This window comes from Halomonas sp. DP5Y7-2, assembly GCF_019802025.1.
Taxonomy (GTDB): Bacteria; Pseudomonadota; Gammaproteobacteria; order Pseudomonadales; family Halomonadaceae; genus Halomonas; species Halomonas litopenaei_A.
Genome location: NZ_JAHVHY010000010.1, coordinates 57672 through 115342, shown reverse-complemented (window position 1 = coordinate 115342; position 57671 = coordinate 57672). Strand labels below are relative to the sequence as shown.

46 protein-coding genes (2 of these 46 cut by a window edge) are annotated in these 57671 nt (G+C 61.9%); 25 read left to right on the top strand and 21 right to left on the bottom strand.

Annotation, left to right across the window (positions count from 1 at the left end):
* A protein-coding gene (locus KUW18_RS18460) for a DNA translocase FtsK (protein WP_261396792.1) crosses the window boundary here: on the bottom strand, positions 1 to 1684 show its beginning. The gene continues 2042 nt to the left of window position 1, outside the view; only the first 1684 of its 3726 coding nucleotides appear in the window; its start codon is at positions 1682 to 1684; the stop codon falls past the left edge of the window.
* A 139-nt stretch (positions 1685 to 1823) separates the two neighbouring features.
* Here KUW18_RS18460 and aat point away from each other — a divergent pair, with 139 nt between their 5' ends.
* The 3 genes from aat (at position 1824) to infA (ending at position 3995) form a co-directional block, all read left to right on the top strand.
* Positions 1824 to 2549 (top strand): leucyl/phenylalanyl-tRNA--protein transferase, encoded by a 726-nt coding sequence (aat, locus tag KUW18_RS18455; RefSeq protein ID WP_222239297.1) that lies wholly within the window; start codon positions 1824 to 1826, stop codon positions 2547 to 2549.
* Positions 2550 to 2756: 207 nt separating this feature from the next.
* Entirely contained in the window at positions 2757 to 3503 is a 747-nt protein-coding gene (locus tag KUW18_RS18450; RefSeq protein ID WP_206944362.1) for an arginyltransferase, read from the top strand.
* A gap of 273 nt (positions 3504 to 3776) precedes the next feature.
* Positions 3777 to 3995 (top strand): translation initiation factor IF-1, encoded by a 219-nt coding sequence (gene infA, locus KUW18_RS18445; protein WP_013332816.1) that lies wholly within the window; start codon positions 3777 to 3779, stop codon positions 3993 to 3995.
* Between the two features lie 414 nt (positions 3996 to 4409).
* Here infA and clpA read toward each other — a convergent pair whose 3' ends face one another.
* From clpA to icd, 3 genes are all read right to left on the bottom strand, one after another.
* A complete protein-coding gene (clpA, locus tag KUW18_RS18440; RefSeq protein WP_222239296.1) occupies positions 4410 to 6686 on the bottom strand; it encodes an ATP-dependent Clp protease ATP-binding subunit ClpA in 2277 nt (758 codons plus the stop codon).
* Between the two features lie 180 nt (positions 6687 to 6866).
* A complete protein-coding gene (gene clpS, locus KUW18_RS18435; protein WP_206944514.1) occupies positions 6867 to 7214 on the bottom strand; it encodes an ATP-dependent Clp protease adapter ClpS in 348 nt (115 codons plus the stop codon).
* Between the two features lie 251 nt (positions 7215 to 7465).
* Positions 7466 to 8722: an NADP-dependent isocitrate dehydrogenase gene (icd, locus tag KUW18_RS18430; RefSeq protein WP_206944366.1), complete on the bottom strand. Its 1257-nt coding sequence runs from the start codon at positions 8720 to 8722 to the stop codon at positions 7466 to 7468.
* A 144-nt stretch (positions 8723 to 8866) separates the two neighbouring features.
* On the opposite strand from icd, the gene KUW18_RS18425 reads away from it, so the two are divergent.
* The 9 genes from KUW18_RS18425 (at position 8867) to KUW18_RS18385 (ending at position 17882) form a co-directional block, all read left to right on the top strand.
* The gene (locus KUW18_RS18425) at positions 8867 to 9454 is read left to right on the top strand and encodes a pseudouridine synthase (RefSeq protein ID WP_222164231.1); all 588 of its coding nucleotides are present in this window, start codon (positions 8867 to 8869) and stop codon (positions 9452 to 9454) included.
* On the top strand, positions 9451 to 9900 hold the full coding sequence (locus KUW18_RS18420) for an NUDIX domain-containing protein (RefSeq protein ID WP_206944515.1): 450 nt from the start codon (positions 9451 to 9453) through the stop codon (positions 9898 to 9900). Before KUW18_RS18425 ends, KUW18_RS18420 begins: the two co-directional genes overlap by 4 nt.
* Positions 9901 to 9966: 66 nt before the next feature.
* Entirely contained in the window at positions 9967 to 11079 is a 1113-nt protein-coding gene (mnmA, locus tag KUW18_RS18415; protein WP_206944370.1) for a tRNA 2-thiouridine(34) synthase MnmA, read from the top strand.
* Positions 11076 to 11714 carry a high frequency lysogenization protein HflD gene (gene hflD / locus KUW18_RS18410; RefSeq protein ID WP_206944372.1) on the top strand — a complete coding sequence of 213 codons (639 nt, stop codon included), beginning with the start codon at positions 11076 to 11078 and terminating at the stop codon, positions 11712 to 11714. Before mnmA ends, hflD begins: the two co-directional genes overlap by 4 nt.
* A 50-nt stretch (positions 11715 to 11764) precedes the next feature.
* Positions 11765 to 13138 (top strand): adenylosuccinate lyase, encoded by a 1374-nt coding sequence (gene purB, locus KUW18_RS18405; protein ID WP_222164233.1) that lies wholly within the window; start codon positions 11765 to 11767, stop codon positions 13136 to 13138.
* A gap of 174 nt (positions 13139 to 13312) precedes the next feature.
* Complete coding sequence (locus tag KUW18_RS18400) at positions 13313 to 14512, top strand: cupin domain-containing protein (protein ID WP_222562070.1); 1200 nt, start codon at positions 13313 to 13315, stop codon at positions 14510 to 14512.
* Complete coding sequence (locus KUW18_RS18395) at positions 14505 to 14933, top strand: GNAT family N-acetyltransferase (protein WP_206944377.1); 429 nt, start codon at positions 14505 to 14507, stop codon at positions 14931 to 14933. Before KUW18_RS18400 ends, KUW18_RS18395 begins: the two co-directional genes overlap by 8 nt.
* Before the next feature lie 436 nt (positions 14934 to 15369).
* Positions 15370 to 16965 (top strand): isocitrate lyase, encoded by a 1596-nt coding sequence (locus tag KUW18_RS18390; RefSeq protein WP_222562069.1) that lies wholly within the window; start codon positions 15370 to 15372, stop codon positions 16963 to 16965.
* Between the two features lie 446 nt (positions 16966 to 17411).
* Positions 17412 to 17882, top strand: a complete 471-nt coding sequence (locus KUW18_RS18385) for a glycine zipper 2TM domain-containing protein (protein WP_222164235.1) — start codon at positions 17412 to 17414, stop codon at positions 17880 to 17882.
* 164 nt (positions 17883 to 18046) lie between these two features.
* On the opposite strand, the gene KUW18_RS18380 is transcribed toward KUW18_RS18385, so the two are convergent.
* Positions 18047 to 18322 (bottom strand): hypothetical protein, encoded by a 276-nt coding sequence (locus KUW18_RS18380; RefSeq protein ID WP_222562068.1) that lies wholly within the window; start codon positions 18320 to 18322, stop codon positions 18047 to 18049.
* A gap of 217 nt (positions 18323 to 18539) precedes the next feature.
* Here KUW18_RS18380 and KUW18_RS18375 point away from each other — a divergent pair, with 217 nt between their 5' ends.
* Complete coding sequence (locus KUW18_RS18375; protein WP_045992921.1) at positions 18540 to 19022, top strand: peptidylprolyl isomerase; 483 nt, start codon at positions 18540 to 18542, stop codon at positions 19020 to 19022.
* Positions 19023 to 19387: 365 nt separating this feature from the next.
* On the opposite strand, the gene KUW18_RS18370 is transcribed toward KUW18_RS18375, so the two are convergent.
* Together KUW18_RS18370 and KUW18_RS18365 are read right to left on the bottom strand one after the other, a co-directional pair.
* Positions 19388 to 20026, bottom strand: coding sequence for a CDP-alcohol phosphatidyltransferase family protein (locus tag KUW18_RS18370; RefSeq protein WP_222562067.1), 639 nt, complete (start codon positions 20024 to 20026; stop codon positions 19388 to 19390).
* A 93-nt stretch (positions 20027 to 20119) separates the two neighbouring features.
* Entirely contained in the window at positions 20120 to 22363 is a 2244-nt protein-coding gene (locus KUW18_RS18365; RefSeq protein WP_222562066.1) for an FAD-dependent oxidoreductase, read from the bottom strand.
* A gap of 284 nt (positions 22364 to 22647) precedes the next feature.
* On the opposite strand from KUW18_RS18365, the gene msrA reads away from it, so the two are divergent.
* Positions 22648 to 23289, top strand: coding sequence for a peptide-methionine (S)-S-oxide reductase MsrA (gene msrA / locus KUW18_RS18360; protein ID WP_222164238.1), 642 nt, complete (start codon positions 22648 to 22650; stop codon positions 23287 to 23289).
* A gap of 156 nt (positions 23290 to 23445) precedes the next feature.
* On the opposite strand, the gene KUW18_RS18355 is transcribed toward msrA, so the two are convergent.
* On the bottom strand, positions 23446 to 24666 hold the full coding sequence (locus KUW18_RS18355; protein WP_222562065.1) for an MFS transporter: 1221 nt from the start codon (positions 24664 to 24666) through the stop codon (positions 23446 to 23448).
* A gap of 87 nt (positions 24667 to 24753) precedes the next feature.
* Here KUW18_RS18355 and KUW18_RS18350 point away from each other — a divergent pair, with 87 nt between their 5' ends.
* Complete coding sequence (locus tag KUW18_RS18350; protein WP_222164240.1) at positions 24754 to 25641, top strand: LysR family transcriptional regulator; 888 nt, start codon at positions 24754 to 24756, stop codon at positions 25639 to 25641.
* A 151-nt stretch (positions 25642 to 25792) separates the two neighbouring features.
* Here KUW18_RS18350 and KUW18_RS18345 read toward each other — a convergent pair whose 3' ends face one another.
* The gene (locus KUW18_RS18345) at positions 25793 to 26269 is read right to left on the bottom strand and encodes a C40 family peptidase (RefSeq protein ID WP_308126695.1); all 477 of its coding nucleotides are present in this window, start codon (positions 26267 to 26269) and stop codon (positions 25793 to 25795) included.
* A gap of 385 nt (positions 26270 to 26654) precedes the next feature.
* Positions 26655 to 29111 (bottom strand): DUF1266 domain-containing protein, encoded by a 2457-nt coding sequence (locus tag KUW18_RS18340; RefSeq protein ID WP_222164241.1) that lies wholly within the window; start codon positions 29109 to 29111, stop codon positions 26655 to 26657.
* Positions 29112 to 29480: 369 nt separating this feature from the next.
* Between KUW18_RS18340 and KUW18_RS18335 the strand changes: the two genes are divergently transcribed.
* From KUW18_RS18335 to KUW18_RS18325, 3 genes are all read left to right on the top strand, one after another.
* The gene (locus KUW18_RS18335; protein ID WP_206944390.1) at positions 29481 to 30920 is read left to right on the top strand and encodes an NAD-dependent succinate-semialdehyde dehydrogenase; all 1440 of its coding nucleotides are present in this window, start codon (positions 29481 to 29483) and stop codon (positions 30918 to 30920) included.
* 167 nt (positions 30921 to 31087) lie between these two features.
* Entirely contained in the window at positions 31088 to 32380 is a 1293-nt protein-coding gene (locus tag KUW18_RS18330; RefSeq protein WP_206944392.1) for an aspartate aminotransferase family protein, read from the top strand.
* A 181-nt stretch (positions 32381 to 32561) separates the two neighbouring features.
* Complete coding sequence (locus KUW18_RS18325; protein WP_222562064.1) at positions 32562 to 33980, top strand: amidase; 1419 nt, start codon at positions 32562 to 32564, stop codon at positions 33978 to 33980.
* Between the two features lie 1299 nt (positions 33981 to 35279).
* Here KUW18_RS18325 and KUW18_RS18320 read toward each other — a convergent pair.
* Entirely contained in the window at positions 35280 to 35519 is a 240-nt protein-coding gene (locus KUW18_RS18320) for a GlsB/YeaQ/YmgE family stress response membrane protein (RefSeq protein ID WP_206944395.1), read from the bottom strand.
* 371 nt (positions 35520 to 35890) lie between these two features.
* A complete protein-coding gene (locus KUW18_RS18315; RefSeq protein WP_222562063.1) occupies positions 35891 to 36445 on the bottom strand; it encodes a DUF924 family protein in 555 nt (184 codons plus the stop codon).
* A 161-nt stretch (positions 36446 to 36606) separates the two neighbouring features.
* Between KUW18_RS18315 and KUW18_RS18310 the strand changes: the two genes are divergently transcribed.
* From KUW18_RS18310 to KUW18_RS18285, 6 genes are all read left to right on the top strand, one after another.
* Entirely contained in the window at positions 36607 to 36828 is a 222-nt protein-coding gene (locus KUW18_RS18310; protein ID WP_206944397.1) for a hypothetical protein, read from the top strand.
* Positions 36829 to 37187: 359 nt separating this feature from the next.
* Positions 37188 to 38783 carry a solute:sodium symporter family transporter gene (locus KUW18_RS18305; protein WP_222562062.1) on the top strand — a complete coding sequence of 532 codons (1596 nt, stop codon included), beginning with the start codon at positions 37188 to 37190 and terminating at the stop codon, positions 38781 to 38783.
* Between the two features lie 167 nt (positions 38784 to 38950).
* Positions 38951 to 39943 carry a GlxA family transcriptional regulator gene (locus tag KUW18_RS18300; protein ID WP_261396790.1) on the top strand — a complete coding sequence of 331 codons (993 nt, stop codon included), beginning with the start codon at positions 38951 to 38953 and terminating at the stop codon, positions 39941 to 39943.
* 97 nt (positions 39944 to 40040) lie between these two features.
* Positions 40041 to 41219: an MFS transporter gene (locus KUW18_RS18295; protein ID WP_222562095.1), complete on the top strand. Its 1179-nt coding sequence runs from the start codon at positions 40041 to 40043 to the stop codon at positions 41217 to 41219.
* Between the two features lie 20 nt (positions 41220 to 41239).
* Positions 41240 to 42643 carry a YcjX family protein gene (locus KUW18_RS18290; protein ID WP_222562061.1) on the top strand — a complete coding sequence of 468 codons (1404 nt, stop codon included), beginning with the start codon at positions 41240 to 41242 and terminating at the stop codon, positions 42641 to 42643.
* Positions 42640 to 43695 carry a YcjF family protein gene (locus KUW18_RS18285; protein ID WP_222562060.1) on the top strand — a complete coding sequence of 352 codons (1056 nt, stop codon included), beginning with the start codon at positions 42640 to 42642 and terminating at the stop codon, positions 43693 to 43695. The genes KUW18_RS18290 and KUW18_RS18285 overlap by 4 nt, the downstream gene beginning before the upstream one ends.
* A gap of 68 nt (positions 43696 to 43763) precedes the next feature.
* Here KUW18_RS18285 and KUW18_RS18280 read toward each other — a convergent pair whose 3' ends face one another.
* The 7 genes from KUW18_RS18280 to KUW18_RS18250 all read right to left on the bottom strand — a co-directional run bounded on the left by KUW18_RS18280 (position 43764) and on the right by KUW18_RS18250 (position 53291).
* Complete coding sequence (locus tag KUW18_RS18280) at positions 43764 to 44948, bottom strand: AGE family epimerase/isomerase (RefSeq protein WP_222562059.1); 1185 nt, start codon at positions 44946 to 44948, stop codon at positions 43764 to 43766.
* A 127-nt stretch (positions 44949 to 45075) separates the two neighbouring features.
* Positions 45076 to 45891, bottom strand: coding sequence for a Cof-type HAD-IIB family hydrolase (locus KUW18_RS18275; RefSeq protein WP_222562058.1), 816 nt, complete (start codon positions 45889 to 45891; stop codon positions 45076 to 45078).
* A gap of 186 nt (positions 45892 to 46077) precedes the next feature.
* Positions 46078 to 47787: an N-acetylglucosamine-specific PTS transporter subunit IIBC gene (gene nagE / locus KUW18_RS18270; protein WP_222562057.1), complete on the bottom strand. Its 1710-nt coding sequence runs from the start codon at positions 47785 to 47787 to the stop codon at positions 46078 to 46080.
* Positions 47784 to 50351, bottom strand: a complete 2568-nt coding sequence (gene ptsP / locus KUW18_RS18265; protein ID WP_222562056.1) for a phosphoenolpyruvate--protein phosphotransferase — start codon at positions 50349 to 50351, stop codon at positions 47784 to 47786. The genes nagE and ptsP overlap by 4 nt, the downstream gene beginning before the upstream one ends.
* Before the next feature lie 56 nt (positions 50352 to 50407).
* Entirely contained in the window at positions 50408 to 51427 is a 1020-nt protein-coding gene (locus tag KUW18_RS18260; RefSeq protein WP_206944409.1) for an SIS domain-containing protein, read from the bottom strand.
* Positions 51411 to 52547, bottom strand: a complete 1137-nt coding sequence (gene nagA / locus KUW18_RS18255) for an N-acetylglucosamine-6-phosphate deacetylase (RefSeq protein WP_222239276.1) — start codon at positions 52545 to 52547, stop codon at positions 51411 to 51413. The genes KUW18_RS18260 and nagA overlap by 17 nt, the downstream gene beginning before the upstream one ends.
* Before the next feature lie 9 nt (positions 52548 to 52556).
* The gene (locus KUW18_RS18250; RefSeq protein WP_206944413.1) at positions 52557 to 53291 is read right to left on the bottom strand and encodes a GntR family transcriptional regulator; all 735 of its coding nucleotides are present in this window, start codon (positions 53289 to 53291) and stop codon (positions 52557 to 52559) included.
* 307 nt (positions 53292 to 53598) lie between these two features.
* Here KUW18_RS18250 and KUW18_RS18245 point away from each other — a divergent pair, with 307 nt between their 5' ends.
* On the top strand, positions 53599 to 55539 hold the full coding sequence (locus KUW18_RS18245; RefSeq protein ID WP_222562055.1) for an exoribonuclease II: 1941 nt from the start codon (positions 53599 to 53601) through the stop codon (positions 55537 to 55539).
* A 217-nt stretch (positions 55540 to 55756) separates the two neighbouring features.
* On the opposite strand, the gene KUW18_RS18240 is transcribed toward KUW18_RS18245, so the two are convergent.
* Together KUW18_RS18240 and KUW18_RS18235 are read right to left on the bottom strand one after the other, a co-directional pair.
* Positions 55757 to 56695, bottom strand: coding sequence for a DUF6708 domain-containing protein (locus KUW18_RS18240; protein ID WP_222562054.1), 939 nt, complete (start codon positions 56693 to 56695; stop codon positions 55757 to 55759).
* A gap of 23 nt (positions 56696 to 56718) precedes the next feature.
* Positions 56719 to 57671, bottom strand: the 3' end of a protein-coding gene (locus KUW18_RS18235) for a T6SS effector BTH_I2691 family protein (RefSeq protein WP_222562053.1). Its footprint extends 1723 nt past the window's final position; 953 of the gene's 2676 nt are visible here — the last part of the coding sequence; its start codon lies off the right edge, out of view; its stop codon occupies positions 56719 to 56721.

Sequence of the window (57671 nt, the reverse complement as noted above, 5' to 3'; positions counted from 1 at the left end):
GGGCGTTCGTCCTGTGCTGTCCCTGATTCGTACTGTGCTGTCCCTGAATAGCAGCGCCCCGAATAGCAGAGCCCTGAGGTGGCGCTTCGTCCTCGGCGTGAGCCGGCGACGGAGGCTGCGATGTCGTCGCACCGGCGTCAGCGGCATCTTCGGCTGCACGCTGGCCCGCGTGATCTTGAGGCGCCGGAGAGGCTGATACGCCGCTCTGCGCGGTGTCAGCGTCAAGCCTGCGCTCCTGGGCCTCGGCACTGGTGCTTTCTGGGGCCACGCTGCGCGTCTCATGGGGCATCGAGGCCGCCGGCTCAGGGGCAGCAGCCCCGGCGGCGGGCTCATCGCGCTCAGCGCGCAGGGCAAACGTTGGCTCCGCGGGCTGGCGGGTGTCACGCCTGACGTCAGCGGAGTGTCGTGTTGGCGAGCCCGCAACCGTATCGTCACTCGGGCCTGTCCCGAGACTCGCGCCCAGGGTGGGCTCCCGGCGCTCGCGGGCTGAGGTTGGTGCACTGCCAAAAGACGGCTCACGGCGAGCGGCTGTCCCAGCCTCCCTTTCGTGTTCCCGAGAGGGGCTGACAGAATCTCTAGCAGCGGGGGCACGCCCATGACGCTCATCAGCATCCAGGGCAGGCGATGGCTCCTCCCTGCTTGCCCTCAGCCCAATGGAGGGCTCAGTGGCCGCGCGGCTATGGCCGGCTGTCGCCAGTCGTTCGGTATAGGCAGCCCCCGGCTGTTTGGCTGACGGCGTGGATTCCGCCACCTCCCATGGAATATCGGTGCCGTCCTCGGTGTCCCACTGGGGGCGCTCGGAGGCGACATCGCGACGACGGCCCAGCAAGCGCTGCCACCAGGCAGGCTTGGTTGCGGCGCCGTCTTGCTCGGCTTCGTCCTGAATGTCGCGCTGGGTGTGGTCCTCGACCGATGACTCCACACGATCCGCCTCAGCATCCGAAAGAGCCGGATCCTGGGCCTGCTTGCGCGCGGAGACAGCCTCGTCGGAGGCATCCTTGCCGCCCGCGAAACGCGCCTTGATCCAACGCCCCAACAGCAGGCAACGATGACCGGCCTCGTCCATCACGTTCAGCCAGGATAAGCCGGTGAACAGTGGCATCCCGCCCAGAATCCCGACGACCGCCAGCAGCCCTGTGCCGCCATACCCGACTAGCGGGCGCAGCGCACCGACCAGCCCCACGCCAAGTATGCCGCCAGTGGAATACGGCAACACACTTTCCGGGTGGTTGAAATACAGCGCGCCGAGAGTCGTCGATCCCAGCAGCAGCAGCACCAGGCCGCCACAGCGAACGGCTAGCGCAGTGGCATCCCACTCAAACTCGACCCGCCGGGAGCGAATCAGATACCACGCCGCGAACGCCAGCATTCCCGGCCACCACAGGGCACTGACCCCAAACAGCGAGTACAGCACGTCGGCTAGCCAGGCGCCGATCGGCCCCATCCAGTTGGCGACGTCGGTTTCAGGACCGCTGCTCGACCAGCCAGGATCTGCAGGTTCAAAGCTGAACAGTGCCAGCAACAGGAACACACAGGCGGCCAGCAGCACGATGATGACACCTTCCCTGGCAGAGCCGTGCAGACGCAGGCCAACTTTCTTGGCGGTCTCCTTGGCAGCTGCCGCCGTCGCTCGAGACGACACAGACTTCTTGTTGGCACTCAAATGGCCTTCCCCTTGCGCCATGGCGGCGTCTTCCATCCTACTGACTGGCCCTCATGATACCGAGCCAGCCGGTGAGCGAATAGGCCCCAGACGGCTTGAGCGTGCCGCCATCTGGGGGCACACTCGCCTGTTGATCAAAAACCCTGTTGAAGGGAGCCCCATGCTACCCTGGCTATCCCCCTACCCGGTCGCCTTTCCCAGCGTCGAGACGGCCCTTGACGACCCAGACGGCTTGTTGGCTGCAGGGGGCGACCTGACCCCCGAATGGTTGATTGCCGCCTATCGTCGCGGCATCTTTCCTTGGTACAGCGATGACCAGCCCATCCTGTGGTGGAGTCCGAATCCTCGCATGGTACTGCGTCCCGACGAACTGCGCGTGCGTCGGAGTCTGGCCAAACGCGTCCGCAATGCAGGTTTTACGGTCACCGCCAATCGCGCCTTCACGTCGGTGGTTGCCGCCTGCGCTGCTCCCCGAGGTGGCGACCAGGATGGCACCTGGATCATCGACGAGATGCGCAGCGCCTATGACCAACTCCACCGCATGGGTGTGGCTCATTCGGTAGAAGTATGGCGTGACACCACTCTGGTAGGCGGGCTGTATGGTGTAGCACTTGGTCCTGTGTTCTTTGGCGAATCCATGTTCAGTCGCGAGGCTGACGCGTCCAAGATCGCCCTGGTCCACCTGGCACATGCGATGCAGCGGGGAGCCGGCAAGCTTATCGACTGCCAGATGCAGACCCCGCATCTGGCCAGCCTGGGCGCTAGAGGTATCGCCCGATCCGAGTTCATCGGCTATCTTGAGAAGTGGCTGGATGGCCTGGACACAGACGCTCTGGTCACGCCTGCGTGGTCTTTTGCTGACGTGGCTTGCGTCGACAACGTCTGACTCGGCGCTTGCCATCGCAGTGGGTGCATCGCCACGCCCCCTGCTGTGGGAATCATTGAGTTGAGATGATTGAGTTGAGGTCATTGCAGCTCAGACCACGGCAGTTCAGACCACAGCAGTTGAGACCATGGCAGTTGAGACCATTGCAGCGGGTCATGCCTTTGCCTGACGACCGACGAGACGCCATCCGACAGGGAGACGGCCGCCTTGAGCAGCAACACACCGCGGCAACCGGTCCGCGACCTGAGGTTTTTCCTCACGGTGCCACACGCTTGCAGCTACCTGCCAGAAAAAGAGGCGACCACGCTGTTCCTTGATCCCAAGGAATCGCCGGGGCCGAGTGTGTATGATGCGCTGACGCTGCTCGGCTTTCGGCGCAGCGGGCTTCACCTGTACCGCCCCCACTGCGAAGGCTGCCATGCCTGTGTCTCGGTGCGAATTCCTGTAGCGGAATTTCGCCCAAACAGGAGCCAGAAACGCTTGATGCGGCGCAATGCCGATCTGACCGTCGATGTGGTACCTGCCCGCTTCGACTCTTCCCACTATGATCTCTATGCGCGCTATATCTGCACTCGCCACCACGATGGCGACATGTTCCCCCCAAGCCATGAACAGTACCGCACCTTTCTGAGTCTCGACCAGCCTTATGCCCGACTGCTGGAGATGCGACTCGACGACAGGCTGGTGGCGGTCTCCGCCTTCGATGAACTCGGCCACGGCCTGTCAGCCATCTACACCTTCTTCGACCCCGAGCAGAGCCTCGAGAGGCGATCCCTTGGCACCCAGGCGGTGCTCACCCTGATCCAGATGGCGTCGGCGAAAGGGCTTGACCACGTATACCTGGGTTACTGGATCGAGGCGTGTCGCAAGATGAGCTACAAGAGCAACTTCACTCCCCTCGAAAGGCTGGACGGACGCCTGTGGCGCCGGCTGGTACCTACCGAACACGGCTGAACGCCTGGCGCTGTACCGCCCTGAGTCGCGTCAGGATCGCCACTGCTTACTCGATCCAGACAGCCTATGCTGCCAGCAACGATGGCATGCCAGAGACAGGGTAAACGCCAAAGGCGTCAGACCTCAGCCTAGACATCTGCCGTTTTTTCAGGCAACTCACTTTGCCATCTGCCCCAGCATCCGGCAGAATATCGCGCTATCCTGACCAGAGTAACGGCAGTCGCGCCGCGCGGTCGGGCATCACTCTGTCTACACATGCGAGGATTCGCCTATATGGCACGCGAAGACCATATTGAAATGGAAGGCGTGGTCGTCGACACGCTTCCCAACACCATGTTCCGGGTCGAGCTGGAAAACGGCCACGTGGTCACCGCCCACATCTCGGGCAAGATGCGCAAGAACTACATCCGCATCCTGACCGGGGACAAGGTCAAGGTCGAGTTGACTCCCTATGACCTGTCCAAGGGTCGCATCGTATACCGTTCTCGTTGAGATCGGCCGGCGTCAGCGCTTTGCGTAGACGCCACTTGCCGGTATCGCGCCCGTCGGGCGTGCCCGCCTCGCCGGCAAGCGCAGCTCCCTGATATTCGGGTCAATGCCCATCGGCATTCGGCCCCTATCGCCCAGTGCTGGAGCACACCTGACACTGGTGCTGGATAACTCCGGAGCCTGGCGCAAACGCCGCCTGCTGCGCAGCCCACCCCTGCCACGATTTACGCAGCAGGGTGGCGCTTGGCGTCCGGAACTCGCCTGCGTTTTTCACACCCTGCCGCCTTGCTGCCCTGTCCCGTGGGCAAGCGAGCCAGCAGGCGATACCTACAAGAACGCCCTGTCATAAGACAGGGCGTCATCTCTTGCGTCAGCGGTGTCCTCAAGACTCGCTGCGGCCTAAACCAGAGAGCTCAGTCAGGGCGCATCGGCCAGCTCCACATCGGTGGAGAGATGCAACTCGCCACTTTCGAGGCTGACATGGACAACACCCCCGTGCTCAGCCAGATCTCCAAACAAGATCATCTCGGCCAAGGGCTTCTTCAGCTTCTCCTGAATCAACCTTGCCATCGGGCGAGCTCCCATGTCCGGGTCATAGCCCATGGTCGCAAGCCAATCTCTCGCCTCATCATCGACTTCCAGCTGAACACGCTTCTCGTCTAGCTGCGCCTGCAGTTCCACCAGGAACTTGTCGACCACGTTGCGCACCACCGGCTTGGGCAACGCCGAGAACTGGATAATGCCGTCCAGGCGATTGCGGAATTCCGGTGTAAAGGTCTTGCGAATCGCCTCCATGGCATCGGTGGAGTGATCCTGGGTCTGGAAGCCGATGGAGCGGCGCGTCGCGATTTCTACACCCGCGTTGGATGTCATGATCAGGATGACGTGACGGAAGTCCGCCTCGCGACCATTGTTGTCGGTAAGACGCCCGTGATCCATCACCTGCAGCAGCAGATTGAACACTTCCGGGTGTGCCTTCTCGATTTCGTCCAGCAGCAGCACACAATGGGGCTGTTTGGTCACTGCTTCTGTCAGCAGGCCGCCCTGGTCATACCCTACATAGCCAGGAGGTGCGCCGATAAGACGTGAAACGGTGTGCCGCTCCATGTACTCCGACATGTCGAAGCGCAGCAGCTCGACGCCCATGATGTGCGCCAGCTGGCGAGCCACCTCGGTCTTGCCCACTCCCGTCGGGCCAGCAAACAGGAAGCTGCCCACAGGCTTGTCAGGAGACTTGAGCCCAGCGCGAGAGAGCTTGATCGCCGCCGCCAGGCTATCGATGGCCTCATCCTGGCCGAACACCAGCATCTTGAGATCCCGATCCAGATTCTCCAGCAGCTTGCGATCGGAGCTGGACACGCTCTTCGGCGGAATTCTAGCAATCGATGCGACTACCGCCTCGACCTGATCCACATCGATGGTATCGACACGCATCTCGGGGGGCAGCAAGCGCTGGTGAGCGCCCGCTTCGTCAATGACATCGATGGCCTTATCCGGCAGGAAGCGGTCGTTGATGTAACGATCGGCCAAGCGGGCCGCGCTGTCGAGCGCAGCGTCGGTGTACTTGAGCTGGTGATGCTCCTCGAAGCGCGAGCGCAAGCCCTTGAGGATCTTGATGGAGTCTTCCACCGAGGGAGCCAGGACGTCGACTTTCTGGAAACGACGCGCCAGCGCCCGGTCCTTCTCGAAGATCCCGCGGAACTCCTGGAAGGTGGTCGAACCGATGCAGCGCAACTCGCCGGAAGACAGCAGAGGCTTGAGCAGGTTCGAGGCATCCATCACCCCGCCAGAGGCCGCCCCCGCGCCGATCACGGTATGAATCTCGTCGATGAACAGAATCGCGTTGGGCAACTTGCGCAATTCGGCCAGCAGGCTCTTCAGGCGCTTCTCGAAGTCACCGCGATACTTGGTACCCGCCAACAGGGCGCCCATATCGAGGGAGTACACGACGGCATCCCCGATCACGTCGGGAACGTCCTCCTCGACGATGCGCTTGGCCAGGCCCTCGGCGATGGCTGTCTTGCCCACCCCGGCCTCGCCCACCAGCAGCGGATTGTTCTTGCGACGGCGTGCCAGAATCTGCACCACACGCTCAAGCTCGTGGTCACGGCCGATCAGCGGATCGATCTTGCCCATACGCGCCTGTTCGTTGAGGTTGGTAGCAAACCCGGTCAACGGGTTGCCGCCGGCCTCGGTGCTGCCATCTTCAGCATCTTCTGCCTCCGGCGACGATGCCGCCGGGCTTTGACCGTGACCGGTCACCTTCGAAATACCGTGAGCGATATAGTTGACGGCGTCGACACGGGCCACGTTCTGCTGCTTCAGGAAGTAGACCGCCTGGCTCTCCTGCTCGGAGAAGATGGCCACCAGCACGTTGGCGCCCGTCACTTCGCTCTTGCCTGAAGACTGCACGTGGAAGACCGCACGCTGCAGGACACGCTGGAACCCGAGAGTGGGCTGCGTCTCGCGCTCGGTCTGGTCTTCCGGAATCAGCGGCGTCGTGGAATTGATAAAGTCCTGCAGGTCAGACCGCAGCTTGTCGAGGTTGGCCCCGCAGGCACGCAGCACGTCTGATGCTGACGCATTATCCAGAAGTGCCAGCAGCAGGTGCTCCACGGTCATGAACTCGTGGCGCTTGGAGCGCGCCACGGTGAAGGCCGTGTTCAGGGTCAGTTCAAGTTCTTTGCTCAGCATGGCAGTCCCCTTCTCGCCGCCTAGGGCTTGCGTCGGATCTTTTATGGTCCGGCACCATCAACATCGGGTACAAATGGCGCCGTTGCAAGTTCTTCGTCAACGAAGGACGCGTCTCCGTTAACGCATGTGCCGCCTCATGCGCCCACATCACAGGCAGATCAGCGATTCTCAGGATTCCACCTAGTCCGCCGCTTCTATATCGCTCAGCAGAGGATGCTGACACTCCCTGGCATACTCGTTGACCTGGTGACTCTTGGTCTCGGCAATGTCGTGGGTAAAGACGCCACAGGTGGCTTTGCCATGGCTGTGCACTGTCAGCATGATCTGCACGGCCGTCTCGCTATCCAGGTGAAAGAACGTCCTGAGAACCTCCACCACAAACTCCATGGGGGTGAAGTCGTCATTATGCAAGACAACCTTATACATGGGTGGCTTGGCTAACTCAGGATCGGCTTCCTGAGTGGCCAGGTCACCGTCGTCCTGTTCGTCGGGCTCTCCCGGCGGACGCGTCATTCCTGCCACCGGCATCTGGATCCAGAGCGGATCCTCGTCTCTTGCGTTGAACATAGGCCTCACACTGTCAATCGGGTGCCCGCGCTCACCCGCGTCGAGCATTGGACGTCTGGGGCGCGGTAGGGTTCCCTCTCATTATCGGGAATCCCGACGCGGCTTTCACCCTCTACGCGGACAAAATGCAAAAGGCCCTCGCCGGCGAGGGCGAGGGCCTTGTCTGTCAGCACTGGCAACGAGCAGGACGGCTCGTCGCTCGGTGCAGTCGCTTACATGTTGTCAGCGACAGCCTGACCGAACTCAGAGCACTTGAACAGCGTGGCATTTTCCATCAGGCGGTGGAAGTCATAGGTGACTTCGCCCTTGCTGATGGCTTTCTCCATGCCTTTCAGTACCAGATCAGCAGCCTCGACCCAGCCCATGTGACGCAGCATCATCTCGGCAGACAGGATCAGCGAGCCCGGGTTGACCTTGTCCTGGCCAGCGTACTTCGGCGCAGTACCGTGAGTCGCTTCGAACATGGCAGTGGTGTCGGAGATGTTGGCGCCCGGAGCAATACCGATGCCGCCGACTTCAGCCGCCAGAGCGTCGGACAGGTAGTCACCGTTCAGGTTCAGAGTCGCGATGACGTCATATTCGGCCGGACGCAGCAGGATCTGCTGCAGCATCGCGTCAGCGATCACGTCCTTGACCACGATGTCCTTGCCGGTCTTCGGGTTCTTGAAGGTCATCCAGGGGCCGCCATCGAGGAGCTCAGCGCCAAACTCTTCCTTGGCCAGCTCATAGCCCCAATCCTTGAAGGCGCCTTCGGTGAACTTCATGATGTTGCCCTTGTGCACCAGGGTCAGCGACTCGCGGTCGTTGTCGATGGTGTACTGCAGGGCCTGGCGCACGAGACGCTTGGTGCCTTCCTCGGACACCGGCTTGACGCCAATGCCGCAACCCTCGGGGAAGCGGATGTTGGTCACGCCCATTTCTTCGCGCAGGAACTTGATGACCTTGTCGGCCTCAGCGGTACCCGCCTTCCACTCGATACCGGCATAGATATCTTCAGAGTTCTCGCGGAAGATAACCATGTCGACGTCAGCGGGCTTCTTGACCGGGCTAGGCACGCCTTCGAACCAGCGCACCGGACGCTGGCAGACATACAGGTCCAGCTTCTGGCGCAGTGCGACGTTCAAGGAGCGGATACCACCGCCCACCGGCGTGGTCAGCGGGCCCTTGATGGAAACGATGTATTCCTTGACCGCTTCCAGGGTTTCTTCCGGCAGCCAGGTGTCCGCGTCATAGACGTGGGTGGCCTTCTCGCCGGCGTAGACTTCCATCCAGTGGATCTTGCGCTCGCCGTTGTAGGCCTTCTGCACAGCGGCGTCGATGGCGATCTTCATCGCCGGGGTGACGTCGACACCGATACCATCACCCTCGATGAACGGGATGATCGGGTTGTTCGGCACATTCAGGCTGTTGTCGGCGTTAGCGGTGATCTTTTCGCCGCCCTCAGGGACGACAATTTTCTGGAAACCCATTGAGAACTCCCCTGTCAGGTCTATTCAGTGGAGCGCGGAGTATAGCATTACCCCCAGCGCCCGGAGTAGGCTTTGTCGACAATCTTTGCAAATGACCGCACGAGCCCCGTCAGACGGGCCTCGTCAGGACTACCGAGCCAGCCCATGAGTCAACTCTACCTGCTGCACAAGCCCTACCGCGTGCTGTCCCAGTTCACCGATGAGCAGGGACGCGATACGCTGGCGTCGCTCATCGATGTACCCGACATCTACCCTGCCGGACGTCTCGACTACGACTCGGAGGGGCTTTTGTTGCTCAGCGACGACGGTGAGTTGATTCATCGTATCAGCCACCCCCGCCACAAGCAGCCCAAGACGTACCGTGTGCTGGTTGAAGGACAGCCGGATCAGCGCGCTCTGGACGCCCTTGCAAAAGGCGTCACGCTCAAGGACGGACCGACCCGACCTGCCAAGGTACGACGCCTTGTCCACAGCGGCCTGCCGGAGCGTGAACCACCTCTCGACCCGAAACGCCATCCCGATACCTGCTGGCTGGAGCTGACCATCAGCGAAGGGCGAAACCGCCAGGTGCGCAGAATGACAGCACACGTCGGGTACCCCACACTTAGACTTGTACGGGTGGCCATTGGCCCATGGAACCTGGACGGGCTGGCGCCGGGGCAATGGCAGCGTCAGACGCTGCATGCACCCAAGCGCCCGAGAACCGCATCCCCAGCGAGGAGACGCCGATAATGCGATGGACCCCTTATGTGACCGTGGCCACCGTGGTCGAACGCGCCGGGCGCTTCTTGATGGTGGAAGAGGACCATGGCGGCCCTCATACCCTGTTCAATCAGCCCGCAGGCCATCTGGAACCCGGTGAGCGCATTCGCGATGGCGCACTGCGTGAAGTCGCCGAGGAGACCGCCTGGCGGGTGGGTATCACCGACTATCTGGGCATGTACGTGTATCAGACCAAGGACGGCAAGGCGTTTCACAGCCACGCGTTCCTGGGCATGGCGCTGGCCCACCTGGGTACCGAGCTTGACCGCGATATCCACGCCATCCACTGGCTGACCCTGGAAGAAATCGAAGCACTGGATCGGGACGGACGTCTACGCAGCCCTCTGGTGCTTAAACGTATCCGCGATGCCCTGGCTGGCAAGACCTTTCCCATGGACGTGCTCCACGAGCGGTGAGGCTTCGGTTGAGCGCCGCATTTCGTGTATAATCTCCGCCCCTGCACCACCACCCCGAGAGTTGTTATGTCAGCGTCCAACGGCAAAGTCATCGTCGGCATGTCCGGCGGAGTCGATTCCTCCGTTTCCGCACTGCGCCTGATCGAACAGGGATATCAGGTAGAAGGTCTGTTCATGAAGAACTGGGACGAGGACGACGGCACCGAATACTGCACCGCCATGGAGGATCTGGCGGACGCCCAGGCCGTGTGCGAAAAACTCGACATCCCCCTGCATACCGCCAATTTTGCCGCTGAATACTGGGACAATGTGTTCGAGCACTTCCTGGCAGAGTACAAGGCTGGCCGCACGCCGAATCCGGATATCCTGTGCAACCGCGAGATCAAGTTCAAGGTGTTCCTTGATTACGCAGAGATGCTGGGAGCCGAGATGATCGCCACCGGCCACTATGTCCGCCGCGGTGAGCGCGATGGCCGTCCTCGCCTGCTGAAGGGCCTGGATGGCAACAAGGACCAGAGCTATTTTCTGCACGCGGTGCCGGAAGCGGCCATCGCCCGCACGCTGTTCCCTGTGGGCGAGATCGAAAAGCCGGAAGTTCGTGCCATTGCCGAGCGCCACGGTCTGGTCACCGCCAGGAAGAAGGACTCCACGGGCATCTGCTTCATCGGCGAACGACGCTTCAGCGATTTCCTCAAGCAGTATCTTCCGGCTCAGCCCGGCCGCATCGAGACACCTGATGGTGACGACATCGGCGAACATATGGGACTGATGTACTACACCCTGGGACAGCGTCAGGGGCTCGGTATCGGCGGCCTCGCCAACTACTCCGAGGACCCCTGGTACGTGGCTGGCAAGGATCTGGAGCGTAATGTCCTGGTGGCCGTGCAAGGCAAGCATCACTCTCTGCTCTACACCGACAGCCTGGCCACTGAAGCCATGGACTGGGTAGCCGGTCACGCTCCCTGCCAGCAGGGTCGCTTCACTGCCAAGACGCGCTACCGTCAGGAGGACGTGCCCTGCACGCTGACCAGCATGGCAGACGGCGGTGTCGAGGTGTACTTCGATGAGCCTCAACGCGCCGTGACACCCGGCCAGTCACTGGTCATCTACGACGGAGATGTCTGCCTCGGTGGCGGCGTCATCCGACACACCTGGAACGCCAAGGAGCGCGCGGCATGACCGATTCGGTACCTATTCACCGCGCGCCGGAATCCCCGGCTGCCCGCCAGGCCATTGCCATGGCGGGCGTGTTCCAGGCGGCTCATCTGGTGGATGACCTTGCCCGCACCGGCCAAGTGGACAGTCGCGCCTGGGACACTCAGATCAACGCCACCCTGGTGACCAACCCTCCCACCTTCGAATCGATCTACGGTGGACACCCGAACAACCTGCGGCTGGGCCTGGAGACGCTGGACGGCGTCCTGGGTCGCCGGCAGGCCAATCCGGTGGTGATGCGCTACGGCTTCAGCCTGATGCTGCTGATGAACAAGCTGCGCAACCAGCCCGCCATGATGGATGAGCTCGGCGCTCACCTGACCCGCATTCAGGGCCAGGCCGAACACTTCGGCCCCACCCACGAAAACGTGGTGGCTAGCCTCGGCGAGGCCTACCAGCAGACCCTGTCGACCTTCAAGAACCGCATCGTGGTCCAGGGCGACCCCTCCCTGCTGCAGAGCCGAATGATGCCCGAGCGAGTGCGGGCGTGCCTGCTGTCCGGCATCCGCTTCGGCCTGCTGTGGCACCAGCAGGGCGGGCGACGCTGGAAGCTGGTCTTCCAGCGAGGCAGCCTCAAGCGTGCCCTGGACTCGCTATAACGATATCGCTTCGACACTCTACCCTGTACCTACCCCACCGGAACCACACCATGCAACTCTCCGCACTGACCGCCCTCTCCCCCGTCGACGGCCGCTACGGCAGCAAGGCCGAATCCCTACGCGAGCATTTCAGCGAATTTGGCCTGATTCGTGCCCGCGTCACCGTCGAGATCCGTTGGCTCGAGCGCCTCGCCGCTCACCCCCAGATCACCGAGGTGCCGGAATTGTCGGCCGCAGCCACCGCCTTCCTGGACGGCCTGGTAAAGAACTTCAGCGAAGCAGACGCTTCACGCATCAAGGACATCGAACGCACCACCAACCACGATGTGAAAGCGGTGGAGTACTGGATCAAGGAAGCGATCGCCGACAACGCAGAGCTGCATGCCGTCACCGAGTTCGTGCACTTCGCCTGTACCAGCGAGGACATCAACAACCTGTCCTACGGGGTAATGCTGCGCGATGGCCTGGACAGCCTGCTGCCCACCATGCGCCAGGTGGCCGACGAGGTTGCACGACTGGCAGCCGAGCACGCTGAAGTGCCGATGCTCTCGCGCACCCACGGCCAGACCGCCAGCCCCACGACGCTGGGCAAGGAAATGGCCAACGTGGCCTACCGTCTGCGTCGCCAGCTCAAGCAGATCGAAAGCGCCGAGGTGCTGGGCAAGATCAACGGTGCGGTCGGCAACTACAACGCTCACCTGGCGACCTACCCGGACATCGACTGGGAGGCCAATGCTCGCACCTTTGTCGAAGGCCTGGGTCTGACCTTCAACCCGTACACCACCCAGATCGAGCCTCACGACTATATCGCCGAGCTGTTCGATGCGGTCTGCCGATTCAACACCATCCTGATCGACTTCGACCGTGATGTCTGGGGCTACATCTCGCTGGGCTACTTCAAGCAGCGCACCGTGGCCGGCGAGATTGGCTCCTCGACCATGCCCCACAAGGTCAACCCGATCGACTTCGAGAATTCCGAAGGCAACCTGGGCCTGGCCAATGCCATTCTTGCTCACCTGGCCCAGAAACTGCCGATCTCCCGCTGGCAGCGGGACCTGACGGACTCCACCGTGCTGAGAAACCTCGGCGTCGGTCTGGCCTATGGCCTGATTGCCTACCAGGCGTCGCTCAAGGGCATCAGCAAGCTGGAAGCCAACCCCCAGCGCCTGGCAGAAGATCTCGACGCCAGCTGGGAAGTGCTGGCGGAGCCGATTCAGACCGTCATGCGTCGTTACGGCATTGAAAAGCCCTACGAAAAGCTCAAGGAACTGACCCGCGGCAAGCGCATCGATCAGGCCGGTTTCGCCGCCTTCATCGACGGCCTCGAGCTACCGGAAGCCGTCAAGGCAGAGCTCAAGCAACTGACCCCAGGCAGCTACATCGGCAATGCCGTGGCACAGGCCCAGGCGCTGCCTCGCCACTGACCCGGCTGCGGCCTCACGCAGCGTCTGTTCGCGACGTTGCTGTGCTCGCGGCAGCTGTCAGACCCGTTCTCACCCCACCCTATGGTGGGGTGAGGCGTATTCAGTCCTTGCCCTTGCACTCATCACATGCTCGACTGCCCAGCGAGCCGCTTCTCACCATCATCAGGAATCATCATGTCAGCCGATACCCCTCTTACCCTGCTCGGCGGCCTGTCAGCCGCCGATTTTCTCCGGGACTACTGGCAGAAGGCGCCACTGCTGATTCGTGGCGCCTTCCCTGACTTCGACAACCCCCTGTCTCCCGATGAGTTGGCAGGACTAGCCTGTGAAGACAATGTCGAGGCGCGTCTGGTAGAAGAACAGGGCCCCGAGGGTGCCTGGCAGGTCAGCCACGGCCCCTTCGATGACAGTACCTTCGCACGCTTGCCGGAACAGGATTGGACCCTGCTGGTGCAGGCGGTCGACCACTATGTGCCGGACGTCGCGGCGTTGCTGGAAGAGTTTTCTTTCCTGCCACGCTGGAGACTGGACGACATCATGGTCAGCTATGCCCCTCCCGGCGGGAGCGTGGGGCCCCACGTCGACCAGTACGACGTGTTTCTTGTCCAGGGCAGTGGTCAACGGCATTGGCAGCTGGGTGGCAAGGTGGCGGACGATGCACCGATCATCAAGGGCATCGATCTACGCATCCTCGAGACATTCGACATCGACCCCGACCACGATTGGGTACTGGAACCCGGTGATATGCTCTACCTGCCCCCGGGCTGGGCGCATCATGGGGTCAGCCAGTCGGATGACTGCATGACCTATTCCGTCGGCTTTCGAGCCCCGTCTGCCGATGAAGCGATCACCTCCTTTGCCGACTACCTGGGTGAGCAGCAGCCAGCGTCCAAGCGCTACAGCGATGCCGGCATGCCACCGTCCACGGATCCTGGAGAGCTCGACAGCGCCGCGCTGGAGCGCATGCGAGCGCTGATTCTCGACACCATTGACGACCCCGCTCAGCTGGCACAATGGTTTGGCCGGGTGATGACCCAGCCCAAGTATGTCGACCAGCTCGCCCCCAGCGACACGCCCACCCCTGAGGATGAGCTTGTCACTGCACTACAGGAAGGCGACATCCTGGTCACCGCGCCTGGCTCGCGCTTTGCCTGGCATGCCATCAGCGCCGACCGAGCAACCTTGTTCGCCGACGGCGACGGTATCGAATGCGATCTGGCGTTGGCGCAAGACATCGCAGGCCGTAACGAGTTCGATGCCAGCCTGCTGGATCATTCCGATGCCCCGCGGGTACTGGTCAAGCTGGTGGACGCCGGTAGCCTGGGCTGGCCTGTCACAGACGACGAATGGGACGAGGAGGAGGACCATGACTGAGGTCACCATACAGCACGGAGGCTGGGAGCAGCTTGGCGAGGCTGCCAGCGAGATTCGCCACCGCGTATTCGTTATCGAGCAGAACGTTCCCCTGGAGGAGGAATGGGACGGTCGAGACCCACAATGCCTGCATTTTCTGGCCATCCGCGGTGAGCAGGCGCTGGGGACTGCCCGGTTGCTGCCGGACGGCCACATCGGTCGCGTTGCCGTCCTGGCCGAAGCCCGCGGACTTGGCGTTGGCGTTGCCCTGATGCGAGCAGCCATTGATGCCGCACGCGAACAACGCTTCAGCCAGGTCGAGCTCGCCGCCCAGACACAGGCGCTTGGCTTCTATGAAGCCCTTGGCTTTGTCGCGGAAGGCGAGGTCTTCCTCGATGCCGGAATACCGCATCGCAACATGACATTAACGCTTGCCACCTGATCCCTTCCCCACCCTGACACCTCAGGAAATTCGACTACAGGAATAACTCGCAATGACGCATTCCTGTAGTCGGACTACAACGTTGTATTACCCCAAGTACCAATAGCAAACCCTCATGCTGCTGGGCCATAGTCTGTTCCATGGCGCGGACGAAGGGCCGCTACAGGAAGGTAACTCGCCTACTTTGTAGTCATCCTGATCCGCCGCGCCGAAACGGGACCACGGCTGCAGTATCGTTCACTGGCTGGGTCGAAAAATACGACTACACTTCGCAGATGCAGCATAAGGCGGACAGCACTTCTGCTGCATGGCACTGAATCAGCACGACACCGATGCCAGCACTGGGCAACGACAGGACTGGCAGAGAGAACAGAGGCAGTGTGCTGCATGTGGCACCGCGATAGTCGCTTCATCACAACATCAGGACGGCCAGACCATGACCTTTCGTGAAGAACTGAAGACACTGACCCAGCTTCGTGAAGCCCAACGCGGCAAGTGGGACAACATCGACCCGCATAGCGCTGCCCGCATGCGCGTACAGAATCGCTTTCGCACCGGCCTCGATATCGCTCGCTACACCGCCGCCATCATGCGTGAAGACATGGCCGCCTATGATGCCGACAGCGCCAACTACACCCAGTCCCTGGGCTGCTGGCATGGCTTCATCGGCCAGCAGAAGCTGATCTCCATCAAGAAGCACTTCGGCACGACCAATCGTCGTTACCTTTACCTGTCCGGCTGGATGGTCGCCGCCCTGCGCAGCGAATTCGGACCTCTGCCCGACCAGTCCATGCACGAAAAGACCAGCGTCGCCGCCCTCATCGAGGAGCTCTACACCTTCCTGCGTCAAGCGGACACCTGGGAGCTCAACCACCTCTTCCGCGCCCTGGATGACGCCCAACAGGCCGGCGACGACGCCAAGGTCGAGGAGTTGACCCAGCAGATCGACAGCCACCAGACCCACGTGGTGCCGATCATCGCCGATATCGACGCCGGTTTCGGTAACGCCGAAGCGACCTACCTGCTGGCCAAGAAGATGATTGAAGCAGGCGCCTGCTGCATTCAGCTCGAGAACCAGGTGTCTGACGAGAAGCAGTGCGGACATCAGGACGGCAAGGTCACGGTGCCCCACGAGGACTTCATCGCCAAGATCAACGCCGTGCGCTACGCCTTCCTCGAACTGGGCGTCGATGATGGTGTCATCGTGGCCCGAACCGACTCTCTCGGTGCCGGTCTGACCCAGAAGATCGCAGTCACTCAGGAGCCTGGCGATCTTGGGGATCAGTACAACAGCTTCCTGGATGGCGATGAGATTGCCTCTGCCAGTGATATCGACAACGGCGACGTGGTCATCAAGCAGAACGGCAAACTGGTCAAGGTCAAGCGACTGGCGTCCGGCTTGTATCAGTTCAAGCCCGGCACCGGTGAAGACCGGGTCGTGCTGGACTGTATCACCAGCCTGCAAAACGGAGCCGACCTGCTGTGGATCGAGACCGAGAAACCCCACGTCGGGCAGATCGCCAGCATGGTCAACCGCATTCGCGAAGCGGTGCCCAATGCCAAGCTGGTCTACAACAATTCACCGTCCTTCAACTGGACGCTGAACTTCCGCCAGCAGGTCTTCGACACCTGGGAGAGCGAAGGCAAGGATGTGTCTGCCTACGATCGCGCCGACCTGATGAATGCGCGCTACGACGAAACGGAGCTGGGTCAGCTGGCTGACGAGTGGACACGCAACTTCCAGCGTGATGCCTCCCGGGAAGCCGGTATCTTCCACCATCTCATCACGCTGCCGACGTACCACACAGCCGCGCTGTCCACCGACACGCTGGCCAAGGGCTACTTCGGTGACGAGGGGATGCTGGCCTACGTTGCCGGGGTGCAGCGTCGCGAAATTCGCGAGGGGATTGCCACCGTCAAGCATCAGGACATGGCCGGCTCCAACATTGGCGATGACCACAAGGAGTTCTTCCACGGTGATGCCGCACTCAAGGCTGGCGGCAAGGACAACACCATGAACCAGTTCGGCTAAAAAGCGGTAGATTGGGCTGCGGCGCCCCGGACTGCCAAGTGGCGGTTCGGGGCGCACTCGTCTGGGCGGACACACCGGCGGACGTGTCACCGGCGAACATTTTCAGTGCCCTTTCGTCTCCCTGCTGCTTGAGATGCGCTGCACAGAGCTCCTTGCATCAACATCTCCTTGCATCAACGCTAGCCAAGGACAGGCGCGCCAGCACACTCTTGTTGTCAGGAAAGCGCCAGCACTGCGACATTACCTTACCGACGGCGAGTCACCGCTGGGGCGCTGTCGGCCCAACAAGCGTCGGGAGTGGCCCGGGAAGCGGGAACCAAAACCCTGTGATAGCTTCTAATGAGGCACTAGACTATTATCGAACAGCGTTTCGCAAGCCAAGGGCTACGCCACCATCCCGGGCAGGACGCCCTGCTGAGACGCAACTGCATTCAAGGAGAACACCCATGAAGATTACACTGCTGCCCGTCCTCGCCATCAGCGCTCTGACGCTGGCAGGCTGTACTGCCACCAACCAATACTCCGGCAACGTTTACTCAGGCAATCAGGCGCAGACAGCCCAGAATGTTCAGGTCGGCACCATCACCGCCCTGCGCCGCGTGCAGATTCAAGGCGACAGCGCTGCCAGTGGCATTCTCGGCACCGGCGGGGGTGCCATCATCGGTGGTCTTCTCGGCAACCAGGTCGGCGGAGGCTCCGGACGCACCATCGCCACTGCCGCGGGCGCCATCGGCGGTGCAGTCGCAGGTAACCAAATCGAAAAAGGCGTCAACCGCACCGATGCCTGGGAGATGGAGATTCGCAAGGACACTGGCCAGACCGTCGTCATCGTGCAGAAAGCAGATCAGGCCTTCCAGGTCGGTCAGCGCGTCCGCTTGATTGGCAGTGGTTCACGCCAGAGCGTTGCTCCTTACTGAGCCGACATGCTTGAGATGGCCTCCTCCCGCCATTAGACCAAGCCAACATGCAAACACCCCATAGCGTCGCTATGGGGTGTTTGTGTATCTCGCGTGCGCTTGGCAGGCACTTCACCATCGACAGCCTAACGCCCCTTCCGCCGTCAGGGCGTCACAGAACTGGGTCAGTGCACCTTGCCCATGACCCAGCAGCCCAGCTTGCAGGCCACCAGAGCAATGACGCCAATCACCAGCAGGGTCATCAGCATATCGACGGGGAAGACGATAAAGGTAGCGCCCAGAACCGCCAGGGCCGGGCACCAGATCCAGCGATCGTCGTCGCTGCGCAGTACCGACGGCAACAGCCCGTCGAGCACGCACCCAAGCCCTTTCTCCCAGGACTTGATCATAACCGCCAGCAATACCGCAAAGGCCAGCACCCAGATAAGTAGCGATGTCATATCGTAGCTCCGCAAAAACAGCGTGGAAGGCAGGATGAAAAATCTCCCCTGAGGGTATCCCCACCATCGGCACTGCGCAACAGCACCATGGGTGGGCACCCGCGTGAATCCTGCTCAGGATATGACCACGTAAGGTGAAAAATGTCCCATTCCCCTGACAGCCCCCGCACCGTCGCGTTACCATGCGTCCTCACACGCACTCACCAAAGGTTCATCAATGCAAATTGCGCAGAATTCCGTTGTCGCGTTCCACTACACCCTGACCAATGACGCAGGTGAAGTGCTGGACAGCTCGGAAGGCCGCGAGCCGCTGACCTACCTCCACGGCGCCGGCAACATTATTCCGGGTCTGGAAAAGGAACTCGAAGGCAAGGCCGCAGGCGACAAGGTCAACGCTAAGGTCGCTCCCGCCGAAGGTTACGGTGAGGTCCAGGAGCAACTGGTCCAGGAAGTGCCGCGCGATGCCTTCCAGGGCGTCGAGAGCATCGAGCCGGGCATGCAGTTCCAAGCCCAGACCCAGGGCGGTCCGCTGATGGTCACCGTGACCCAGGTGGAAGGCGATACGGTTACCGTTGACGGCAACCATCCGCTGGCAGGCCAAAACCTGAACTTCGACGTGGAAATCGCCGAAGTTCGTGAGGCTAGCCAGGAAGAAATCGAGCACGGCCACGTGCACGGTGAAGGCGGCCACGAGCACTAAGGCTCGCCACGACCACCGCGCTGCTGCGCTTTACCCGCAGCGACATCGCGGCATGTTGAGCCAGCGCTAGATCCCAGGATCAGCGAATCGGCTTAGCCCTGACAGGGCAGCAAAGGACAGCTGAGGCTGTCCTTTTGCATGTCTGGGCACTGCTCAGCAGAAGGCCCGTGCTGGCGTCTTCTCCCTGCTGGCGCTCAATGCCTGTTAGCGCTGCCCTGTTGTTAGCCTGTTGTTAGCCTTTCGCTACCCTTTCGCTACCCAGTCGTTACCCTGTTGCCACCCTATGGTGACGATAGGGTTGCCCCTTAGGTCGCCTCCCCTTCCTGTCGCTGCCCTGCCTTTACGGGAATAGTGGCGACGCGCGATCAGGGATTGGGCGATGACGGGGAAGAGATCGCCTTCAGGGTGTGATAACCGCCCCAGAGTCGCGTGGCCGTCGTCAGCAGACACGCCCCTGCAAAGACGACCGCCAACGTCGGGAAGTGACCGGGCCACAGACAAAAGGCGATCAACGCCAGCACGGTTTCGGTACCCTCGGTCAATCCGTGGAGGTAATAGAAGGCTTTGCGCTGAAAGCGTGGACGCTCCAGATCATGTCGGGCCGCCATGATGGCGAAGGCCAGAAATGATGTCCCCGTGCCGATGAAAGCGAACAGCAACAAGGCCGCCGGCAGCGCATTCTGCTCGCTATCGGCCAGAGCAAACCCCAGCACGACGCTCGCGTAGAAAACGAAGTCGAGGCCGATATCAAGAAAACCTCCCGCATCGGACGCAATGTCCAAGCGGCGCGCCAGAGCTCCATCGAGACCGTCTGCCACACGATTCAAGACAATTGCCAGCAGCGCCCAACCGTAGGCCTGAATCGCCAGCAACGGCAGCGCCAGCATGCCGATGGCGAAGCCTGCCAAGGTCACGTGATCTGGGCGTACCTGGGCACGCTGAAGCAGTGTGACCAGAGGCTTCAGGGGCCCTTGGGTTTTCGGCATGGTCCAGCGATCTAGCATTATCAGTCTCGGTAAGAGGAAGGGTATCAAGGGTGAAAAGGCGCACGGCGGAAACCTCCGCCGTGCACTCTTGAGTGACTCGCTCGTCAGGGACTAGGCCGCGGTATCGTTGGCAGCTCGCGTCGCGCCGTCCGACTTGGTCACCGCGTCGGCCTCCCCGGATGACGCGGCCTGATCCGCCTCGGCGCCACCTCTACGCCAGCGGAAGTAACGCTCAAGGTAGCCAAGCACACGTTCGGGCTTGTGGGCATTCTTCCAGACACCAGCGGCCGCCTTGACCGCTTCGGAGTGGGTCGGATAAGGGTGAATGGTCCCCAGCAGCTTGTTGAGCCCGATGCCACGCGTCATCGCTAGAGTGAATTCCGCCAGCATCTCTCCTGCTCCGGCACCCACTATGGTTGCCCCAAGGATGCGGTCCTTGCCAGGTACGGTCAGCACCTTGACGAAGCCAGTCGTATCACCTTCAGCGATGGCCCTGTCCAGTTCTGACAGCTCATAGCGCGTCACCTCGAAGGCAACGCCCTGTTCCTCGGCCTCACGCTCGTTGAGACCGACCCTGGCCACTTCAGGGTCACAGAAGGTCACGGCGGGCAGTGCCTTGTAGCTCACCGTGAATCGCTTGAATTCACCGAACAGCGCGTTGACGGTGGCATGCCACGCCTGGTGGGCGCTGGCATGGGTCAACTGGAAAGGCCCGACCACATCACCACACGCCCAGACATTCGGCAGAATGGACTGCAGACCACCGTCCACATCCAGGGTGCCATCATCGCGAGTGCCTACGCCTAGCGCCTCGAGGCCCAGCCCCTCTACGTTCGCCTGGCGCCCCACCGCCACCAGCAGCTGGTCAAAGGCCAAGTGCTCAATACGGGTCTCTCCACCGTCGTTGATCTCTACCTCAAGACGGTGCTCGCCGTTATCGCCTGCCAGCACCTTGAGCGCTCGGGTCGACAGATACAGGTGCACACCGCTGGCTTCAAGCCCGGCTGCCGCTTCACGCGCCACATCCAAATCCTCACGGGGCAGCAGCTGAGGCCCCATTTCGACCAGTGAGACCTGACTGCCCAGCCGAGCGAAACTCTGCCCCAGCTCGCTGCCGATCGGGCCTCCCCCCAGCACAACCAGTCGCTTGGGCAGCGAGGTCAACTGCCACAGGTTATCCGACGTCAACACCTCAATGTCGTCGATTCCCGGAAGTGGCGGAACCCTGGGCCGCGCGCCGCTGGCAATAATGACATGCCGCGTGGTCAGCACCTGCTCCCCCACCTGCACGCGCCAGGGGTCAAGAAGCCGTGCCTCCCCCTCGACCACATCCACGCCAAGCCCCCGATAACGCTCAGGGCTGTCATGGGGCTCCACCTCAGCGATGGCACCGTGTACATGCCCCATCACCGCGGCGAAATCTACCTGGGGCTCGCCAGCGCTTACGCCATAGGCAGGCGCCCGACGGATGTCCTCCGCCGCCCGGGCGGCGCGGATCAGTGCCTTGGACGGAACGCAGCCCGTATTGAGACAGTCGCCACCCATGCGATGGCGTTCGACCAGTGTCACCTTGGCCTTCACCGCCGCCGCGATATAGCTCGCTACCAGGCCAGCAGACCCCGCCCCGATGACCACGATGTCGCGATCGAAGCGAGCTGGACGCTGATAAGCTGACGCCAGGCGACGACGCTTGAGCACGCCCACCAGCGCCTTGGCAAGCCAAGGGAACAGGCCAATCAGCACGAACGACAACACCAGACCCGGCGACAGAATCCCCGACAACGAATCCAGATCCCCGAGCTCCCGCCCGGCGTTCACGAACACGGCGGTTCCCGGCAACATGCCAAGCTGGCTGACCCAGTAGAAGGTCGGCAGACGCATCCGGGTCAGCCCCACCACCAGGTTGATCACAAAGAAAGGAAAGATGGGGATAAGACGCAGGGTGAAGAGATAAAAAGGCCCCTCTCGATCAATGCCGGCATTGATCCGCGAGAGCTGCCGGGAAAAGCGCGCTTCCAGACTCTGGCGCAGCAACGTCCGGGCAATCAGTGCCGCCAACGTTGCGCCCAGAGAACTGGCAAACGACACCAGCAACAGCCCAGCCCAGAAGCCAAACAGTGCACCGGCCAGCAGTGTCAGCAACCCCGCCCCTGGCAGCGACAGGGCAGCCATCAGTACGTAGATCGCGAAAAAGCCTCCCGCCACGGTCCATGGGTCGTCATGGAACCACTGCTGAAACTGCGCTTGCTGCGACTTGATGGCCTCCAGAGTAAAGGCATCGTTGGCGCCGGTGGCGAAGAAGGCGACAACCGCGAGAGCGATCACTGCCAGCAATATCCATTTTTTACGGGTCACCCGTCTCTCCTTCTCGACTCGGTAGGGCACAGGGGCCTGGGCAACAGACGTCACGATCTCGCCGTGCGTCAGTAGCAAGACGCTTCTCGCTGGCTCAGGGCCAAGGCATCACGATGCCTTCGAGGTTAGCAGCAGCGGCTATGTCGCGGATAGCCGCCCTAGCCTTACGGCTGAAAATGCAAAGATTCTGAATTTAGCTGAGTCGTCCTGTAAGGAAGGACCTGCCACACTGACCAAACCTGCGGAAGGTCACCTGCACCCTGGACACTAAACGGAGTGAATTGATGCGAATTCCCCTGATCCCACGAAGCGTCATTGTTGCCGGCATGTTGACTGGTGCCACGCTGACAGCCCCCGCGGCCTTTGCCGATCAGCAGACGGCTATCTTTGGTGGGGGCTGTTTCTGGTGCATGGAAGAAGCGTTCGACAAGATCGACGGCGTCGAGGCGACCGTATCGGGCTTTGCCGCCGGGAACACAGAGGACCCGACCTATCAGGCGGTCAGCGCTGGGGGGACCGGCTACGTGGAAGTCGTGCAAGTCACTTACGACACCGACAAGCTCGACTACGAAGACCTGCTCTACGTCTACTGGCGCAACATTGATCCCTTTGTCGCCAATCGGCAGTTCTGTGACGAAGGTGACACCTATCGCTCTTCATTGCTGCCGCTGAACGACGAGCAGCGCAGCCAGGCGCAAGCAAGCCGAGACGCCATCGCCGAACGCTTTGATCAGCCTATCGAGACCCTGATCGAAGACCCCGGCACCTTCTATCCGGCCGAGGACTATCACCAGAACTACTATCAGAACAACAAGGTTCGCTACACCTTCTACAAGAACGCATGCGGTCGCCCGGATCGCCTCAAGGAGATCTGGGGCGAAGAAGCCATGCCCCACGCGGCCCCGGGTCAACAGGCGACCTCCTGAGCCCTTGCCATGAGGGCCGCTCTGGGGCTCCTCTGCGCGAGCCCATTACCCTCACGGCCCCTCTCGACCGACGTGGACGAGAGGGGACGCTGTCTTCCTGACAGCTCTTGGCCAGCAGGTCTATACGGCAGAAGGGTGGCGGGTGGCGCCGGCCGGCTAATGACTGCCGGACGTCGCCACGGCGATGTTGCGTGCTTCTTCTTGCCGCTGACGCCGACACAAGCGCCAGCTCAGCCATCCCGTCACGGCAAGTACACACCAGCTGGCGCCGATCACACCAGTCCACCCCTGCCACAGCCAAAATGGCTCCAGCCATAGCGGCCCCAGGCTCGCACCCAGATAGTAGAAGACCAGGTAAAGCGCCGACGCGCTGCCCCGTCCCGTCTTGGCCTGGCGCCCGACCCAGCCTGATGCGGTCGCATGGCACAGAAAGAAGCCAAAGGCACTGACCATCAGCGCCAGCACGATCACGCTGAGGGACTCGACCAGCGTCACCCCCAGCCCCACACTCACGATCCCGATTCCCAGCAGCATGGTGCCCGGCGCACCAAGCCTGGCGACCACCCGGGCTGACAGGGTCGAGCCAAGGGTGCCGCCCAGATAGGTAAGGAACAGCAGCCCCAGCCAGCGAGGGCCAAGCAGAAACGGGGATTCTGCCAGACGGAACGTCATGTAACTGTACTGGTTGATGAACACCAGAAAGTTCAGCCCCCCAATCAGATAGGCCGGCCACAGCCATGGATTGCCAAGATGCGACCTCATCTGCTGCACCGCGCCGGACACGCGAAAAGGCTGGGGCTTGAAGCTCCTGGCGGCAGGCAGCAACCACCAGAACAACATCGTGCCTGCCAGCGTGACCACCGCCACCGAAACGAAACTTGCCTGCACCCCCTGCCACTCACCGATGACGCCGCCCAGGATGCGCCCGCCGATACCTCCCAGGGTGTTGGCGGCGATATACAGTCCTACCGCACGGGTCATGGCCTGAGGGGAAAATTCGTCCCCCATCCATGCAATGGCGACGGCCGGCAAACCGCCCAGCGCAAGCCCCTGCAGCACCCTGGCAGCCAGCAGGCTCTCCAGCCCCGGAACAAAGGCAATCAACAGCGTCGCCAAACCCACCGCGGCCAGACTGACCTTCATGATCGCACCGCGCCCAATGGCGTCGGATAGCGGGCCATACACCAACAATGACAAGGCCAGCGTCAACGTTGCCAAGGACATGACCAGGCCGATCATCAAGGTGGATGCACCATATGCCTCTCGCAACATGGGCAGCAAGGGCTGGGGTGCATACAGGTTGATGAACACCAGCATGGAACCCAGACACAGAGCCAGTGTCGCTCTGCGCCAGGTGGGCGTATCGGCATGAATCATGAAGGTCTCCTTTGGCAAACGCTATCATCCATGCTTCACTTCCATCACACCAACAGAAGAAAATGATGCTCACCATCAGATTGACTTATGAGTCTACCCTTTGATCTCAGGTCGCTGGCCGTTTTCGTTGCCGTGGTCGACCATGGCGGGTTCAGCGCTGCCGCTCGTGCGCGACATGTAGCCCAATCTGCCGTCAGCCAGACCATCGCTTCACTGGAACAACGCCTGGATACGCCGCTGTTCAAACGTCAGGAACGCCCCATACAGCTGACTCCAGAGGGTGAGGTGCTGCTGCAGCATGCGAGGCGTCTTCTTGACGATGCCAGCGCCACGGAGCTCGCCATGCGGGAACTCAAGGGCCTGGTCAAGGGTGAGGTCCGCATCGGCATTCCTTCCATGCTGGGCTCCTATTACCTGCCCCCGTTGCTGATGGGATTTGCCGCGCGTCACCCCGGCATACGCATGACCGTCATCGAGGCAGGCGCACGCCGCCTGCAAGCCCTGATCAAGGAGCGGGAACTGGATTTAGGCATCGTGGTGGAAGACGGCACGAATCACGACCTGGAGACGGAAACCCTGCTGTGTGAAGAAATGGTGATCTGTGCCCCTCGCGACCATCCTTTTGTGTCACAAGGCCAGGTCAGTGCGGCGGAATTTCTGTCACAGCCGCTGGTGCTGTTTCAGGACGGCTACTTTCATCGAGAGTTTGTGGACGCCATGGCCCGCCAACTTGGCATGGCACCTCAACTGGCGTTTCAATCCAACCTGATTCCGCTGACCAAGGCTATCGTGCGCCAAGGCTTCGGCATCACCACATTTCTGCGTCGGGTCGTGGAGGAAGACGACCTGGCCGCCGTGTCCTTTTCGCCGCCAGCCATGTTGACCTTGTCCCTCGCCTGGCAGCCCCAGGGGTACCTGTCGCGCGCCGAACGGGCCTTCATCGACTACGCACTGGCCAACCGCCACGGGCTATGACCAAGCCGCAAGCCGTAGAGTTGACGACATAAAAGAGGCAAGCCATCAGGCTTGCCTCTTTTATGTCCATCTAACGATTCACAGGACAGCATCATGGGGCGCAGGCCATGACCAGTGACCTGAGCAGCCGCTTGTCCGCCATCAAGCGCTATCAGCCGCCAAACTGTGCCGGGCTGTAGGCAAACTGTCGCATGCTCAGATGTGTCGGCTCGAGCGGGCGGCGCGCCTGCCAGTAGTAGCGGCGCCAGTAGCTGTTGTCGAGCTTGGAAATCATGACACCACGTGAAGAAGACGCGTGCAGAAAACGCCCCTGCCCGACGTAGATGCCGACATGACGATTGCCAGGAGGCTTGAAGAAGACGAGATCACCAGGGGACAGCTGATCGCGAGTGATGGGTTCGCCCATGTGGAGCTGGCTGCCGGTGGTTCGGGGTAGCTCGACCTGGAAGGCGTCGCTGAAAATGTTCTGCACCAGCGCCGAACAGTCGATGCCACTCATGTTGGTGCCACCAAACCGATAGGGCGTTCCCGCCCAGCGATCGTGTTCTGCCATCAGGGCCTCACGAATCGCGGCGGCTGGATCATCCAGGAAGCTGCCGCCGGTATTCGGCACTTCAACAGGTGACATTCGCGAGGCGGCTCGCTCCGCCAATGTCGGCATGTCTCTGCTGAAATAATCGTTCTGGGCAGTATCCTGTTGACTCGCACATCCGACCAACAGGCCAAGCATCATCATAGCCGCTGTCACGCGGCAGGTCTGGGCGACGCTCATGCGACACACACCTCATTCCCTGAACCGGACCCGCTGACGACAGATCCGGCGCCCAAGAGCCCCTGTGGAAGTGACGCACTAGTGCCACTGCCACAATACCCTCAGCTACGCTAGTGGATCGACGACCCCCTTCTTTACGGGGGGTCTGACGAAAGTTCTCATGGATAGTAGCCAAAATAATCTGTTATGACGATAGATCAGGACAATTTTTTGGCACTTTTTTTCTGTTGTTCCAAGACGATCAGTGCAGGGTTCGACCATCTCCCGGCAAAGTATCAATATGCAGAGGTGCCCAGTGTCGCGGGCGCGCCCCCGGAAAGTCCAGGCTCGCCCAGGTTCCCGCGAGGGGTGGAGCTCCCGACAACCAGGCGATCAAAGCCTGTCGAAAACTGGCCAGAAATGACTCGCGCTCGGGCGTCTCACCCATGAAGAACGAGAATCCTGCGTACAGCCCTCTTGCGTAGTCCTGCCAGCCGGCATAGTGGGTAGATGCCAACTGATAGGCCCGTTCAAGCAGGGCCAGAAAGTCTGGCTGTGCCAGCCACCCAAGCTGTCGACCGGCAATGGCAAGGTCGACGGCCTGTGCCAGATCCCAGGCACACATGTCGATATCGTTGCAATGGTCGGCATTGTCGCGAACACGCAGCAGGCGCAGCAGGTGATTACGCTCCTCCTCATTGCACTCCCCGGACTCAAGAGTGGCAATCTCGGAGTTCAAGCGCGCGGCATTCAGGGTGTAGGGCGCATAGTTGATCTGATACTCCTGACGATCTCCCACATCGAGCAGAAAGCGCACGAAATCGATCAGCTCCGTCGCCGTATGCAGCCCGTAATGGCCATCGATCCAATCGCGGATCGACGCACCCTCACGATCGCTCTCTGGCTGAGGCAGACTCCAGGAGGCGGTATTCAAAGGTCCGACCAGAGACAGCGCCGTAAAATGCATCAGACTGGGCCGCTCTCCCGGCTCTCGCCAGTCCCCGCCCTGCCAGGTCAGCCAATGAAACAGACTGCCAGGATCGTCCAGGTGCCAGCGAATCTCATGACTCAACGTCGGCTGTTCAGGCTCCGGTAGCAGACTGTCCCAGGTCGCCCACGCTTCGAGTAGCCGCTTTGGCGAACTGTAAAAACGGCACAGGACATCACGCAGTGCTGCCGCCATTTCCTCAAGACTGGCGGCATCAAACTGCTCACTATCCATGCTCATCAACAGGTAGAAAGCGTACTTTTCCGCCATATGAATGGTGGCCGAGTGGCGCGTGGCCTTGGCCAATCCGTCACGCCCGGAGATGTCGCCAGCGGGCGCATCACCAAAGGGGGTTCGGGCGGAGGGCAAGGCACGATGGGCAGCGTCGGCCGCCAGTTGGTTAAGATGATGGGCCTGGGCCGGTAACCAGTAGCGAACCAATGCCCGGGCCCCTTCGTCCGGATGCAGGTCCAGCGTCTCGACCAGATACTTGCGGGCTTCATCTCGGCGGGACTGCACCAGTGTCGGCGACGGCCCTTGGCGCGCAGCCAGTTCGGGCTCGCGTACCGAGGCCAGGGCGAGCACCCAGTGCCGCGGCGATAGACGAAAGCCACGGGCGGCCTCGCGCGAGGCCTCAATCATGCCTTCGTCCAACAGCTCCGCCAGACTGTCCTGCCAGGGGCTGAGGGGAGAGCCCATCAGCCATTGCCAGTCCGCGGCCAAGCTGGGAAGCCGGTCCTGACCTTCGAACAACCCACGCCCCCGCTGGTAGGACCGAGCCAACGCGCTCCAATCACTGTACCGACGCTGCACCAGGTCGGCAGCGTGATAGGCCATTAGAGCTGCGTCGCTGGGGGACAGCCAGCCCATGCAGGCGCCCGCCCAGGCCAGGTCCACCGCACGCAGCCAGTCCCAGGCGGCCCACTCCAGCGGCTCGCCCTGGTCGATGTAACGGCACAGCAGGCGGCCGTAGGCACGCTCCTGGGGGCCGAGACCTTCACACCACGCCTGTCGCTCTGCGGTGCTGACACTCATCAGTCGCGAGGCGTCGATATCCCACCCCTGCCGGTCGCCTTGGCTCGTCAGCCAGAGCAGCGCCCGCTCAAGATCCTCGACACAATGAATCTGCCAGACCTCAGCCAGCCAGGTATCGACACCCTGCCAGTCGTGCTGACTGGCTGGCGTGACCAGCACGGGAGAGAAGGCAGCACGAAGGCGCCAGACACGATCCTCGGGACTATCCGGCCATAGCGGCCCGACAGATGCCTGGGCGAGGCCCTGTTCCAGCAATGGCCAGGTGATACCAGCACCTTCGCCCTCCAGCTTGGACAAGGCTCGGCAGGCATCGAGCAAACCTTCGTCGCCGTGCAACCAGCCTTCCCGACCACGCGCCTCGCACAGGGCCTCAAGCCAATCATCCAGGCTGTCGTAGCGGCGCTGAATCTCGCGGCAGCGATTGACGGCCCAGGACCGGGCGACATCGGCTGTCAGCCAACCGGCAGCCCCACCCAGCGCAATCAGCTCCAGAGACGCCAGCAATTGCGATGCGGATGCATGACCGGCCGCATCCAGCTCAAGCAGACGCCAGGCCAGCTCACCTCGATCCACCACTTCAATGGCAGCCAGGCGCTCAAGCGCCGCCTCTTCCGGCAACGTCAAAGGGTCAGGCATGAAAGCCCAGTCACACAGCACCAGTTGCTGCGCCCACCAGGCATTGAGCGGATCAACCAAGTCTCACCTCGCTGGAACACGAATATCAGGCCGGCCCGGCAGAAGCCTGCTACGGCGTTTCACTCTTCACTATGTTGCGTCGCCGTCTCTACACAACCGTGCTTGTCGACAGGCAACCCCGCAGTGGCCGCAGAGCCAACGTCGCAGGCGGTGGCAACAAGACGGCGACATAGTGTACCGGAAACTGCTCGTCGCGCCGATGCCAATGTCCTGTTCGAGGGGTGAACGATGGTCGTGCTGTGCGCTTCCACCGGATTCTTCAAACAGCCGTAAAAAATTATGATCACGCCCCTTGGCGCCATGTTTCAAATAATGCACACTCGTCAATCATGAGATAACACCTATTCCCTGACTTTCGCGGAGCCCCCCATGTCCAACGCTCAGGACCTGATTATCGACAAGGCATACATCGGCGGCCAATGGCGTGCCACCGACCGTCGCTTCAGTGTGACCAATCCCGCCACGGGTGCCGTTCTGGCAGAAGTACCGGACCTCGGTGCCGATGAGGTGAAAGAGGCCATCGGCGCCGCTGATCAGGCCTGGGCTGGCTGGAAGCGCAAGACCGCCAAGGAGCGCTCCGCGCTGCTACGCGCCTGGTTCAACGCGATCATGGACCATCAGGAAGCCCTCGCCGAGCTGATGACCCTTGAGCAAGGCAAGCCGCTGGCAGAGTCTCGCGGCGAAGTGGCCTACGGGGCTGCCTTTGTCGAGTTCTATGCCGAGGAAGCCAAGCGCATCGCCGGCGAGACGCTTCCAGGCCACGGCCAGGACAAGCGCATTCTGGTATTCCGTGAACCGGTCGGCGTGGTCGCTGCCATCACCCCGTGGAACTTTCCGCTGGCCATGATCACCCGCAAGTGCGCCCCTGCTCTGGCAGCAGGCTGCACCGTGGTGGTGAAGCCGGCGGAGGCGACCCCTCTGACCGCCCTGGCGCTGGCCAAGCTGGCAGAAGAGGTCGGCATCCCCGCTGGTGTCATCAATATCGTGACCTCCAGCTCGCCTCGCGAAGTGGGCCCCGTGCTGACCGGTGACGCTAGAGTGCGCAAGGTGTCTTTCACGGGCTCTACTCCGGTAGGCAAGATTCTGCTGGCCCAATGCGCAGATACCGTCAAGAAGGCTTCCATGGAGCTAGGTGGCAACGCTCCCTTCATCGTCTTTGATGACGCTGACCTGGACGCAGCCGTGGAAGGCGCCATTGCCTCCAAGTACCGCAACTCCGGTCAGACCTGTGTGTGCACCAACCGCTTCCTGGTTCAGGACGGGGTGTACGATGCCTTCGTCGAAAAGCTGGGCAAGCGCGTTGCCCAGCTCAAGGTGGGCAACGGCCTGGAAGAAGGCGTGGTCCAGGGCCCGCTGATCAACGCGGCCGCGGTGGACAAGGTGCAATCGCATATCGCTGACGCCCTCGACAAGGGTGCGCGTCTGGTGACCGGTGGTGAAGCTCTGGAAGGCACCTTCTTCCAGCCCACGGTGCTGGCCGATGTCACCACCGCCATGCGCGTGGCCAAGGAAGAAACCTTCGGCCCGTTGGCCCCCATCTTCCGCTTCAGCAGTGACGATGAGGCCATCGCCATGGCCAATGATACCGAGTTCGGCCTGGCTGCCTACTTCTACGCCAGCGATTACCGTCGCATCTGGCGCACCATGGAGCAGCTGGAGTACGGCATGGTCGCCATCAACGAAGGCATCCTGTCTACCGAACTCGCGCCCTTCGGGGGCGTCAAGGAGTCGGGTCTTGGTCGCGAGGGTTCGCGCCATGGCCTCGACGAATACACCGAACTCAAGTACGCCTGCGTCGGCGGCCTGTGAAAGCCGGGCGACCAGCCGTCTGCCTCATGCCACGAACACCAGAGGAACACTTGAGTTAGACCGTGCATCCTCACCACAAAATATGCCGGGACGCGCACTGCGCGTCCTGTCGTTAACGTCTACCCTGAACACACTCTCTCCACACTGCAGGCACAAGGAGTCTGAAGATGTCCAACGCACAACTGAACGAACTCAAGCAAAAGTACGTGGCCAAGGGTGCCGCCAGCCCCGCGACCGCCTTCGCAGACCATGCCAAGAATGCGGAACTGTGGGACGCCGACGGCAACCGTTTCATTGACTTCGCCGGCGGCATTGGCGTCCTCAATATTGGTCACTGCCACCCCAAGGTGGTCCAGGCGGTCAAGGACCAGCTGGACAAGGTGATGCACACCTGCCAGACCGTGATGCCCTATGAAGGCTACGTCAAAGTGGCCGAGAAGCTGGCCGAGATCACCCCGGTGCGCGGCGATGCCAAGGTCATGCTCGCCAACTCCGGCGCCGAAGCGCTGGAAAACGCGGTCAAGATTGCGCGTGCCGCGACCGGCCGCAACAACGTCATCTGCTTCGACGGTGGCTACCACGGCCGTACCTTCATGACCATGGCCATGAACGGCAAGGTGGCTCCCTATGCCAACGACTTCGGCACCATGCCGGGCTGCGTCTTCCGCGCCGGCTACCCGGTCGCTGAGCACGGCATCAGCGAAGAGGAAGCCATTCGTCGCCTGAAGATGGTACTGAAGACCGACGCCAACCCGGCCGACACCGCGGCCATCGTGCTTGAGCCTGTGCTGGGCGAAGGTGGCTTCTACCCGGCTCCGCAGAGCTTCCTCGAAAAGATTCGCGAGATCTGCGACGAGCACGGCATTCTGATGATCATCGACGAAGTTCAGAGCGGCTTCGGTCGTACCGGAAAAATGTTTGCCATCGAACACAGCGGCGTTCAGCCCGACCTGATGACCATGGCCAAAAGCATGGCAGCGGGCATGCCGATCTCAGCTGTGGTCGGCACTGACAAGCACATGGACGCCTCCGGTGCCAACTCGCTGGGTGGCACCTATGCCGGTAGCCCAGTGTCCTGCGCCGCCACCCTGGCGGTACTAGAGGTGTTCGAAGAAGAGGATATCCTGGCCAAGAGCCGCGCGCTGGGTGACAAGCTGGCACAACGTTTCGCCCAGTGGGCCGAGACATTCGACGCTGTCGTGCACCCCCGCAACCTCGGTTCCATGGCCGCCTTCGAACTGAACGGCAAGGATGGTCAGCCGGCCCCCGAGCTGGCCGCTGAACTGTGCAAGCGCGCTCGCGAGAACGGCCTGATCCTGCTGTCCTGCGGCATGTTCGGCAACACCATTCGCTTCCTCATGCCGGTCACCATCGAGGACGCGGTTCTCGAAGAAGGCCTTGGCATCATCGAGAACGACCTCAAGGCCATGCTGGGCAGCACTGCCGCCGCCACGGCGTAATGCTCAGACGCTGACGGCCCACCGCCGTCATTCCTCGACGCCACCGGCTGATGCCGGTGGCGTTGTTGTTTGGGGGCAGTAAAACAGCAGCAATGCTCGCCCTTGCGGGCAGCCAGATTGGAAAAAATGTGCCCAAACAAGCTACGGTAAAGCCTCACTCATGGACGCGAGGGACCCGACCATGCAAGAGGATGAACTGGGCAATATGGGCGTTGCGGCACTGACGGAACATTACCGCAATGGCAGCGTCTCACCGCTGGAAGCGACTCGAGCCGCCCTGTCCAGGATTGAACGCTTTAACCCGACCGTTAATGCCTACACCTATATCGATGCCGAAGGCGCCGAGAAAGCCGCAACAGCCTCGGCACGGCGATGGGGGCAAGGCAAGCCACTCAGTCCCATCGACGGCGTACCGGTCTCCATCAAGGACCTGACCAACGTCGCGGGCATGCCAACGTCAAATGGCTCGCTGCTGGGGTCTCGTCAGCCCTGTGACACTGATGCGCCACCGGCCCGGCGACTGAGAGAGGCCGGCGCTGTTCTGCTGGGCAAGACCAACACGCCGGAAGATGGCTGGAAGGCGGTCACCGATAACCGAGTGTTCGGTGCCACCTGCAACCCCTGGGACACTCGCCTGACGTCCGGCGGATCGTCGGGAGGTGCTGCCGCAGCTGCCGCCCTGAACATGGGAGTGCTGCATCAAGGTGGCGACTCTGGCGGTTCCATTCGCATACCCGCCGCCTTCTGCGGCGTCTTCGGCTTCAAACCAAGCTTTGGCTGGACACCGCAGTGGCCGCCAGCGGAGGCCCCGACGCTTTCCCATATCGGCCCGATCACGCGCACGGTGGAAGACGCCGCCGCCATGCTCAATGTCATTGGCCGCTACGACTACGTGGACCCCTATGCTACCCGAGGTCAGCCGAGCGACTGGGGCCAGGACCTGGGCCAGGACTTGCGCGGTCTGCGCATCGCCTTCTCCACCGATCTCGGCTTCGCCGACGTGGACCCTCAGATCGTCGCCAAGGTCAGAGAGGCCGCCCACCACCTCGAAGCCTTGGGTGCCGAGGTCTGCGAGGTCAACCCAGACCTCCTGTCGCCCCTGTGGATCTTTCAGCGACTGTGGTTTACCGCCTCACTGGAGATGGTCTCGCAGCTCAGTGATGACGACCGTGCCAAGCTGGACCCCGGCCTTTACGAGAATGCCTTGCGCGCAGAGGACTGGAAGGCCGTAGAGCTCTTCCGCGCGCAGGCCGCCCGGGCCGACCTGACGATGCGCCTGGAACAGTTCAATCAGGACTATCACCTGCTGATGACCCCATCCGTGCCCATCAGTCCCTTCGAGATTCACCACCAGGTGCCTCCGGGAAGTGGCATGCGCGACTGGGAGGAATGGGCGCCCTTCTCCTACCCCTTCAACCTCAGTCAGCAGCCCGCAGCGTCGGTTCCCTGCGGCTTTACCGAACAGGGACTGCCGGTCGGTTTTCAACTGGCGGGAGGCAAGTACGATGACGTCAGGGTGCTCAGGGCGTGCCACGCTTACCTGCAGGCACACCCACCCCGCTTTCCCTCCCTGCCTGACCCCGCCCGTCATGCAGGCTGAATGGCGCTTGCCATCGGCGCCAAGGGAAGATCAAAAATTAAACACAACATAATGGCGCTGCTACTTCAAACCCACCACTTAACCCAATGACAAGCCCCTTCCAGCGCCCTACCCGTATGAGAAAAGCGAAGGTATCCCGACCTTCGCTTTTCTCCACCACCACATTGGCGATTTAGTGGCATTCAAACTCCGCGACGAGCCCTGTCGAAGGAATCCTCATGGGAATACCATTTACCACACTAGGAACAGATGAGACGAATGCATCATCCTCATTTCCCGTTATGGTATAGTTCGAGTCGCCACATACCTCTTCAGCCTCTTCTCTCACATTGTCCATGTGATCCGATTTTGATGCCCAAACATTACCACTACTCGTCACTCTGTATTTATGCGGCCCGATATTTTCGGAATGGGCTATTGAGCATGCTGAAATCAAGAAAACGCAGCATAGCGCGATGATAAATATAAAAAAATTTCTCACAATCTGATACCCCTTATTCTTGGAAAACCTGGTAAACATGAGTATGCACAGCATCTGAGGCCACTTCTCACTATCACAACTGTCCTCGCCTATTTTGAGAAAGTATCCTTCACAGGCTGCCTATCGACTATGCAAATCTCTAACTCGACCACACCACACATAACCATCACAAACTTGACCTAGATCAAAACCCATGAGGCAAAGAAAGCGTTCCACCTCTATGTTAATGAGCACACATACTTTACCCCACGTCATTAATTGGAAGCTTATCCCATACGGTGGAAGACATAGTTTGCTAGCCAGAAACAACGAATACACGGCTTCACCTAGTCAGCAAGGCCGTTGTACTAACGACTAACTCCGGACCCTATCTTGAAGAACACATCATGGTGCGCGTTATCATCGAGTAAAAACGGAGCAACCGAGTGATAGCAAGTCTGCTCGAGCGGTGACCGCAGGCGACCAATCGAAAAATGACTCACTATGGATAGCCCGATGACAGGTATCCTGCATATCAGCGCAATATCGTCACCGCATGCCTCCCCGACCAGGTAAACGGCGACCTTCATCATCTGTCGACCACGGGCCGAAACCTCTATCGCTGCTTTGAAACACCCTGCAACGCTGCCTCAGCGGTACCCGTCATGGCGAAGAGCGCCTACCGGGCAGCCATGGCGTGAACAAGAGAACCGGCGTAACGAGATGCCTAGCCCGCCCAAACGCCAAGGGCCCGGTGCAATGCACCGGGCCCTTGGCGTTTGGGCGATGATGACGCTCCTTGTGAGGCCATATCACCCCTCAACGGTCGTGAGTGAACGCTAACCTCGCAGCTTCCCCACGCCCCATAGCAATACCACGGCACCTACCACGGCCGTCACCAGTGAGCCGATGAATCCTCCACTGGAAAGCCCAACCAGGCTGAACAGCAGGCCACCGATCAATGCACCAACGACACCAACCCCGATATTGCCAAGCAGACCGAAACCACCGCCACGCATGATGTTACCTGCGATCCAGCCGGCCAGTCCGCCAATGATCAACCACGCGATAAAGCCCATTGCGTTCTCCTTCGTCGCTGAATGAAAGCTTGCGGTTCTGCGGTACAAGCCCCCCAGCGGCAGATCCCTTGGCCGAGGAGCAAGACCTTCAGGCGTGCCCTAGAGGCCATCGCCCATGCATTTACAGCTATACCATTACATTCATGCATACGAAAGTAGCGATCTGTATCTCGAGCCATGCAACAGGAGGCCTGGCTAAGCACCAGCGGCCCCTACCGCGGCCACCCTAGATGGTCAACAGCCGTGCTCTACCGCCACAGCACACCACCATGGAGCCACCAGCAAAACGCAATGCCTGGCCTTCATCAGCCCCCGCACAGCTTGCGAGCCCTCACTCACCGCGTCTGCCTTCTGGCCTCACCGAGTCACCGTCAGAAGCGATTTCCCGGCTCGGCGAGGAACGCCTCTTCCTCTGGCGTGGAGCGCCGCCCCAAGGCAGCGTTGCGCTGAGGATAACGACCGAAGCGGAGCAGTACCTCCCGGTGCCGGTGCTCATGGTGCAAATTGCTTTCCAGTCCCGGTTGGTCAAACAGGCGCGAGGCTTCCTCGTGTATCGGCAGTGACTCGCTGTGCATGTACGGCATGTAGAGAAAGGCACGCCAGGCGACATCCAGCACCCGATCCGCCCCCTGTGCCACCGCCTCCTGCGCCAGCACCAATGCCTGGCCATCGCAGGCGAAGGCAAGCGCACTATCACGGTGGATGTTTCGCGAGAACTGATCCAGGACCAGGATTTCCGCCAAACGCCCGCGTGCCGAGGTACGCCACTGCCAGGTCTCGGCGGACGCGGCAGCAGACAGCGTCGCACTGAACGCATCGCGCATACGTTGATCCAGGTCGGCGTCCTTGGCAAACCACTGCCGCGGCGTCAACGTGTGAAACCAGAACTCGATGACCTCATCGGCTCGCGCTACCGCTACTGACATGGCATTCTCCCCCTTCCAGAAATCCTCTGCCATTGGCGCCCGGCTACCGGCATTGGTACGCCGGCACCGGATGATGGTCGACCACCACCACTCGCCAAGATGGCATTGTGTGATCGCTCGCGTGACTCACCCGGCCACCCACCTGCTGGATCCCATCACCCATGACACCCTTCGAACTGCTTCGCTCGCTGGCGGTCGTCTTTCATATGTCTGGCCTGGTCGTCTGCCTGCTGGGTCTGCATATCGCTCGCACCCATCGCTGGCCAGGGCGGCTTCTGGCCGCCTGCGGATTCATCATTGCGGCAACGCCTACATTGCTGCAACTATTTGGCATCGTTGAGCCTGTGCCGGTTCCAGCAGTTCTTCCGGAAGCACACGGCTAAGACAAAAGATGTATGGCTCGAGCGTGATAGCCACATAAACTAGCCAACATGCTGCCAACAGGCACTATATCGACGAACTTAATCCTTTAAGAAACGGAAAAGCGCGTTCACCTCAGGCGGCCTGACCGCGCTGGCTCCGCCATCGCGACCAGCATGTGCAGGGGCGATCTCGATACCGATCATCAAGTGAAGCGATACAGCTGCAATACTGCATACAGCGTCCCGGGACCCTTGACCACCGGTTAGCACCGGCGGGGGACGCTACCACTGAACCCATGGTCGGCCAGTACCGTCGTCGCCCCCACGGCACGCGCAGCGGGAACGCCGCCACCGCGGAACACGATTGCAAGGATGACACGATGCCCCTACTGACCTTTGCGTCCTTTTTGTTCTTTACCGGCCTGGTCGCCTTCATCACCTGGCGGATTACCCGCCGGGACGACCATTCCAGCACCAGCGGCTTCTTTCTCGCTGGCCGCAGCCTGACCTTCCCGCTGATTGCGGGCTCATTGCTGATGACCAACCTGTCCACGGAGCAGATGGTGGGCTTGAACGGCTCAGCCTTCACCGATGGCCTTAGCGTCATGGCCTGGGAAGTGGTCGCCGTCATGGCACTGGTGGCACTGGCGCTGTTCTTTCTGCCGCGCTTCCTCAAGAGCGGGATCGCCACCCTGCCCCAGCTGTTGGAAATCCGCTTCGACAAGGGCACCCAGCTGATCACCAACGTGATCTTCCTGATCGCCTACGCGGTGGTGCTGCTGCCGATCATCCTGTATTCCGGCGCGATCGGCCTGCAAGGGATGCTCGACCTGTCGGGACTGACCGGGATCGAATCCAGTACCACGCTGCTATGGCTGACGGTGTGGATTGTCGGCATCATCGGTTCCATCTATGCCCTGTTCGGCGGCCTGCGCACGGTGGCCGTGTCCGATACTCTCAACGGCATCGGACTACTTGTCGGTGGCTTTGTCATTGTCTATTTCGGCTTGCAGGCCGTCAGCGACAGTGGCGGCGTTCTCGCCGGCTGGGACATCCTCAAGCAGTCCAACCCCGAGAAGATGAACTCGATCGGGGGCAGTGACCAGAGCGTACCGTTCTTTACCCTGTTCACCGGGGTCTTTCTCATCAACGTGTTCTACTGGACCACCAACCAGCAGATCATCCAGCGCACCTTTGCCGCCAAGAACCTGGCCGAAGGCCAGAAAGGCGTGCTGCTGACGGGCTTCTTCAAGCTGCTGGGTCCGCTTTACCTGGTCCTGCCCGGCATCATTGCCTATCACCTGTATGCCGACCAGGGCATCAAGGCGGACGAAGCATACGGCCACCTGGTCTTTAACGTGCTGCCCGCGCCGCTGACAGGCTTCTTTGCCGCGGTGATGGTTGGCGCCATCCTGTCATCCTTCAACTCGGCGCTGAACTCTACCACGACGTTGTTCAGCCTGGGCCTCTACAAGGCCGTACTCAAGAAGGACGCCAGCGAGGCCCAGGTGGTCAGGTCCAGCCAGGTGTTCGGTTGGATCATGGCAATCTCGGCCATGACCATTGCGCCCCTGCTGGCGGGTCAGGAAAGCCTGTTCGGCTACCTGCAGAAAATGAACGCCATCTACTTCATCCCCATTCTTGCCGTGGTAGTCGTCGGCCTGCTGACCAAGCGGGTGCCGCCCATGGCCGCCAAGATCGCTCTGGTCGGCGGCTGTCTGATGATCTTTGCAGGTTACTTCATTCCCCCGTTCAACAAGCTGCCCGTGCTGATGCACGAATTCCATTTCGTTGCGCTGGTCTTCGTGTTGCTGGTGGTCATCATGCTGCTGATCGGCAAGTGGCGCCCACGCACCGAAGCCTGGCAGCAGGAGGACGTCGGCGCAGTGGATCTGACACCCTGGAAAGGCGCCGTTCCCGCAGGCATCCTGCTGGTCGTACTGGTGATTGCCATCTACGTGGCCTTTGCTGGCTGAAGCCCCCCACTCCCTCGAGTCGCCTCCATAACGCCTCGCTCCACCCCACTGGAGCGGGGCGTTGCTGATTGCGAGCCCCATGTCCGGATCGGTGGGGTACCTGTCCTTGCCGCCACCCTCACCAGGCGCCATCATCAACACGGCTTCCACGACATGCCGAGACCCCGATGATGGACATCAAAGACGTTGCCCTGCTGGCCTACCCCGATTGCCAGATGCTCGACGTCACGGGGCCCTGGCAGGTGTTCGCCACGACCAATGAGGTGCTTGGGCGCCGCAACTACCGCCTCCAGCTGATCGGGCGCGGCGACGAGGTCATGTCCAACGGCGGGTTACGCCTGCGACCGGACCTCGGCTGGCGTCAGTGGGAGGCGGGCGACGGTGGCCCAGTGGATAACGCCACCTTGCTGGTGGCCGGAGGACACGGCGTCTTTGTGCAATGCCAACAGGCTCGCTGGCGAGAGCGCCTCAACCGAGTGGCGCCACGCCTGGACAGGCTCGGGTCGGTCTGTACCGGCGCCTTTCTGCTGGCCGATGCTGGACTGCTCGATGATCACGACGCCACCACCCACTGGCGGCACTGCGAGCGCCTGGCCCAGACCTTTCCCCAGGTACGCGTGCAGGCAGATGCGCTGTATGTCCATGATCGCGGGCGTTACACCAGCGCAGGGGTGACGGCGGGTATCGACCTGGCCCTGTCACTGGTCGAGGCAGATCTAGGTACAGACGTGGTCGCCACGGTCGCCCGAGAACTGGTGATGTTTGTCCACCGTCCAGGGGGCCAGTCGCAATTCAGCGAACTGATGGCCCGCCAACACGCCAGTGGCAGCCGTCTGCGTCCTCTGCTGGAGCGCCTGCACGCGGCGCCGGCAACCGATATGGACCTGCATAGCATGGCCGAACAGGTCCATATGTCGTCGCGCCACCTGTCTCGCCTGTTCCGTCGCCAACTGGGCACGACGCCCATGGAGTACCTCACCCGAGTGCGCCTGGAGGCCGCCCGGCAGGACCTGATTCGTGGCGCGTCGTCACTCGAGCAACTGGCATCGCACTGGCGCCTGGGCACCAGCGAGCAGCTGCGACGCCTGTTCCAGCGTCACTACGGCGTATCACCATCGATCTACCGAGCACGCTTCGGCACGTCATCCGAAGCCAGCTGACGCGTTATCCCCCAAGCCAACTGACGCCTGGTCCCCCACCGGTCATCTGATACATCACACAGGAGTCCTCGACATGCACGACGCCACTCAACCGCGACTGCCCACCGGCGTCGTTCTGCTATCGCTGTGTCAAGCGCTGCTGGTCAGCGGCAACATCCTGCTGATCGCGGTGTCTCCGCTGATCGGCCAGGCCCTGGCTCCCACGCCGTGGCTATCGACATTGCCGGTCGCTACCCAGTGGCTTGGCTTGATGCTGGCCACCCTGCCCGCATCACTGATCATGGGGCGACTGGGGCGCAAGCGCGGATTCGTGATCGGCAACCTGATCGGACTTGGCGGCACCGTGGCCGCCTGCGTGACGCTGGTCGCCGGCAACTTCGTCGGCTTCGCGATGGCCACCACCGCGATCGGTATCGGCATTGGCTTTGGCCAGCTCTACCGCTTTGCCGCCATCGAGATTGCTCCGGCCCAGGCACGGGACCGGGCCGTCGGCCTGGTGATGGGGGGCGGCGTGCTGGCGGCGTTTTTCGGCCCCTGGCTTGCCAGATTCAGCCAAGACGCGTCGATCACCCCGTTTCTCGGCAGTTTCATTGGCCTGGGGGCGCTCTATCTGATCGCCCTTGGCCTGCTGCTGGTCATTCCCCTTCCCCCCGTTGACCGCCAGGCGCGTGATGAGCCCGCCCGCCCCATGGCCGAGCTGTTGCAGCAAAGCAAGCTATGGCTGGCCATTCTCGGCGCCATGGTGGGCTACGGGGTGATGAACCTGGCCATGACGGCGACTCCCTTGGCCATGGCCACCCACGGTCACGCGTTTCACCATGTCTCGATGACGATCCAATGGCACGTATTGGCCATGTTCGTGCCGTCCTTCTTCACCGGGCGATTGACCCAGCGCCTGGGCGCCCCGAGCATGATCGCCCTGGGCTGTGTGCTGCTGATGGCCAGCGCACTCACCGCCCTGGGGCCCTCGACCATCGCCGGCTTCAACATTACCCTAGTGCTGCTCGGCCTCGGTTGGAACTTTACCTTCCTGCCCGCCACCGGCCTGCTGACCGAATGCTATCAGCCCGCCGAAAAAGCGCGGGTCCAGGCCCTCAACGAGTTTCTGGTGTTCACCACCGCCGCCATCACTGCCCTGGCAGCAGGCCCCCTAGTGGGAGTGCTGGGATGGCAGACATTGAATCTGTGGCTGCTTCCCATGGCGGCCCTGCCGCTGGTATTGATCGCACTACAATTGCTTGTCTTTGCGGCACGGCGCCCTCAGATTAGGGGGTAATCTGACAGGATGGAGCCGCAATGCCCACGGACCTGACCCGTGATCTGATGGATCTGATCGAACGTGGCCGAGACCGCCAGCTACGCCTGGCGGTCACCGGCCTGTCTCGGGCGGGCAAGACAGCCTTCCTTACTTCGCTGGTGGATCAGCTGCGCCATGCTGGCCTGGAAGCGCGCCTGGACTTGCTTGCTGCCAGCCGTGAGGGCCGTCTGCTGGGCGCCCAGCGGGTGGCCCAACGAGACCTGGGCGTGCCCCGCTTTCCTTTCGACCAGGCTCGCGCCAGCCTGGAACAGATTCCACCGCGCTGGCCAGAGCCCACCCGCGGCATCAGCGAGCTACGCCTGACCATTCGCTACCGTCCGCAGCGCCAATCCTGGTTCAGCGCCGACAACGCGGAGCTGACCCTGGACCTGTTCGATTATCCGGGGGAATGGCTGCTGGACCTGCCTCTGCTGGATCACACCTTTGCCAGCTGGAGCATCGCCCAATGGCAAGCCATGCAGGAGAGCGCCGGCCCGGCACGACGGGCCATGCTGGCGCCTTGGCAGGCCTGCGTCGATCAACTCGACATCGCACAGGAGGCGGATGAAGCTCTCCTCGCCGATATCAGCGAGCAGTATGCCAGCGGACTGCGCGCCGCCCGTGAGGCGGGCTTTTCGCACCTTCAGCCAGGGCGTTTCCTGCTGCCCGGAGAGCTGGCCGGCGCCCCCGTGCTGCAGTTCTTTCCGCTGCCCGGTCTTGACAGTCACTCAGCCGAGACCCTGGAACGCTTGCCTGAGTCGAGCGTGTATCGGACGCTGGCACGCCGCTTTGCCCACTATCAGCAACATATCGTCAAGCCGTTCTACCGCGATCACTTCCGTCGATTCGACCGCCAGATCGTGCTGGTCGACGTGCTGGGCGCCCTCAACGCCGGCCCTGAACGTTTCGAGGACCTGTCCCAGGCGTTGCAGCAACTGATGCAGAGTTTCAACTACGGCAGGCGCAGCCTGTTCAGCCGCCTGTTCACACCGCGCATCGATCGCCTGGCCATTGCCGCGACCAAGGCGGACCATGTCACGCCGGATCAGCATGCCAGGCTTGTCAGCCTACTGGAGGCACTGCTCGCGGAACCCCTTAAAAATCTCAAGTACGCCGATATTCCGGTCAAGGCACTGTCGCTGGCCTCCATTCGCGCCACCGAGGCGCGTGAGGTCACCCATCAGGGACGTACATCGCCGGCCCTCAGGGGCACCACCCTGGACGGCGAGTCGCTGCTGACCTTCCCGGGAGAGGTGCCAGGCCGGCTTCCAGACCCTGCCTTCTGGGAACGTCAGGGATTCGACTTTACCGCCTTCAGGCCGCAACCGGTGACGGCAGGAGCCCTGCCCCACATCCGCATGGATCTGGCGCTGGATTGGCTACTCGGAGACAAGCTCAGATGACCCAGGACTCGCCGAACGACCCGCGCCCCTCGGTGCGCTTTGCCGAGCAGGATGACGCCACCATCGGCTCTTTCCATGACCCCAGGCCTGGACAGCGCTTCGATGAAGGCGTCGACAGCCGGGCGCTGACGCCCACCCCGCCAGCCACTGCCGACGACGATCGGGTGGACTTGGCGGGCACCCTTGGACGCCCTCGCAAACGCCGCTGGGGACTGGTGACGGTGCTGCTCGCCACTACCGGCCTTGGCGCTGCCGAACTGGTGACCGGCGTGCCCCAGACTCTTGCTGGGGGAGACCTGCTGGCGACCGGCTGGCAGCTGCTGGGACTGACGGCCATTGGACTTGGCGGAATGGCGCTGATGCGTGAGCTGTTTCGTCTGAAGCGATTGAAGCGCCACGATCAGCTGCGTCTAGCCCTGGCGCAGATGCATGAGCGCTCGCCCAAACAGGCACTGGCGCTGGCTCAGCGCCTCAAGACTCAGCTCGCTCTAGGCGATGACGACCCCCACTGGCATGCCTTCGAGGCGGCGCGAGAAGCGCACCATGATGGCCAGGACCTTCAGCAGTTGGTGGCGCACCACTTGCTGGCGCCGAGAGATAGAGAGGCCCAGCGCCTGATATCGCGAATGAGCGGAGAAACCGCGGTCATGGTCGCCGTCAGCCCGATGACCCTGGTGGACATGACCCTGGTGGCATGGCGCCACCTGGCGATGGTGGACCGGTTGTGTCGACTCTACGGGCTGGAGCTGGGCTACGCAGCCAGGCTCAAGCTGCTGCGCAGCGTGCTGTATCAGATGGCCTTTGCAGGCGCCACCGAGCTCGCCACCGACGCCAGCGTGCAGATGCTGTCACTGGATCTGGCCGGGCGCCTTTCGGCCCGCGCCGCCCAGGGCCTTGGCGTGGGTCTGCTCGGCGCTCGGCTAGGGTTGAGGACCCAGCGCCTGGTACGGCCGCTGACGTTCAGCCCGGAGCAGCGGCCCCGTTTGGCCGACCTTCGCCGCGACCTGTGGCGCCAGCTAAGACGCATGGAGGCGCCCAACAAGGACGCCTGAATCACCTTACAAACCACCACTCTACCGGACCCACGGGGCCAAGCGACGCCTGGCCCCGTGGGTTCTGTTCACCCACCTTCGCGCCGTGCCAGCACGCCCATCACCTCCTGACAGGCACCCATGGTGTGATAGTCCACCTTGCCGGCCGGGCTCTTGGCGTCATCGTAGCGGCGGTTGTCCGCAGACAGGATGCGATACCAGGCACCGTGTCGATGATCCATCATATGCTGCCAGCTGTACTCCCACAGGCGCTGATACCAGCGCTGGTAGCAGCCCTTGCCGGTGACTTCCCACAGCACCGCAGCCGCGGCGAAGCTCTCTGCCTGTACCCAGAAGTACTTGTCGCCGTCACATACCTCGCCGTCCAGATCGCATCCATACACCAGACCGCCATGCTGCTTGTCCCAGCCAGCGTCACAGGCACTGCTGAATAGCCGCTCTGCGGTAGGTATCAGCCAGGCGTCGTCGCGGTAACGGGACAGCAACACCAGCAGCTTGGCCCACTCGGTCTGGTGACCCACCTGATATCCCCAGGGGCGGAACAGGTGCTTGGGGTCCTGCCGGTTGTAGTCGAGGTCAGGGTTCCAGTGCTGATCGTAGTGCTCCCATATCCACCCATGGGGATGCTTGCGGTTGATGCCGATGATCGAGCGCGCGATGGCCAAGGCCTGATCCAGATAGCGGGTTTCAGACGTGGCCTCGTAGGCTGCGATCAGCGCTTCGCAACCATGCATGTTGGCATTCTGGCCCCGGTAGTCCTTCAGGCGCCAACGCTCATCCGCTTCATCGGCAAAACGCTGCCACTGGGGCTCCCAGAAGTGCTGCTGCAGCATTCGGTGAACCCGACCAATGCCTGCGTAGGCCTCGGCAATCCCCGCCCGGTAGGCCTCGGCATAGGCCAGCAGCACGAAGGCCAGACCGTAGCAATGATGGGTGGTGTCCTCAGGCTTGCCATCTCGTAGCGTCCAGGCATAGCCCTGATGGCGCGTCTGAAAGTGAGCCTTCTCCAGATAGGCAAGCCCGTGGCGCGCCCAGTGCAGATACTCGGATTGACCGCTGTGCAGCGCAAACCGCGCATAGGTGACGACATAGCGCGCGCTCGACACCAGATGACGATGCTCCGCGTCATAGACGCCGCCATCATCGCGCAGGTAGTGAAAGAAACCACCGTGGGGATCGATCGCCCTGGGGTGGTAAAAGGCCATCGTGTCGCGCACGTGACGGTCGAGAAACAGCGGGTCGTATCCGTTCATCCGACGCTCCTGAGAAGTGATCCGAGGCTATATGACCTGTTCATGCTGGGCGCCAAGGCCGGTGCGAGGCCAGCGACAGGGGCATGTCTGGGACATTGGTGGGATATTGGCGGGACTAGTGCGGCAACTAGCCGTGCCGCTCATCCGCGAGCCCGAAGCGACGGCGCAGGCAGCGCGCCACCCCTTCTTCGGCGTGATGGCCGATCACTGTCGCCCCGGGCAGATCCTGCGCCAGCTGGGGATGGGCGTTGGCCATGACGTGGGCTTCGCCCGCAAGGCTCAGCATTTCCAGGTCATTGAGGTTGTCGCCAAAGGCCAGGCAGCGCTCTGCAGGAATCCCCAGATCGTCGAGCAGCGCAGACACGGCACTGCCCTTGTTGACCCCTGCCGCCATGATTTCCAGCGAGTGACTCATCGAATAGGTGATGTGCAAGGCATCGCCTGCTGCCTCCCGTGCGGCCGCTTCAATGGTGGCCAGCAGACGAGGCTCGCCGATGTAAAGCACCTTGCCTACACCCTGCACCTCCATTCGCTCCGTTGGTGCTACCTGGTACTCGAAGCCAGTCGCTTCATGCAGGGCCAGCAGACCAGGGGCATGATCGTCGATCAACCAGGCATCCTCGCGGTACATATTAAGGCGTACCTCTGACGGCCGGGGAAGGCCCAGCAGCATTTCCACCTGTTCCGGCCGCAGGTGCGCAGACCGCACACACTGCCCAGCAGCATCCAGGGTCCAGGCGCCGTTGCTGGATATGATGTGTGCCGCCCCACCCAGTCGATCGCGAAAACCGACCATATCCCGGTGGTGTCTGCCTGAGGCGAGGCACAGCCGATGCCCCTCCTCGGCCAACGCACGCAGGGTATCAATGGTCAGCGCGGCCAGGTCGTGATCGGCACCCAGCAAGGTGCCGTCAAGGTCGGACACGATCAAGTGTGACTGCATAAAGGCTCCAGGACGTTGCAAGTGGATCGGGCCAGGGATCGCAGCAGTCTACACCATCGACCGGCGACACAAAGGGACAGCGTCTTGCAAGCAACATATGCAAGAGCAACGTATGAAAGAGCAACGGCACGCCTCTCGGCATGCCGTTGCGTAGGGTGCTTCGCCAAGGTCTCCTGGGAGACGTGCTCAGTCGGGCACCACGCCTGCCTCACGCAGGCCCCCGGCCAGAGCGTCCGCATCCTTGCCGACCACCAGATGCCAGACGCCCTCAGCCACCCTTAGCACACCGTGGCAGCCCAGCTGGGCCAAGGCCTGCTCATCCAGCTCGCTATCGTGACGGACCGCCAGACGCAGGCGAGTCGCTGCGCGAACGTCCAGCGCGCGGATGTTGTCACTTCCTCCCAGGGCTCGGCGCCACGCTGCTACCTGCTCATCGTTGAGGCTTGTCGGGGTGGACACCTTCTGTCCGACCACGACCTCGGCGGGATCAGCCCCCACTGGGGGCGTCTGCCCCTGAGCCGCCATGGCCGCACGAATCTCGTCGGCGACGGTGTCGGCGATAGGGCCCAGGATCACCTGCACACCGCCCCCACCCAGTCGCAACACACCACGAGACCCCAGTGCCTTCAGCGCTGCCTCGTCGATCTGGTCCGGCTGTTTCAGTACCAGCCTCAGACGGGTGGTACAGGCCCCCACCGCTTCGAGGTTGGCCGCCCCTCCAAGGGCGGTGGTAAAGGCGGGACCACGCTCACCGAGTTCGGCGGCGCTCATCTGGGGGTCCTGCGTCAGCGGCTCGCGTCCCGGCGTGGGCAGGTCAAACCGCACAATCGCCCAACGGAACAGCACGTAGTAGATGCTACCGATCGCCAGCCCCACCGGCAGCATCAGCCAGCCGTTGGTGGACAAACCGTAGGACAGGGCATAGTCGAAGGCCCCGGCGGAGAAGGTAAAGCCCAGCTTGACGTCGAGCCACTGCATGATGGCCATGCTGAGACCGGTCATCACCGCATGGAAGGCGTAGAGCAGCGGTGCCAGGAACATGAAGGTGAACTCGATGGGTTCGGTCACCCCGGTCAGGAAGGCGGTCAGTGCCAGAGATAGCAGCAGCCCTCCGACCTGGGCGCGACGTCCCTTGTCGGCGGTGTGGTACATGGCCAGTGCCGCCGCCGGCAGGCCAAACATCATCACCGGGAAGAAGCCCGCCATGAAGCCACCGGCAGTCGGATCTCCGGCAAAGAAGCGATTGAGATCGCCGGTGGCGTCGCCAAAGCTGCCGAAGACAAACCACACAAAGCTGTTGAGGACGTGGTGCAGGCCGGTGACGATCAACAGGCGATTGAGTGCACCGTAGACAAACTTGCCGAAAGCGCCAGCGTCAATCAGCCAATGGCCCAGGGTGTCGATGGCGTGCTGTATCGGCGGCCAGCCCCAACCAAAGGCGATGCCCAGTACCACGCCAGCAAGGCCGGTAGCGATGGGGACGAAACGCCGGCCACCAAAAAACGCCAGATAGTCGGGTAGCTTGATGGCCTTGAAGCGGTTGTACAGTAACCCCGCGACGGTACCCATGATGATACCCGCCAGCACTCCCATGTTGATCTCGGGGTTGAGACTTTCCAGCACCGCATCCAGCACCAGATAGCCGATCACCCCGGCAAGGCCCGCAGCACCATTGCTGTCGTCGGCAAAGCCGACGGCCAGTCCGATGGCAAAGATCAACGCCAGGTTGGCGAAGATCGCCTGGCCAGCGCTGGCCACAAAGGCAATGTCGAGAAGGTCAGGCTGCCCCAGCCGCAGCAGCAGGCCGGCTACCGGCAAGACGGCGATCGGCAGCATCAACGAACGCCCCAGCAGCTGCAGCGCAGCCATCAGGCGTGAGCCCAGTGAGCTTGTCATGTCATGATCCTCTCGGAAGGTGTCTCGGCGACCAGCGCGGCCTCTACCAGTTGCGTCAGTGCATGGCGCACCGATGCAGCGTCTGGCATCGCCAGCAGGGTATCGATTTCGCGCGCGATCACGCTGGCATCCAGGCGTCGCAAGCGCGCCTTCACCGCCGCTACGCTAGCCGGCTCCACCGATAGCTCGGAGACGCCCATGGCCACCAGCAGAGGACCCGCAAGCTCATCGCCGGCTGCCGCTCCGCACACTCCCACCGGGCAGCGCCCCCCGGTGCCCGCCAGGGTCGCCTGAATCAGTCGCAGCACGCCGGGGTGAAGCACATCCGCCCGGGCCGCCAGCAGCGCATCCTCGCGATCCATGGCCAGCCCATACTGGGTCAGATCGTTGGTACCGATCGACAGAAAGTCAGCCACCTTGGCCATGGCGGCGGAACATAGCGCCGCACTGGGTACTTCGATCATCGCTCCCAGCAGCGGCAGTTCGGTCAGGCGCATGTCGGCCGCCATTGCCTCCATGCGCTCGCGCACCCATTCGAGCTCGCTGGCATCGCTGACCATCGGCACCATGATGCGCAGATGACGCAGCGGCTTGACCCCCAGCAAGGCGCGTAGCTGGGTATCCAGCAATTCAGGGTGAGACTGCCACAGGCGCATGCCGCGGACCCCGAGGGCAGGGTTGGGTGACGACGGCAGCGTCAGGTACGGCAGCTGCTTGTCGGCGCCGATATCCAGGGTGCGGATAATCACTGGCTTGGCGCCCAGGGCATCAACGCTGGCCTGATATTCCTCACGCTGCTGTGCTTCGCTGGGCGCCGAGTCCCGCCCCAGGAACAGAAACTCGCTGCGCATCAGGCCGACACCATCCGCCCCACTGGCGCTTGCCTGGCGGGCCTCTTCGGCGCTACCGATATTGGCGGCGACCTCTACCATGCGGCTATCGCGGGTCACCACTTCCAGGTGTGCCTGGCTGCGTTCTTCTTCGGCGCGGGCGGCCCGGACGGCGATCTCCTTCACCACCTGTTCGCAACGAGGCTGGTCAGGCGTCAGCTCCAGCCGCCCCTTGTCGGCATCCAGCACTACCGTGCTGCCGTGATGGGCATCGGCTGCCTCAAGCAGCGCGCCGCCCATGGCCACCAGACAGGGCACGCCCCGGGCGCGGGCCATGATCGCTACGTGGGAGGTGGTACCGCCCGCCGCCAGGCAGAGCCCCGCCGGATCATGCTGGCACAGCTCGACGAAGGATGAGGGAGTGAGGTCATCGGCTACGACAATGGCGTCTGCCGGCAGCTCCCCCAGGGCCGTTGACGGGCCATCACTGAAGGTCAGCATCACTTGACGCTGAAGGTCTCTCAGGTCAGCGATGCGACCGATCAAGATGGCGTTGCCGGTGGCGCGAAGGCGGTCGGCTTCTGCGTCCAGGGCTTCACGCCAGGCTTGCCCCGGACTGAGCCCCTCTTCCAGCCTGCTGACCGCCGATGCCACCAGGTCCGGATCTTCCAACCACGCCTGATGGGCTTCGAACACCTCAGCTTCGGCCTGCTGGCCTTCACGCAAGGCACGTGTCCTGGACGCCTCTAGCTGCGCCCCTACCTGCTCCAGCGCCGCCATCAAGCGTGGACACTCCACCTGGCGACCGTGACCCTCTAGCGGCACCTCAGGCAACCTGACGCTCAACACCGCAAGCGGCCCACTGGCCATCCCGGGACTGGCTGTCAGGCCCCCTAACTGTCCAGGCTCCAGCTCCCCTGCAGCGGGGGCCGCCTGCTGAATGTCACCGGCGCCATGGCCTTCCGCTGTGGTCAGCAGGGCAACAGCACTGGCCATTGCCGCCTCAGCGTTGGCCCCTTCCACCTTGATCTGCACCGCATCGCCACACTCGAGCCCAAGATTCATCAGTGCGCTGACACTGCCGGAGCTCGCGGTGCGCGCCTTGGCACCCAGGCTCATGACGACCTGGTGGTCGCGGGCAATCGCCCTGAGCCTGGCCGCCGGACGTGCGTGCAGTCCCGCTTCAATGGCCAGCGTCACCGTGCGCTCGAGCGGCGGCCCCGCCGGCTCAACGCCAGCGACGCCGCCGGCCACCGCTGAGCTTGCCGGGCCCAGCACGATCAGTGGTTCCCCTCGCTGTACGATATCGCCGGCACGCAGCTCCAGCTCGATCCACTGGCGCTCACCGCTATCCAGCACGACCATGGGCGTCACCAGCGAGGCAGCGTCGCAGGCCAGCTGGTCCAGGTCGAAGTAACACAGAGGTTCGCCTGCCTGTACCCGTTGCCCCTGGGTCACGCAGGCCTCGATGCCACGACCTTCGAGCATCACGGTGTCGAGCCCAAGGTGCACCAGGACCTCGATGCCCTCATCACTCCTGATGGTAAACGCATGATGGGTGCGAGCAGACTGAACCACTTCGCCGTCACAGGGGGCATGCAAGCACCCGCCTAGCGGGTCCAGGGCGATGCCCTGGCCGAGACTGCCCTCGGCGAACACGGGATCCGGGACGTCGGCCAGGGGGACCACCACCCCCTTGACCGGCGCCACCAGGGTGACATTGCTCAAAACCATGATCTGCTCCGTATCGTTGTCATTGAGGAGAGGACGCTTGGGTGGAAGGGATCGCGCTAGACCGTGCAGGTCACCTTGCGCAGGTGACGGGGCTGATCAGGATCGATCCCCCTCGCCTCGGCGAGACGTGCCACCATCGGATAGAAGCTCTGAATGACGGACAGCGGCTCAAGGGCCTCATGGCTGGTGCCGGTCAGCGTCAGCTGTCGCCGGGCCACCCGCTCGTCAGCGGCGAGCAGCACCTTGGCCCCGACGCCTTCCAGCCATTCCGCCAGCTCCAGCAGACCGGCCTGCTCGGCGCCCGGGGGAGCGAACACCAGCACCGGGTAGCCGGGCTCGATCAACGCCATCGGCCCATGCTTGACCTCAGCTCCGCTGAACGGCTCGGCTTGGATACCGCAGGTTTCCTTGAACTTGAGCGCGGCCTCCTGGGCGATCCCCAGGCCGGCGCCACGTCCAATCACCATCAAGCGATCGACATCCTTTAGCGCTTCCACGGCAGGGCTCCAGTCCTGAGCGGCAGCCTCCACCAACCGATCGGGAAGCTCATTGAGTGCGCCCAGCAGCATGGCACTCTCGTTCCAGTGCGCCAGCAACTGGGCCCCTGCACTCAGGGTCGCCAGGAAGCTCTTGGTGGCTGCCACGCTGCGTTCTTCTCCGGCGAACAGTGGTATCTCGATATCGCTGGCCTGCCCAAGTGGCGATTCAGCGGTGTTGACCAAGGCCAGAGTGGTGGCGCCTCCCTGCTTCAGAGCGCGCTGGCTGACCACTAGATCGGGGCTCTGGCCCGACTGGGAAATGGCAATGGATAGCTGTCCTTGCAGCTTCCAGGGGGTGCGTGCAAGCGTCGACAGGGAGGGCGGCAGCGATGCCACCGGTATCCCCCGGGCCTGCATGCACAGATAGGCCAGATAGCTGGCGGCGTGATCCGAGCTGCCCCGCGCCACCGTCACGGCAGCGCTGGGCGCTTCATGGCGCAGCCGCTCCCCCAGATCGCGCAGCAGGGTCTGGTTACGCGCCAGCTGGCCGCGCAGTCGTTCCGGCGCATTCAGCGCCTCTTCAAGCATGAGTGACATGGGGGTCTCCTGACACCAGATGACCATCCAGGTGGACAGCCGAAAGCGTTAACTGGGGATCGAGCGTGACGACATCGGCGCGCGCGCCAACCTCCAGGCGGCCCACGTCGGTGCGCCCAAGAAAGTCGGCGGGAAAACGCGACAAGCGATCCGAGGCCTCGGCCAGGCTGAGGCCGAGACCGACGAAGTTGCGCAGCGCCTGATCCATCGTCAGCGTGCTGCCCGCAAGGGTGCCGTCTGCCAGGCGCACACCGCCCAGGCACTTGGAGACCGTCTGGCTTCCCAGGCGGTAGTCGCCATCGGGCATGCCTGCCGCCGCGGTGGAGTCGGTCACCGCATACAGGCGCGGGATACAGCGAAGCGCAGTGCGAATAGCCCCAGGATGAACGTGCAACAGATCCGGGATGATCTCGGCATACTCAGCGTGGGCTAGCGCGGCACCGGCCATGCCGGGCTTACGGTGATGCAGGCCGGTCATGGCATTGAACAGGTGGGTAAAGCCACAGGCGCCATGTGCCAAGGCTTCCACCCCGTCCTCGTAGCTGCCCAGGGTGTGGCCCAGCTGAACCTTGACGCCCTGTTCGCTGAGGTGACGAATCACCTCACCATGGCCGCTGATCTCTGCGGCCAGTGTGACCACCAGGATCGGGGCCAGCGCCAGCAACTCGTCCATCTCGGCCACGCTGGCGACCTGGGCATGGGCCGGCTGGGCACCGAGCTTGCCAGGGTTGATGTAGGGTCCTTCGAGATGCACGCCCAGGACTCGCGATGCCTGGGGCTCCGGCTCACGCATGTAGGTCGAGATCTCCCGCAGCACTGCGCGGACCTGTGCCGGAGTGGCGGTCATGGTCGTCGCCAGCAGGCTGGTCGTCCCAAAGCGCAGGTGAGTGCGTGCCAGGGTCGCCACCGAGGCGGCCCCCTCCATCGCGTCCGCTCCCCCGCCGCCATGCACGTGCAGATCAATGAATCCCGGAATCAGCCGCGGAGCATCGTTTTGCTCAGGGTCGACGGGGCGACCTTCTATCGCGGCAATGCGGCCATCTTCCAGCCGCATGTGACCCAGCAACCAGCCCTCCGGGGTCAATATATTGCCGCTCAAGCGGGTAGCAGCGATCGTCATGGACACCTCCTAGCGGACAAGCTCAACGGTGAAGTCGTAGTAGTCAGTGCGACAGTAGGTAACGCTTAACTCGGCAGGAGTGTCGTCGGCGAGAAACCCCAGACGGGTGACCTTGAGCAGCGCTTGCCCTGGTGCTACCTGGGCCAGGGCGGCCAGCTCGGCATCGGCATTGACCGCCGTCACCTGCTGGCGCGCGCGGACGATCGGCGTACCGGCGTCCTCCAGCCAGCGGTAGAGGGACACGTCCACATCCATGGGGTTGGGCAGCACCGTGACCGGCAGGCAGCTTTCTTCGACCGCCATCACCACATCATCGGCAAGGCGCAGGCGCTTGAGCCGTGACACCTGGGCGTTGCTGGACAGCCCGAGGCGAAGGTTCTCCTCACTGCCGGGCTGGCAACGCTCACGTGCGATCCACTCCGAGCGAGGCTGAAACCCCCGCCTGGTCAACATCTCGCTGAAACTGGTCAGACGCGTCAGAGACTGGTCCATGCTAGGCCGGATAAAGGTGCCAGAACCGCGATCCCGTCGAATCAGGCCCGTCGTTTCCAGCTGATCAAGGGCCTTGCGGGCAGTGATTCTGGACACACCCAGCGCTTCGGCCAGGTTGCGTTCGGATGGCAAGGCTTCGCCGGCACGCCACTCGCCTCCGCGAATCGCGGCCTCCAGCTCATTCGCCAGCTGCCGATACAGGGGGGTGGCCAGCGTTCCATCAAGTCTTAGACGATCGAATCGTGAATCCATGGCGGTCAGGTCCTCGGAGCTAATAGGACCAATATAGCTCCACATGAAGACCAATTGAATACCAATCTAGTACCACATTGGTCGAACCCTGACTGTGCATTTCACGGCGAAGGGAGATGCCACTCAACACCCCGCCCGAGGTATCCAGCAGGGCGCGAAAGGAGGCCCCTGCTCTTGTCAGCGTGTCGGCAAGGGCCGATAAGTACCCACAAGATCTTGATTTCCCGTTGTCACCGAGCAAGGGGTTTGGCCGCCGCGCGAACAATCCGTATAGTGGCCCCCTTATTCCCGCCACTCGATCGTGACCATGCTGCAGAACAACGCCTTGCTGGCTCAGCTCAAGCAACAGATCCGCGATAACACCCCCCGTGTCACGGGTGTCATCAAAGCCACCGAAAAAGGCTTCGGTTTTCTCGAAACCGATGATGGTGCGTCCTACTTTGTGCCACCTCCCGCGATGAAGAAGGTGCTGCACGGCGATCGCGTCGAGGCGGTGCTGCACGAAGAAGGTGAGCGCAAGTCGGTCGAACCCGACACCTTGATCGAAAGCAACATGGAGCGCTTCGTTGCCCGAGTGCAGCTGCGCGAGGGCCGCCTGGCGGTGGTGCCCGACCACCCGTCGATCAAGACCGCCCTCAAGGCGCGCATCAAGCGCAGCCTGGACGAAAACACCATCGGCGATGGGGACTGGGTCGTGGCACGACTGGTGCGCCACCCGCTCAAGCCGGATGACCGCGCCTTCTTCACCCAGATCGACGAACTGGTGGCCAAGACCGACGACCCCGCCGTGCCGTGGCGCGTCACACTGGCCCGCCATGCCCTCGAGCAGGAATGCCCCGACGCCGGTACCGACTGGCCGCTGCGCGACGAAGGGCTCACCCGTGAGGACCTGACCGCGGAGCCGTTCTTCACCATCGACGGCGAGAAGACCCGCGACATGGACGACGCCCTGCGCGTCGAAGTCCGCGAGGACGGCGGCTGGCGCCTGTCGGTAGCCATCGCCGACCCCACCGCCTACGTGGAGGAAGGCCACGCCGCCGACCTCGAGGCCCGCACTCGTGCCTTCACCGTCTACCTGCCGGGCCAGAACGTCACCATGCTGCCCGAGCAGCTGGCCGATGATCTGTGCTCGCTGCACGAGGGCCAGGAACGCCCGGTGCTGGCCTGTCGCCTGGACGTCAACGCCGATGGCAGCCTCGGGGACTATCATTTCTTCGCTGCCACCGCGCGTTCGCAGGCTCGCCTGGTCTACGACAACGTCTCTGATTGGCTCGAGGGCCAGGGCGAGTGGGCACCTAAAGCGTCCATCGGCGATCAGCTCAAGGCCCTGCGTGATCTGACCGAGGCACGCACTCGCTGGCGTCAGGAGCACGCCCTGGTGTTCAAGGACCGTCCCGACTATGTCTTCGACCTGGACGAGGCCGGTAACGTGCTGGCGATCCGCACCGAAGAGCGGCGCATCGCCAACCGCATGATCGAAGAGTCGATGATCGCCGCCAATGCGTGCTGCGCGGCGCTGCTTGCCGACAAGGTCGGTCATGGCATCTTCAACGTTCATCGTGCCTTCGAGGACGACAAGGCCGAGGCCGCCCAGAGCTTCCTGGAGACCCAGGACATCAGCGTCGAACGTGAGGCGCTGACCGACCTGTCCCGCTACAAGGAGCTCAAGCGAGCGCTGGAAAGCCGCGATGACGCCTGGCTGGATGCCCGCTTGCGCAAGTTCCAGGGCTTCACCGCCATGTCGGCCCAGCCGGGTCCGCACTTTGGCCTGGGACTGGCCGCCTATGCCACCTGGACCTCCCCGATCCGCAAGTACGGCGACATGGTCAACCATCGCCTGATCAAGCGTGTGCTCAAGGGTGAGCAGGCCCCCAAGGAAGCCAGCATCGAGCTGACCGAACAGCTGACCGAGCGTCGTCGTCTCAACCGCCTGGCGGAACGTGACGTCAAGGATTGGCTGTACGTGCGCTATCTGACCCCGGCGGCCAAGCAGCAAGATGTGTTCGAGGCCGAGATCATCGCGATCAACCGCGGCGGCATGCGCGTGCGCCTGACCGCCAATGGCGCGACCGCCTTCGTCCCGGCTCCGCTGATGCACGCTGACCGCGACAAGGTGGTGGTGGACGACAAGGAAGGCCGCATCCAGATCGAAGGTGAAGAGCGCTTCAAGCTCGGCGACAGCGTGCGTGTCGCCCTGACCGAAGCCAAGGAAGAAACCCGCTCGCTGGTGGCCCAGCCCACCGTCTGAGCGGTTGCGCTACCCGCTAGCGGCCAGACCGCGCCGCTAGCGGGCAGGGCTATCTAGCAGGGCTATCTAGCTGAGCTATCTAGCGGGGCTATCAGACAGTCCGTATCGTGATAGAACAAAAAACGGCGACCCTTGGGTCGCCGTTTTTTTGCCCCACCTGTTTACCGAGCGAACGCTCCCTGCCTTCTCGCAAGCCACCTCCCCTGCATTCCTTGCCTCACGGGTCCGCTTCCCCACAGACGCGGCGTATCTCCTCTGGCCACGCTACCTTTCGACTCGTCAGCATCGAAACAAAGTGACCCAGTGAAAACAGCGCAAGCAAGGGTGACATCAACACCATGCGCCACTGGGAATAACGGATATCATGGCCGCGGGCCTTGTCTCGCTTCATCTCCCTTAGCGGAAACCAGCGCAGAAAGGACTCCTTCAACGACAGCCGATCCGTATGATACCAGCCCGGTTCTGGCACGCTGTCGGGGCCTTCCTCCATATAGCGACGGATATACTCCCACCAGCCCAGACATTCCTCATACTTGACCAACTCCCCCCCTACCGGAAAGCTATCGTAGTAGCGGGCGCCATCTGGAGTGGCCGCCAGAATATTCAACACAAAGTAGCCACCATTGTCGAAAGTCGTGATGGTGGCCTGAATATCATCCCAGGGATAGCTACGCGGACCGCCCAGCTTAGGCGTATAGAACACATGAACTTGGCGGGTACGACGGTTAAAACGAATCGCCGCATGGCGATAGGTAAAGCAGTCCCAGGCGGAGTGGGCGTTGCAAACTAGATAGATGAGACCTGTTATCCCGATAAAAATCAGGAATGCCAGAATTAAGGAGGCAAAATCAAAGCCATCTACGATCATATCAAACAGGACAACAACAAGAAAAAAAACGAAAAACGGAACCAGCCCACCAAATAGAAAACCGAACAATGCCGTATACATTCCTCGCCGACAAAATTCATCGGCATTCACCGTCTCAAGGAAAATACTATTTTTTTTATAGATAAACTCTCCTTCATAGGGTTCTTCGATGGCCTGCTTTTTAAGATCAAAGATAACATCGTCATCCTTAGGAATTTCAAGTGACTCGTCGAACCAGTCAAGCCCCCTATTGCGATAGAGAATCTGGGAAAAATATTCATTAATCATCGATAATTTTCCTCGTCGCGCTTTTATCGTGTCATATCATCCAGAGCGTCGAGTGCCGCCTGAACATCTCGGTAACGAGCATTCACATCTCCATTGCCAAACACACAGCGTAATAGCCATTTTTCCAGAGAATCTTTCTCGAACACCACGATCAACAGTGACACCGCCAGGCCAATCCAGCCCAGTCTTGCTGCCACCAGCGCCCAGCCAGAACGACTGATAATCAAAGAGCCAAACGCTGCTTCTGTAGCAGATATCCTGCCTACCTGCTGAGCTACAGCAGCAAGCGCCGATGCCCCGGAAGCGATAAAAATTAGAGAAGATGATAAGTAAAGCGCAGCCATTATTTTATTATCATCTTGAAAAGCTCTGTAAGCCTTCACCGCATTCCATACACTAAAGATCCAGGCCCCCAGTGCGCCCGCAATGCCCCCTCCCCAGGCCAGGCCTTTATATAAGCGGCTTTCTGGCACAGCGACGGGGTGGATCATCTGATTGGCCACGCCAACGATGCTGCTGGCCAGATAGAGCAATCCGCCCGCGAAGAAGGAGTTTCGCTCGGCTTGGCTTTCAGCGGCGTTGTCATCAAATACGGCCTCGCCAAGGCGAACGGAGTTGATGACTTCCAGACTGGCCCCAAAGATGCCGAACCAAGTGTTGGGCGTCAGCGTCGCCGCTACCGCGATTTTTCGCATTTCCAGCGACTGGGCGAGTTCTGCCTGAATGATCGGGCGTTGCAGGGGATCGATCGACGTGGGGACGAAGGACCACAGGCGTATCGGCTGCTCGTGAGCGATATCGTCAAGAGGAGGAAAGAAGTGAATAAGGTCGTGCTGAATATTGCGAATGGCAAGCTCGTTGCGCCACAGCACTTGGTCGTACATGGAAACAAGCTGGCTTGGCTTCGCATCGAAGAACATCAGCGATGTCTTGATACCATAGCGTGTCCATCCCACTGCTTGCCACATTCTGGCCA

What these genes read in the sequence shown, in the direction of transcription:
- KUW18_RS18375 (WP_045992921.1), top strand. Translation starts at nt 18,540, where the DNA reads ATGCAAATTGCGCAGAATTCCGTTGTCGCGTTCCACTACACCCTGACC.
- KUW18_RS18245 (WP_222562055.1), top strand. Translation starts at nt 53,599, where the DNA reads ATGCTGCAGAACAACGCCTTGCTGGCTCAGCTCAAGCAACAGATCCGC.
- KUW18_RS18345 (WP_308126695.1), bottom strand. Translation starts at nt 26,269, where the DNA reads ATGTCACCTGTTGAAGTGCCGAATACCGGCGGCAGCTTCCTGGATGAT.
- KUW18_RS18330 (WP_206944392.1), top strand. Translation starts at nt 31,088, where the DNA reads ATGTCCAACGCACAACTGAACGAACTCAAGCAAAAGTACGTGGCCAAG.
- clpS (WP_206944514.1), bottom strand. Translation starts at nt 7,214, where the DNA reads ATGCCGGTGGCAGGAATGACGCGTCCGCCGGGAGAGCCCGACGAACAG.
- aat (WP_222239297.1), top strand. Translation starts at nt 1,824, where the DNA reads ATGCTACCCTGGCTATCCCCCTACCCGGTCGCCTTTCCCAGCGTCGAG.
- KUW18_RS18320 (WP_206944395.1), bottom strand. Translation starts at nt 35,519, where the DNA reads ATGGGCTTTATCGCGTGGTTGATCATTGGCGGACTGGCCGGCTGGATC.
- KUW18_RS18390 (WP_222562069.1), top strand. Translation starts at nt 15,370, where the DNA reads ATGACCTTTCGTGAAGAACTGAAGACACTGACCCAGCTTCGTGAAGCC.
- KUW18_RS18315 (WP_222562063.1), bottom strand. Translation starts at nt 36,445, where the DNA reads ATGTCAGTAGCGGTAGCGCGAGCCGATGAGGTCATCGAGTTCTGGTTT.
- KUW18_RS18325 (WP_222562064.1), top strand. Translation starts at nt 32,562, where the DNA reads ATGCAAGAGGATGAACTGGGCAATATGGGCGTTGCGGCACTGACGGAA.
- KUW18_RS18380 (WP_222562068.1), bottom strand. Translation starts at nt 18,322, where the DNA reads ATGACATCGCTACTTATCTGGGTGCTGGCCTTTGCGGTATTGCTGGCG.
- KUW18_RS18275 (WP_222562058.1), bottom strand. Translation starts at nt 45,891, where the DNA reads ATGCAGTCACACTTGATCGTGTCCGACCTTGACGGCACCTTGCTGGGT.
- msrA (WP_222164238.1), top strand. Translation starts at nt 22,648, where the DNA reads ATGCGAATTCCCCTGATCCCACGAAGCGTCATTGTTGCCGGCATGTTG.
- nagA (WP_222239276.1), bottom strand. Translation starts at nt 52,547, where the DNA reads ATGACGATCGCTGCTACCCGCTTGAGCGGCAATATATTGACCCCGGAG.
- KUW18_RS18370 (WP_222562067.1), bottom strand. Translation starts at nt 20,026, where the DNA reads ATGCTAGATCGCTGGACCATGCCGAAAACCCAAGGGCCCCTGAAGCCT.
- KUW18_RS18335 (WP_206944390.1), top strand. Translation starts at nt 29,481, where the DNA reads ATGTCCAACGCTCAGGACCTGATTATCGACAAGGCATACATCGGCGGC.
- KUW18_RS18285 (WP_222562060.1), top strand. Translation starts at nt 42,640, where the DNA reads ATGACCCAGGACTCGCCGAACGACCCGCGCCCCTCGGTGCGCTTTGCC.
- KUW18_RS18350 (WP_222164240.1), top strand. Translation starts at nt 24,754, where the DNA reads ATGAGTCTACCCTTTGATCTCAGGTCGCTGGCCGTTTTCGTTGCCGTG.
- infA (WP_013332816.1), top strand. Translation starts at nt 3,777, where the DNA reads ATGGCACGCGAAGACCATATTGAAATGGAAGGCGTGGTCGTCGACACG.
- KUW18_RS18300 (WP_261396790.1), top strand. Translation starts at nt 38,951, where the DNA reads ATGATGGACATCAAAGACGTTGCCCTGCTGGCCTACCCCGATTGCCAG.
- nagE (WP_222562057.1), bottom strand. Translation starts at nt 47,787, where the DNA reads ATGACAAGCTCACTGGGCTCACGCCTGATGGCTGCGCTGCAGCTGCTG.
- KUW18_RS18280 (WP_222562059.1), bottom strand. Translation starts at nt 44,948, where the DNA reads ATGAACGGATACGACCCGCTGTTTCTCGACCGTCACGTGCGCGACACG.
- clpA (WP_222239296.1), bottom strand. Translation starts at nt 6,686, where the DNA reads ATGCTGAGCAAAGAACTTGAACTGACCCTGAACACGGCCTTCACCGTG.
- ptsP (WP_222562056.1), bottom strand. Translation starts at nt 50,351, where the DNA reads ATGGTTTTGAGCAATGTCACCCTGGTGGCGCCGGTCAAGGGGGTGGTG.
- KUW18_RS18395 (WP_206944377.1), top strand. Translation starts at nt 14,505, where the DNA reads ATGACTGAGGTCACCATACAGCACGGAGGCTGGGAGCAGCTTGGCGAG.
- KUW18_RS18400 (WP_222562070.1), top strand. Translation starts at nt 13,313, where the DNA reads ATGTCAGCCGATACCCCTCTTACCCTGCTCGGCGGCCTGTCAGCCGCC.
- KUW18_RS18250 (WP_206944413.1), bottom strand. Translation starts at nt 53,291, where the DNA reads ATGGATTCACGATTCGATCGTCTAAGACTTGATGGAACGCTGGCCACC.
- KUW18_RS18305 (WP_222562062.1), top strand. Translation starts at nt 37,188, where the DNA reads ATGCCCCTACTGACCTTTGCGTCCTTTTTGTTCTTTACCGGCCTGGTC.
- KUW18_RS18290 (WP_222562061.1), top strand. Translation starts at nt 41,240, where the DNA reads ATGCCCACGGACCTGACCCGTGATCTGATGGATCTGATCGAACGTGGC.
- hflD (WP_206944372.1), top strand. Translation starts at nt 11,076, where the DNA reads ATGACCGATTCGGTACCTATTCACCGCGCGCCGGAATCCCCGGCTGCC.
- KUW18_RS18355 (WP_222562065.1), bottom strand. Translation starts at nt 24,666, where the DNA reads ATGATTCATGCCGATACGCCCACCTGGCGCAGAGCGACACTGGCTCTG.
- KUW18_RS18385 (WP_222164235.1), top strand. Translation starts at nt 17,412, where the DNA reads ATGAAGATTACACTGCTGCCCGTCCTCGCCATCAGCGCTCTGACGCTG.
- KUW18_RS18240 (WP_222562054.1), bottom strand. Translation starts at nt 56,695, where the DNA reads ATGATTAATGAATATTTTTCCCAGATTCTCTATCGCAATAGGGGGCTT.
- KUW18_RS18425 (WP_222164231.1), top strand. Translation starts at nt 8,867, where the DNA reads ATGAGTCAACTCTACCTGCTGCACAAGCCCTACCGCGTGCTGTCCCAG.
- mnmA (WP_206944370.1), top strand. Translation starts at nt 9,967, where the DNA reads ATGTCAGCGTCCAACGGCAAAGTCATCGTCGGCATGTCCGGCGGAGTC.
- KUW18_RS18260 (WP_206944409.1), bottom strand. Translation starts at nt 51,427, where the DNA reads ATGTCACTCATGCTTGAAGAGGCGCTGAATGCGCCGGAACGACTGCGC.
- icd (WP_206944366.1), bottom strand. Translation starts at nt 8,722, where the DNA reads ATGGGTTTCCAGAAAATTGTCGTCCCTGAGGGCGGCGAAAAGATCACC.
- purB (WP_222164233.1), top strand. Translation starts at nt 11,765, where the DNA reads ATGCAACTCTCCGCACTGACCGCCCTCTCCCCCGTCGACGGCCGCTAC.
- KUW18_RS18310 (WP_206944397.1), top strand. Translation starts at nt 36,607, where the DNA reads ATGACACCCTTCGAACTGCTTCGCTCGCTGGCGGTCGTCTTTCATATG.